Genomic DNA, 57510 nt, shown 5'->3' with positions numbered 1-57510 from the left:
TGCTGAGGGACGTCCGGCAGACCATCCGCGACGTGGTGGACTTCGGCGGCCTCACGCCCGCGTCGCACCGCTGGTTCCTCGCCGAGTTCGGCCCGGTGGCGGCCATGGTGTCGACGGGCCCGCCGCAGCTGCGCTCCGAGCAGTTCCTCGCGCTGCTCGCCGCCGGGGTGCTCGAACCGGTCGGCCCGGGCGTCCGGTTCGGCACCGACCCGGAAGCGGGCCGGTTCACGGTCGAGTCGGCGCAGGTGGAGAACTCCTGGGCGGCGCTGGACGTCCTGGTGGACGCGCGGCTGCCGACGACGGACCTCACCGCGGACCGCGACCCGCTGATCCGCGGACTGCTCTCGGACGGCGTGGTGCGCCCCTTCGTCAACACGGCCGGAAGCACCGGCCGGGCGGGCGAGTTCAGGACCGGCGGCGTCGACTGCACGGCCTCGCCGTTCCACCCGGTCGGCGCGGACGGGACGCCGGACCCGGCGGTCCACGTGATCGGCATCCCGAGCGAGCACACCCGCTGGTTCACCCAGGTGGGCAGCGGCCGGCCGGGCCGCTGGGGCTCGTTCACGCGGGACGCCGACGCCATCGCCGAGGCCCTGGCGGGGGCGGCCGGATGACGGCGCCCGCCAGGCGGCGGCCCGAGGGCCGCGAGGAGTACCGCAGGACCGCCGCGCACGAGGAGTACCGGGCCGCCCGGGACCTGCTGCTGCGGCTGCGCGGCGACCGGGAGGCGGCCACGGCCGCGTTCCGGTGGCCGCGGGCCCGGCACTTCAACTGGGCCCTGGAATGGTTCGACGTGGTCGCCGAGGGCAATCCGCGGACCGCCCTGGAGATCCTGGGCACGCCCGCCGCGGACGGCTCGGTGCCCGTCGTCGACCGGGTCGGGTTCGCCGAACTCGCGGCCCGGTCGGACGAGTTGGCGGTGACGCTCGCGGAGGCCGGCGTGGCGCGGGGCGACCGGGTGCTCGTCCTGCTCGGCACCCGCGCGGAGCTGTGGGAAACCCTGCTCGGCTGCATCAAGCTCGGCGCGGTCGTGGTGCCCGGCTACCAGGACCTCACCCGGGACGAGGCCGCCGACCGGATCGCCCGCGGAGGCATCCGGCACGTCGTCTGCGCGCCCGAACTCGTGCCGATGACAGGCGGACTGCCGGTGCCGGGCATCCGGACGGCGCCCGGCGCCGCGGGCCTGCCCGGCTGGCTCCCGTACCCCGACACCCGCGACCCGGACCGGCGGCGCCCCTTCGTGCCGGACGGGCCGACGGCCGCCGCCGACCCGTCCTTCTGCTACTTCACCTCCGGCACCACCTCGCTGCCGAAGCTGGTCGAGCACTCCCACGCGGGGTACGCCGTCGGCCATCTGTCCAGCCTGTACTGGAGCGGGCTGAGGCCGGGCGACCGGCACCTCAACCTGTCCGCGCCGGGCTGGGCGAAGCACTCCTGGTCGAGCTTCTTCGTGCCGTGGACGGCCGGCGCCACGGTCGTCGCGCCGCCCGACGGCGGACTGCCGCCGGCCGCGCTGCCCGGCGTGCTCGCCGCCCAGCGGATCAGCAGTCTGTGCGCGCCGCCGAGCGCGTGGCGGGCGATGCTGCCGTACGTGACGGAAGGCCGGGGCGCGCCCCGGCTGCGCGAGGCGACGGCGGCGGGCGAGCCGCTCACCGCCGAGGTCACGGACCGCATCGAGGCGGCCTGGGGCGTACGGGTCAGGGACGGCTACGGGCAGACGGAGGCGACGGCCCTGATCGGCCGGGCCCCGGACACGCCCGCACCGCTGTCCCCGCTGGGCCATCCGCTGCCGGGCTACCGGATCGTGCTGCGCGACCCGGAGACCGGACGGCCGGGCGAATCGGGCGAGGTGTGCGTCGACCTGACGGACCGTCCGCCCGGCCTGATGCGCGGCTACGCCGACCGCCCCGACCGCACGGCGGAGGCCTTCGCGGACGGCCTGTACCGGACGGGCGACCGGGGCGAGCGCTGCCCGGACGGCTCGATCCGGCTGCTCGGCCGGATGGACGAGGTCTTCAAGTCGTACGGGCACCGCGTCTCGCCGATGGAGATCGAGGCGGTCCTGCGCACCCACCCGGCGGTCGCCGACGCCGCCGTGATCCCGTGCCCGGACGAACGCGGCGGACTCGCCCCGTACGCCGTCGTGGAGACCCGAGGAGACGTCGAACCGGGCGCCCTGGAAGCCGAGTTGACGGACCTCGCGGCCCGTAGCCTGGCCCCGGTGTTCGTCCCGAAGGGCGTCTCCGTGGTGACCGCCCTGCCCCGCACCCGCTCGGGCAAGGTCCGCCGGGGCGAGCTGCGGCCCCCCATGTGACCGAGGCCCGTCCGGCGGATGAGCGCCGGAGGGGCCTCGGCAGGTCCGCCGGGGCCTTCCGGCGGACCCGGGCAGTCCGGACGCGCCCTCGTCCGCCGGCCCCGAGTCTCAGGCCGGGCCGGCGGCCGGCACCGGCGTGCGTTCGGCGGTGTCGAGGAGCACCGTCGCGACCGCGCGGGCGCGGACCGCCGCCTCGGTCGTGCCCTCGCGGAGGGCGGTGACGATGGCGCCGTCGCCGAGCAGGGCGAGCTGGCGGGCCAGGTTCTCGTGGTCGCGGTAGCCGCCGTCGGTGAGCAGTCCGTCGAGGCGGGCGATCACCTTCTCCTTGTGCTCGGCGGCCACGTGGTGGGCCGGGCTCTCCGGATCGGCCGTCTCGACCATGGTGTTGATGAAGGCGCAGCCGCGGAAGTCCGCCGCGGCGAAGCGCTCGGCGAGTCCGTCGAAGAGGGCGAGGGGCAGTTCCTCGGGTCCGCGTTCGCTCGCCTCGATCCGGCCGTCGAGCCAGGCCCGCCACATGCCGTCGCGGCGCCGCAGCACCTCGACGACGACGTCGTCCTTGCTGGGGAAGTGCCGGTAGAAGGAGGCGCGGCCCACTCCGGACTCGGACAGGATCCGCTCGATGCCGACCGCCCGGATGCCCTCTTCGTAGAAAAGACGCTCCGCGGCGCTGAGGAGCCGTTCTTTCGCGTTCGTGGCCATACCAAACGGTACCACTCGGTTCCGAAGCCGGGAACGGAGTGCCCGCCTCCCGTTGCGTCAGACGGAACCGATCGGTACCGTCAGGATGGTACCGATCAGTTCCGTCTTGCTCCGGCTCAAGGAGAGCTCCATGCCCCGCCTTCCCCAACTGACCGTCGACACCGCCAACGAGGAGCAGCGCGAGCTGCTCGAAGGCACCCTCAAGCAGCTGGGCAAGCTGCCCAACCTGTACGCCGCCCTCGCCAACGGCCCCGCCGCGCTGCGCGGTTACCTCGCCCTGCGCGAGGCCCTCGTCGGCGGCAGCTTCAGCGCCCGGCAGCGCGAGCAGCTCGCGCTCTACATCGCCCAGCGCAACGACTGCACCTACTGCGTCTCCGCGCACACCCTGCGCGGCGGCAAGGTCGGCCTGAGCGAGCAGGAGCTGCTCGCCACCCGTCGGGGCCAGGACGCCGGCGACCCGCACATGGACCAGGTGCTGCGGATCACCGGCGCCGTCATGGAGAGCGGCGGCCGGGTCGACGACGCGGCCCTCGCCGAGGCCCGCGCCGCCGGCGTCACCGACGCCGAACTGGCCGAGATCGTGGGCCACGTCGCGCTCAACGTGCTGTCGAACTTCTTCAATCACGTTGCGCAACCGGAGTTGGACTTTCCGTTGGTCCCGGCGCAGCTCGCCGAGTAGAGTCTTCGCGGCCGACAGGGGTGCCGGGTGCGAAGGAGCGACCGGCACCCCTGTGGTGTAACGACTGGGGCGATCGAACGGGTGGCGTGACCGGCCACCCGAGTGCCAGCGCCGCCGGGGGGCGGCAAGGGGGTTGAACACGTGGACATCGACGCAAGAACCCTGAGAACGTTCCGCGAGGTGACCTTGACCGGGTCCTTCACCCAGGCGGCCCGCCGCCTCGGGTACTCGCAGTCCAGCGTCACGGCGCAGATGCGCGCCCTGGAGCGACAGGTGGGCGAACCCGTCTTCGAACGGCTGCCCAGCGGCGTACGGCTCACCCGCACCGGGACCGTGCTCTGCGACTACGCCCGCCAGATCCTCACGCTGGTCGGCGAGATGGAGGCCGCACTCCGCCGGCCGGCGGCCAACCCGCCGCGGATGACCGTCGGCGTCGTGCCGGCGCTCGCGTACGGCCAGCAGCTCGCCCGGCTCACCCACATCGGGCGCCGGCTGCTCTCCGGTGTCCAGCTCGCCCTGCGGGTGATGGGCACCGGCGAGATCCACGACGCCTTCCGGGCCGGCACCATCGACGGCGCCCTCGTGCTCACCGTCGCCGACGCCGACGACCACCTGGCCGCGCTGCCCGGCGCCCTCGTCGACCCGTTACGCGCCGAACGGCTTGACGACCTCACCGAAGTACGGCTCCAGGAAGTCGAGTTCGCGCCCGTCATCGGCATCGCCGCGCGCAGCAGGGGCCCGGCCGCCGCCGGCCGCCAGGTCGTCATCGCCGATCCCGACTGTCCCTCGCAGCGCTGGCTGCCCGAATTCCTCCGGCTCCGCTCCGACGGGCCGCCCGAGATACACGAACTCGGCTCCATGGCCGGGGTCCGCGCCGCCGCCCAGTCCGGACTCGGCTGCGCCATGCTCCCGATGGCCCTGGCCGCCTCCCCGCGCGAGGCCGGCGGACTCCGCCCGCTGCCGGGCGTGCCCCGGATGCGCTGGAACGCCTCCCTGGTCTCCGCTCGCGGCGACGACCGGCCCGCGCTCGACTGGGAGAACCTGGCCGAGACGCTGCGCCAGGCCACCGCCCTGGCCTGCGCGGTCCCGGCGGGCGAGGAGCCGGAGGGCACCGCCGTGTCCGCGCTCGGCCCCGACCAGGGCCTCGCGAGCTGACGTTCCGCCCACAGGCGTCGCGCCCGCCGGCGCTCCGCCCGCGGCCGTTCCGCCCGTACGGGACGGCTCGCGCCCCACGAACCGGTGCCACGGCACATCCGCGTCTCCCCGGACCCACACCCCCGACCGGGCCCATGAGACCGCGGGTGCGCCGTGGCACCTCTCGTGCCGTCCGTGCCGTACTCCTCGCGTCGTCCCTCAGTGGCGGACGACGCCGGTGCTCTCCCCGCGCAGCACGGTCTCGCCGTCCTGGTTGGTGATCTCCACGTCCAGCTCGAGGCCGGTCCCGGACCGGACCTCGCTCAGCGCGCGGACCGTCACCGCCGCGGTGATCGTGTCGCCCGCCCAGACCGGCCGCACCAGCTCCCAGCTCATCCGGCGCGCGATGAAGTCGAGCCGCCCGCCGATCTCGGTGGCGAGGGACGCGGTGAACAGGCCGTGCGCCATCGCCCTTCCCTGGTCGGGGAGATGGTGCCGGCCGCGGTCCCCGACGAGTTCGGCGAAGGCCGCGATCGCCTCGTCGGTCACCGTGCGCTCGGCGCGCAGCACCTGACCGACCTTCAGGTCAAGCTTCTCTGACACTCTGCTCCTCCAGACGGGCGTGCGACGGACATGAGGGCGCCAGTCTGTCAGCCCCCGGAAACGCCGGACGGCGGCGGGGCGACTGCCCCACCGCCGTCCGGTGTGCGCTCAGGCCGTGCGACGGATCAGGCCGCCGGGGCCGGGAAGGTCGGGTACTCGACGCCGGAGACGTGCTGGACGACCCGGATGACCTGGCAGGAGTAGCCGAACTCGTTGTCGTACCAGAGGTACAGGATCGCGTTGTCGCCGTCGACCTTGGTCGCGCCGGCGTCGACGATCGAGGCGTGGCGCGAACCGACGAAGTCCATCGAGACGGCGTCGGGGGCCGTGGTGAAGTCGATCTGTCGCTTCAGCGGCGAGTGCAGCGAGACGTCGCGGAGGTACTCGAGGACCTCCTCGCGGGTGGTCTCGCGGCCCAGGCGCAGGCTGAGGATCGCGATCGAGACGTCCGGCACGGGGACGCGGATCGAGCTGCCGGTGATCGGCGCCTTCAGCTCGGGCAGCGCCTTGGCCACGGCGGAGGCGGCACCCGTCTCCGTGATGACCATGTTGAGCGGCGCGGAACGACCGCGGCGGTCCGCCTTGTGGTAGTTGTCCAGCAGGTTCTGGTCGTTCGTGAACGAGTGGACGGTCTCCACGTGACCGCGCAGCACGCCGAACTCGTCGTCCATGGCCTTCAGCGGCGGCACGATCGCGTTCGTGGTGCAGGATGCGCAGGACAGGACCTGCTCGTCCGGCTTGATCGTGTCGTGGTTGACGCCGTGCACGATGTTCGGCACGTCACCCTTGCCGGGCGCGGTCAGCACGACCTTGTCGATGCCGGGGCGCAGGTGCTTGGACAGGCCCTCGCGGTCGCGCCACTTGCCGGTGTTGTCGATGAGGATGGCGTTCTCGATGCCGTACGCCGTGTAGTCGACCTCGGACGGGTCGTTGGCGTAGATCACCTTGATCGTGTTGCCGTTGGCGACGATCGTGCCGTTGGCCTCGTCGACGGTGATGGTGCCCTGGAACTGGCCGTGGATGGAGTCGCGGCGCAGCAGCGAGGCGCGCTTGACCAGGTCCTGGTCACCGCCGCCGCGCACGACGATGGCGCGCAGGCGCAGACCGTTGCCGGAGCCGGCCTTCTCGATCAGCAGGCGGGCGACGAGCCGGCCGATGCGGCCGAAGCCGTACAGGACGACGTCGCGGCCGTCACGCCGCTCGATCTTGTTGGCTCCGGTGGCACCCGCGACGGCCTGGGCGGTGAACTCGGCGACCGACAGGCCGCGGTCGTCGGCCTTGTACTCCGCGGCGAGCATGCCGATGTCGATCTGGGACGGGCCCAGGTCGAGCGTGGTCAGGGTCTCCAGGAACGGCAGCGTCTCGGTGACCGAGAGCTCCTCGCCGTCGATCTGGCGCGCGAATCGGTGGGTCTTGAGAATGCTGACCACCGACTTGTTCACCAGGGAGCGGCTGTGAACGAGGACCGTGACGTCCTGCTCTCGGTGCAGCTTCCCGATGATCGGAATCATGGACTCCGCGATCTCCTCGCGGTTCTTCCAGTTTGTGAACGAGTCCTCGTTGACAGTCACAGTGCATCTTTCGAGCTAGGGAGTGCTCATATGCTAACCCGCCCGATCGGATGTGCGGCAGGGGGCCCCTGTGTGGTTCTGGCCACGGGGCTGTGGTGGCGGGTTTCCGGCGGTAACATCACGGCCGCACAGGCCTGACACACCGTCACCTGATGCGGCATCAGTCGCGCTCGGCCGAGACCGGCCGAGGTCGTGACCAGCCGCGTCCCCAGCCCCAGGAGGCCCACCGATGCGCCCCCCTGCCGCTCCGCTGCCCGCCCTGTCCGTCCTGCTCGCCGTGGTCGCCGCCGTCCTCACGGGCCCCGCCGCCCCGGCCGAGGCCCGTACCGCCGCCGCGACGGCGCCCCGCCCGGTGATCCTCGTCCACGGCTACAACGCCGACCCCGGAGTGTGGGGGAGCCTCGACACCCGGCTCAGAGCCGCGGGATACGGCGACGAGCAGATCTTCCGCTGGGGCTACGACACCCACCAGTCGGTCAACGAGGTACTGGCCGGCCGCTTCGCCGCGTACGTCGACGAGGTGCGGCGGCGGACCGGCGCCGACCGGGTCGACGTCGTCGCCCACTCCTTCGGCAGCCTGCCCACCCGCTGGTACGTGAAGTACGGCGGCGGCACCGCCACCGTCGCCCACTGGATCTCCCTGGCCGGCCCCAACCACGGCACGAGCGTCGCCTGGGCCTGTGCGCTGTGGGACCAGGCCTGCCGGGACATGACACCCGGCAGCTGGGTCCAGAAGAAGCTCGCCGAGGGCGACGAGACCCCGGGCGCGGTCGGGTACGCCACGTTCTGGTCGAACTGCGACGAGGTGATCAACCCCGACGACAGCGTGCCGCTGAGCGGCGCGACCAACCGTCCGGCGGGCTGCCTCGACCACAACGCGCTGCTCGGCGACGAGGCGGTGGCGGGCGGGGTGCTGGCCGCGCTGGGCGGCTGAGGGGGGCCGGGGGCGCCAGGCCCGGGCCGGGGGCGCGGGCCTGGCGGTGGTACGGCGTACCGCTCAGAGGCCCACGTCCCTCGCGCGCAGGTCGGTCAGCGTCTCGCGGCGGACGAGGAGACGGCTGGTACCCGCGGAGACCGCGACGACCGGAGGGCGGCCGACCAGGTTGTAGGCGGACGCCATGGACAGGTGGTAGGCGCCGGCCACCGGCAGGGCGAGGAGGTCGCCCGGGTGGACGTCGGCGGGGAGCGGGACGTCGTCGGCGAGCACGTCGCCGGCCTCGCAGTGGCGCCCCACCACCGCCGCCCGCACCGCGGCCGCCGTGGAGCCGCGGCCGATCAGCCGGGGCGCGTAGCGCACCCCGTACAGCGCCGGGCGCGGGTTGTCGCTCATGCCGCCGTCGACGGCCACGAACACCCGTTCCGGCGTGGTCTTCACGGCGAGGACCCGGTACACGGCGACACCGGCCGGTCCGACGATCGCCCGGCCCGGCTCGACGATCAGCCGCGGCACGGGCAGTCCCGCGCCCGCGCAGCTCTCGACCAGCTCCGCGCGTACCTTGCGCGCGAGCGCGGTCAGGTCGAGGAGCGGGTCGCCGGGCCGGTACGCGATGCCGTGGCCGCCGCCCAGGTCGAGCTCGGGTAGCACCACGCCGTGCGCGTCGCGGGTCCTGGCCATGAGACCGACCAGCCTGCGCACCGCGACGAGGTACGGCCTGACGTCCGTGATCTGCGAGCCCAGGTGGCAGTGGAGCCCGGTGAGTTCGAGCCGCGGCTGGTCGAGGATGCGGGCGACCGCGTGCTGCGCGTGCCCGTCGCGCAGCGAGAGCCCGAACTTCTGGTCGTCCGTGCCGGTGCGGATCTTGGCGTGGCCGCCCGCGCCGATGCCGGGCGTGACCCGCAGCAGCACCTTCTGGCGACCGTGCGGGCCGACGGCCGCGGCGATCCGGGCGATCTCCGACGGGCTGTCGATGACGATCCGGCCGACCCCGAGCCGCAGCGCGGTCCGCAGGTCCTCCGGCGACTTGGCGTTCCCGTGCAGCAGGATCCGCTCGGCAGGGAAGCCGGTGGTCACGGCCAGCTCCAGCTCTCCGGCGGAGCACACGTCGAGACCCAGTCCCTCCTCCTCGACCCAGCGGACCAGGGCGCGGCAGAGGAAGGCCTTGGCGGCGTAGTGCACTTCGGCCCCGGGAAACGCGCCGAGGTAGCCGCGGCAACGCTCGCGGACCTCGCCCTCGTCCAGGACGTAGACGGGCGTGCCGTGACTCCCGGCGATCTCGTCGAGGGCGACCCCGCCGACGAGCAGCCGCCCGCGCGGGCGGACGACGGTCGAGGCGGGCCAGACGGACAGCTCACCGCCGGACGAAGCGGGGGTGCATCCGGCGGACCCGGAGGCGGGCCCTGAGGCGGTGAAGCGCGGAAGCGGTGCGACGGTCATGGCGGCGGCTCCCCTCAACGCGCGGACACGGACGCGGGTACGCACGCGACGGGCACCGCGCCCGTCGTGCCCGCGCCCATGGGCACGGCGGCGCCGCTCGCCGCGGCCGTCAGGGTGGGGTCGACGGTCAGTGCCTCGACGCCCAGCGGCCGGACGAGGGCCCGTAACGCGGGCTCGGCCAGCGCGATCCAGGGCTGGTCGGGCCCGAGGACCGCCCGCAGTCCTCCGGGCGTGGTGAAGGCGACGGCGGTACGGCCGCCGGGCGGGGTACGGAAGAGGCGGGCGGCGCAGCCGTGGGCGACCGGCCGGACGGGTACGCAGAGCCGTCCGGCCGGCACCTGTTCGACAGGCTCGGCATCGTCTCCGTACAGCGTGTGGGTCATGGTGGTCCCTCCCCGGGAACGGGGCGCCCCGCGCCCGTCGCGCCGGGGCCGCACTCCCGAAGCTAAGCCCGGTCCGGCCCGGTCCGGGAGCACCCCTGATGCGTCTCTGACGGTCACTTGACGCGATAGCGCGGCAGTTGACGACGGCTGACGCGGCACCTGACCACGGCTGACACGGCGGGCGGGAACGGCCGGGTTCGGACGGTGAGCCGACCGGATTGCGGAATCCCTTCGAAACCGTCCCGCCCGGCCTGGCAGGCTTGCGTCGTGACGTACGTCGTGACCGTGGATACGTGCATACCGGACGACACCTCCGACCTCGACGCGCTCGGCCGCTTCGGCGCCGCCGTCCTGCTCGAGCGCGGCTTCGGCTCCGTGGCCGGCGCCGAGGGCCCGGACGGGGTGGAGGTGGACGTCCTCGACGTGACCGTGGCGCCCCACGCGCGCGGCGCCGAGCTGACGGTGACCGCCCTCGCGCCGTCCCTGGAGGTCGCCGAGGACGCGGTGGGGGCCGTGGCCCAGGAGGTGCTCGACCGGGAGGAACCGCTCGCCGGATGGCTGGTGGTGAGCAGCGAGGTGCGGCTGCACACCGACCGCGCCCGGGAGAGCCTGGCGGCGGCCGACGGGCCGGACGCCCCGCCCAGCGACCCGGCGGCCCGCAGGGCCCGGCACGCCGCCGCCAGGCGCGGCGGCCCGCCGGGCCACGACGGCGCGGGCGGGCAGGGGTACGGGGCCGGGGACGGAGGCGACGAGGACGGCGTGTGGTCGGACGTCGTCGAGGACGCCCCCGACCCGGAGACCGAGATCCGGGCCGCGGCCGTACGGCTCCGCTCCTTCGAACCCGCCGTCTTCGGCGCGAGCCCCGACACCGCCGAACTCGCCGCCGGCGCCCTGGTCCACGCGGCCGAGGTGCTCATCGACGAGCTGTACGACGACGTGCAGGCCCTCGCCGACGAGGACACCGACGTCGCCGGCTGCCAGGGCCACCTCTGGCACCTCGACCGGCTGCCGGTCCAGCACGCGGCGTGCTACGACGAGCCCTTCGCGCGCCGGTTCCTGGTGACCGCCGTCGCCCTCACCACCCGCTTCACCGACGGTGGTTTCCGCCGCCTCGGCTGCCTCGCGGAGGAACTCGTCACGAGGTTCCTCCTGGAACAGGCCCGTGCGGCCCTCGATCTGTACGGCCTCCTGGACGACGACGTGGTGGTGGCGCTGGAGCGCTTCCACGCCCATGTCCGCGCGGAGGCCGGCATCGGTGCGGACCCCGGCCCGGAACCGCCGCTCCTGGGCTTCGGCACCTGGTTCACGCCGTTCGGCGAGGACTGTTACGTCCACCCGTACGCCACCGACTCCGCCGCCTCCGAAGCCTCCGCCGCCTCCGACGAGGGACAGTCGGCGGAGGAGCCGGAGGGCGCCTGAACCGGACGTCGGCGCCCGCGCTGCCTGCCGACGCGCGCCCGAGGCGCCGGTAGGCTCGGGCGGACCGCCGAGAGGGCTCGGCGAGGGCACGGAGGAGGGACAGTGTTCGTCAAGGTGTGCGGGCTCGCCACGACCGCCGACGTCGACGTGGCCGTCGAGGCGGGGGCCGACGCCGTCGGCCTGGTGATCAGCGGGACCAGTGTCCGCGGTCTGACGCGCGACCGGGCCGCGGCGCTCGCCGCCCACGCCCGCGCCCACACGCCCGCCCGGGTCCTCTCGGTCCTCGTCGTCAACGACACGCCCGCCGCCGAGGCCGCGGCGCTCGCCCGCGACCTGGACGTCGACGCCCTGCAGCTGCACGGCCCGTACGGTGAGGCCGACTTCGCGGCGGCGGCTTCCGTCTTCCCCCGGCTGTGGCGCGCCACCTCCCTCAAGGAGCGGCCGGACACCCGTGTCGGCGCCTACGGCGAGGAGGTCCTCCTGCTCGACTCGCCCCGGGCCGGCTCGGGGGCCCGCTGGGACCTCTCCCTCCTGGACACGGCCCGCCCCGAGGGCGCCTGGCTGCTCGCCGGCGGCCTCGCCCCCGAGAACGTCGCCGAGGCGATCGCCGCGGCCCGCCCCTGGGGCGTGGACGTCTCCAGCGGCGTCGAGTCCTCCCCCGGGGTGAAGGACCACGACCGCATCCGCGCGTTCGTCGCTGCGGCGAAGCCCGCGGGCTGAGCCCGCCGGCCGCGGGCTTCGCCCACGCGGCGCCGTCGCTCGCACCCTCCATCCCGTGACCTGACCGTCGTCAGGCGTCTCAGGCGTCTCAGGTCTCGTCAGGCGTCGTCACGTCCGCGTCAGGCCGGCATCAGGCTTTCTCCGGCCGCCGCGGCGCCGTTGTCAGACCCTCCCGCTAGCGTGCGAACCGCCAGGCCAGGCACCGCACTCGTTCCCGGAGGATCGCTCATGGACATCCTGCTCGTCGCCGGACTGTGGCTGGACGGATCGGCGTGGGACGACGTCGTGCCCGAGCTCACCGCGCTCGGCCACCGCCCCGTGCCGCTCACGCTTCCCGGGCAGGGCGACGGCGCCGCCTCCGCCACCCTCGACGACCAGGTGGCGGCGGTCCTCGACGCCGTCGACGCAGCGCCCGGAAAGCCCCTCGTGGTCGGGCACTCCGCCGCCGCGAGCCTCGCCTGGACCGCCGCCGACGCGCGGCCCGGGAAGGTGGCCGGGGTCGCCCTGGTCGGCGGCTTCCCCGCCCCCGACGGGCGGACCTACGCCGACTTCTTCCCGGTCCGCGACGGCGAGGTTCCCTTCCCCGGCTGGGAGGTGTTCGAGGGCCCGGACGCCGCGGACCTGGACGAGGAGGCCCGGAAGCGCCTCGCGGCCGCCGCGGTGCCCGTCCCGGAGGCGGTCACCAGGGGAGTCGTACGGCTCGCCGACGAGCGCCGCTTCGAGGTGCCCGTGACCCTCGTGTGCCCGGAGTTCACGCCGGCGCAGGCCCGCGAGTGGATCGCGGCGGGCGAGAGCCCGGAGCTCGCCAAGGCCGCCCACGTCGACTACGTCGACCTCGACTCGGGCCACTGGCCGATGACCACCCGCCCCCGCGAACTCGCCCGCGTCCTGGCCGCTGCCGCGGACTCCCGTGCCGACGCCCAGGACGTGGGCCGGGGAGACGAGGGCTGAGCGCGCCCACCCGCACGCTCCCGGTCCTGCCCGCCCACCGAGCCGCCGCCTGCCGCTCGGGCCGTGCCGAACAGCCCCGCGTCCCGCCCCACCCTCCTCCACGGTCACCCGTACGGCGCAGCCCCCCGCCCTCGTGCCCCGAGGCGGCCGGGCGTCGCCGGGACCCGTGGGCGGTGCGACGAAGCCGCCCGGCGAGCGGGGCCGAGGGGCCCGCCGCGGCGCGGGGGCGGGGCCTCGTCCGAGGTCCGGGAGGGTTCGCGCGAGTAGACTCCGAGGAGGTACGAGCGCCTGCTCCGGAGGTCGTCTTGACCGGTTCCGCGGAGCCCAAGGGCACGCCCCCACGGGCTCCCGACCATGGCGAGCCCGGCTTCGCGGGTCTGGCCGCGGAGAACCTGCGGCTCCGGTCCGACCGTGCCCGCCGCCATCTGACCGACCTCGCCACCGGCGCCCTCGCCGCCCAGCTGGGCGTCTCCGCCGTCGACGCTGCCGAGCACCTCTCCGCCCTCGCCGCCGCCACCGGACTGTCCGCCGAGGACCTGGCGGCCGACGTCGTCAACGCTCTCGGAGCCCCCGGGAGTCACCGTGGCTCCGGGTCCGCCGGTTCCGATGCCCGAGCCGACGCCCGGACCGGCGATCGGGACGCGGGCGCCGCTGGCGTGACGACGGGCGACGCGACGGGCCCGCTGCGCGGCGAGGCGGCGTTCGTGCTCGGGCGCCGGCTGCGCCGTGCGGCCGCCGCCGCCGAGACGGCTGACGACGTCGGCGAAGCCGCCCGTACCCTCCTGGAAAGCGGTCTCGGGCCGCTCGGCGCGGACAGCCTGTGGCTGTGGCGGCGCACCGACGCCGGCTGTCTGCGGCTCGCCGGGCACGCCGGCGTCGGCGCCTCGGAGGCGGTGGCCTGGTGGTGGATCCCGCCCGCCGTCCCGGAGCCGATCCGCCGCGCCCTCGAAGGCAACGCCCCGGTGTGGCTGACCGACGGCCCCGGTGAGGGGGCCGTGCTGCCCGGGGGCCGGCCGGGCGGCGCCCAGGCCCTGCTGCCGCTGCGCCGGCGCGGCGCGACGACCGGTCTCGCCCTGGTCGGCTGGCCCGGCCCCGTCGACTTCGACCCGGCCCTGCGCCGGGCCGTCGCCGGACTGATGGACGTCGTCGTCACCGTCCTCGACCGGCCCGACACCGAGGTGGCCGACGCCCCCGTGCTCGTCGACCTCCTCGACGCCCTCACCCACCCCGCGGTCCTGCTGCACACCGGCACGACGGCCGAGGTCCTGGTGGTCGAACACGCCAACGAGGCCGCCGCCACCGCCCTCGGCGCCGATCTCCTGACCGACGACCGGACCCTGACCCGGGTCTTCCCCCACGTCCACAGCGCTCTCGACCGCCTCGCCCGTCGCGCCCGCCACACCCGTCACCCCCAGCACGCCGCCCACCTGCCCCTCGGCCAGCCGGCGGGCGCCGTCCCGGACCGGGTGCCGGAGGAACAGGACGCGCTGCTCGACGTCCGTGTCCTGCCGGCCGGAGCGGACCGGTGCGTGGTCCTCTGGCACACCGCGGGCGACCCCGGCCTGGCCGTCGGCCGGGCCGTCGCCCGTCTGCAGAGCGTCGCCACCTTCCAGGACAGCCTGACCGGCGGCGACACGGTGTGGTCCGAGCAGGCGTACGGGATCTTCGGGATGTCCCGCGACGAGCCGCCGCTGCCGTTGCTCGCCTTGCGCGCGCGGGTCCACCAGGAGGACGGCGAGGCGCTGACCGCGCTGCTCAGGACGCTCACGGAGCGCCGTTCCGGCGCCCAGACGGTGCTGAGGGTCGTGCTGCCCGAGGGCTCCGTGCGCCATGTCCGGGTCGCGGCCGAGCCGCTGCTCGACGGGAACGCCGTCACCGGCTTCGTCGGCGTCTACCAGGACGTGTCGGCGACCCGGCGCACCGAGCTCGCCCTCACCGCGACCTTCGACCACCTCAACGCCGTCCGCAGCCAGGCGGAACTGCGCCACCAGCTCGCCCTCCAGCTCCAGCAGGCCATCGTCCCGGAGGCCACCGCCCTGCGCGAGCTGCCCGGCGGCCTCACGGTGGCGGCCCGTTACCGGCCCGCGGCCGAGGAGTACCAGGTGGGCGGCGACTGGTACGACGTCCTGACGCTGCCGACCGGCAAGGTCCTGCTGGCCGTCGGCGACATCGCCGGGCACGGCATCGAATCCGTCACCGGCATGGTCGCCCTCCGCAACGCCCAGCGCGCCCTCGCCTTCACCGGCAGGCCGCCCGCGCAGCTGATGGGCTGGCTCAACGAGGTCACCCTGCGCACCAGCGGCGGTTCCACCGCCACGGCCGTGTGCGCGCTGTACGACCCCGAGGACGGCGGCCTCGTCTGGTCCAGCGCCGGCCACCTGCCGCTGCTGCTCATCCGCCACGGCCGGGCGCGGCTCCTCGAACCGCCGCAGGACATCCTGCTCGGGGCGGTGCCCGCGTACGCGTACGAGGAGCGGCGCACCGAGCTGGAGCCGGGGGACACCCTGCTCTTCTACACCGACGGGCTGGTGGAGCGGCGCCACGAAGGACTGGGGCCCGGGCTCGCCAGGCTCCTCGCGGTCGCCGGGCGGCTGGCCGGCCGGGAGAGCCCGGAGCTGCTGGTGGACGCGCTGCTCGGCACGGCACTCGGCGACACGGACGACGACACGAGCGTCGTCGCGGTACGGCTGCGCCGCCCCGGCGAAGCGGCACCGGACGGCGCGGAACCGGAAGGCACGGGACCGGAGGCCGCCGGACCGCAAGGCGCGGGACCCGCAGCCGTAGGACCCTGAGCCGCACAGGCCGGACCGGAGGGTCAGGCCTCCAGGCGATGGTGGATCTTGACCAGGAGTTCCTTCTCGTCGACGGGCTTCGCCAGGTAGTCGTCGGCGCCCGCCTCCAGGGCGCGGGCCCGGTCACCGGGCATCGCCTTCGCGGTGACGACGACGATCGGCACGTCGGCGCGGTCAGGCAGTCGCCGGATCTCCTCGATGGTCTGGTAACCGTCCATCCCGGCCATCATCACGTCCATCAGGACCAGCCGTATCTCGTCGTGCCCGCCCAGCAGGTCGATGGCGCGTCGGCCCCCGTCGGCGGTCAGCACCCGCAGTCCGTGCGCCTCCAGGACCTGGGTGAGCGCGAAGACGTTGCGGATGTCGTCGTCCACGAGGAGGACGGTGGGCCCCGGCCCCGCGTGCGCCGCGGCGCCGGGTTCCGCGGCCGGGACCGGCTCGGACACCGCCGCCGTCCCGGGACCGGTACCGGCCGCCGTGTGGGACGAGGCCCGCTCCGGGAGGTGGAAGGTGAAGCGGCTGCCGCTGCCCGGTGTGCTCTCGACCTCGATGGTGCCGCCGACGAGCCTGGCCACCTCCCGGCTGATCGACAGGCCGAGCCCGGTTCCGCCGTACTCGCGCGCGCTGGTGCCGTCGCCCTGCTGGAACGCCTCGAAGATGTTCCGCAGCCGGTCGGCGGGAATGCCGATGCCGGTGTCCTTGACCCGGAAGGCCAGCACCGGCCGTTCGTCGCGCAGCGCGGCCGGTATCTCGTCGGGCGGGGTGTGCTCGACGGTCAGCGACACCTGGCCGGCGTCGGTGAACTTCAGCGCGTTGGACAGCAGGTTGCGCAGCACCTGCCGCACCCGTCCCTCGTCGGTCGTCAGGTATGCCGGTACGTCCGGGGCGACGGTGACGGTGAAGTCCAGGCCCTGTTCGTCGGCGACCGGCCCGAAGGTGGCCTCCAGGTACTCCAGGAGCTGGGACAGCGCGAACGGCTCGCGCCGCACCTCCATCTTGCCCGCCTCCACCTTCGACAGGTCGAGGATGTCGTTGATCAGCTGGAGCAGGTCGGAGCCCGCCGAGTGGATGACCTCCGCGTAGTCGACCTGCTTCTCCGTCAGGTTGCCCTCGGGGTTCTGCGCGAGCAGCCGGGCCAGGATGAGCAGGCTGTTCAACGGGGTCCGCAGCTCGTGGCTCATGTTGGCCAGGAACTCGGACTTGTACATGGAGGTACGGGACAACTGCTGGGCGCGGGCCTCCAGTTCCTGCCGGGCCTGCTCGATGACCCGGTTCTTCGACTCGATGTCCTCGTTCCGCTCGGCGAGCAGCTCCGCCTGCTCCTGCAGCTCTTCGTTGGAGCGCTGGAGTTCGCGCTGCCGCGCCTGCAACTCCTGGGTGCGCAGCCGTAGTTCGTTGGCGAGACCGCGGAACTGGGTGAGCAGTTCGTCGGTGCGCAGATTGGCCACGAGAGAGCTGAGGACGGCGCCCGCGCTCACCACGAAACGGTCGAGGAAGTCCCGCTGGAGGGCGCTGAAGGGCTGCAGCGAGGCGAGTTCGACGGCGCCCAGCACCTGGTCCTCCACCACGATGGGCAGGATGATCAGCGCGGCGGGCTCACCGGTGCCGACGGCGGAGCTGATGGTGGCGTAGCCCTCGGGCACCGGCTCGACGAGCAGGGTGCGCCGGTCCCGCGCCGCCTGCCCCACCAGCCCCTCGCCGAACCGGAAGCGGCGCGGCGGACCGCCCGGGGCGACCGGCAGTCCGTACGAGGCGGCGAGCACCAGATCGGGCCCGGCCGTCCCGGCCTCCTGGTGCCGGGCGTCCTGCGGGTCATGAAGACCCTGGCTGTCATGAAGACCCTGCCGCTCGTGAAGACCCTGGCTGTCATGAAGACCCTGCCGGTCGTGAAGGCCCTGGGTGTCGTGAAGGCCCTGCCGGTCCTCGAGGCCCTGGAGGTCCCGGATGTCCTGGCGGTCCCGGAGGTCCTGCCCGTCCGGACGGTCCTCCCGGTCGCGCCGCGTCTCCCGGCCCTCCCGGACCCGGACCTCCTCCGCCTCCTCCGGTTCCACCGTGAGGAAGAAGGCCCCGTACTGGGCCGAGACCAGCGGCGGCACCTCCGTCATGATCAGTTCGGCGATCTCCGGCAGCCCACGGGTGCCCTGGAGCAGCGCCGTGGTCCTGGCCAGGTTGGTCTGCAGCCAGTCCTGCTCCTCGTTGGCCCGGGTGGTGGCCCGTAGCGACTCGACCATCGCGTTGATGTTGTCGCGCAGTTCGCCGACCTCGCCCGGCGCGTCAGCCGTGATCGACCGCGTCAGGTCGCCCTCGGCGACCGCGCTGGTGACCTCGGCGATCGCCCGCACCTGGCGGGTCAGGTTGCCGGCCAGCTCGTTGACGTTCTCCGTGAGCCGCATCCACGTGCCGGAGACGCCCTCGACCTCCGCCTGGCCGCCGAGCTTTCCCTCGGTGCCGACCTCGCGCGCCACGCGGGTCACCTCGGCCGCGAACGACGACAGCTGGTCGACCATCGTGTTGATCGTGGTCTTGAGTTCCAGGATCTCGCCCCGGGCCGAGACGTCGATCCGGCTGGTCAGATCGCCCTGGGCCACCGAGGTGGTCACCTGGGCGATGTTGCGCACCTGGTTGGTCAGGTTGTCGGCCATCGAGTTGACGTTGTCGGTGAGGTCCTTCCAGGTGCCGGAGACCCCGCCCACCCGCGCCTGGCCGCCGAGCTTTCCCTCGGTGCCGACCTCGCGGGCCACCCGGGTCACCTCCTCGGCGAAGGAGGACAGCCGGTCGACCATGATGTTGATGGTCTCCTTCAGCTCCAGGATCTCGCCGCGCGCGTCCACCCGGATCTTCTGCGTGAGGTCGCCGCGCGCCACGGCGGTCGCGACCTGCGCGATGGAGCGCACCTGAGAGGTGAGGTTGTCGGCCATCGTGTTCACGCCGGTGGTCAGCTCCCGCCACACGCCGCTCGCCCGCGGCTCGTGCACCCGCCCGCCCAGCAGCCCCTGCCCGCCCACCTCGCCGGCGACCCGGGTGACCTCGGAGGTGAGCAGGGAGAGCCGGTCGACCATGTCGTTGTAGACGGACGCGATCTCGCCCGGCACACCGCCGGAGCCCTCGGGAAGCCGTACGGACAGATCGCCGTCCCGCACGGCCGTCAGGCCGTCGAGGAGCCGTCGGAGACCGTCGTCGTCGGACCCGCCGTGGTCGCCGTGCGTTCCCTGGCGGTCCTTCGTGCCCTGGGGTACGTGTCTGCGCTGTGCCATGAGGCCTGCTCGGCGGGGTCGGACGCCCCGCTCATCCACTCTAGGACCGCCCGGCGCCGGAAGCCTCCGGAGCCTCCCGGAGAACCTCCACCTCGAACCACACCGTCTTCCCGGCCCGGCCCCGGGGCACCCAGCCCCAGCGCGTGGCCAGCCGTTCCAGCAGGTAGAGGCCGTGGCCCGAGGAACGGTCGGCCCGGTGCGGACCGTGCGGGCGGGGGCGGTCCGGGCAGGTGTCGCTCACCTGCACCCACAGGGCCCGGTCCGTTCCGGCGAGCTGCAGTTCGCTGACGGCGCCGCCGTGCGTGCGGGCGTTGGTGACCACCTCGGAGACCAGCAGCAGCGCGTCCGACGCGGCGGGCCGCTCGGGCGAGCCCGCGGGCCCGAACCAGGCCCGAAGCGCCCCCTGCGTGAGGTCGCGGCATCGCGCCACCACGCCCGCTTCGTGTGATCCTTCCGTCAGGTCGTACCGCAGCGAGCGGTCGACGGCCCGGATCTCCTTCCCGCTGGCCACGAGGGGCGGGTTTCCCGGTACGGGCCCGGCAAACCTGGCAGGGGCGGGCGAGACGCCCGACCTCAGGGGCCGGGCGCCGGGCGTTGACGTCAGTCGCGGCGATCGACCAGCCACGGCGGGCGCGAGGGGCGGCGCACCTCCAGCCACACGACCTTCCCCGGCGCGCCGTTCTCCTTCGACGCCGAGCCCCAGGCGCCGGCCAGCCGGTCGAGCACCATCAGCCCGTGCCCGCCCGGCAGCCCGGGCGAGCGCGGGCCGTGAGGGCGCGGGTGGGCCGGGTTGCCGTCGTACACCTCCACCCGCAGCCGTCCGCCGGAGTGGCGGAGCACGAGTTCCTCGGGTCCGCCCGCGTGCAGGCAGGCGTTGGTGACGACCTCGGACACGAGCAGCAGCACGTCCTCCGCCCGTTCCCGGTCCTCCGGTGCGGCGGCCGGCAGCCAGCCCCAGTCGGTGAGCGCCTCGGCCGTGAAGTCGCGACAGCGGGTCACCGCCCCGGTGGGCCCGGTCAGCAGCAGCCGTCTCACCTGCTGCCCGGCCTGCCGCGTGGCCCCTGGTCCGTCGCGCCGCGCACCCGGCACCTCCTCCTGCCGCCGGTCCCGCGGCTCGTCGCGCCGCTCACCCCGCGGCCCCTCCTGCTGTCCGCCGTGCGGACCAGGGTGCCGCCCGTCGGCGGGCGCTCCGGCGCTCCCGGCACCGGCCGGGCCCTCGTCTCCGCCGTTCCGGGTGCCGCCGCGTGTCATGCTTCCTCCGCGGCCGGTGTGTCCGCGAGCGCGGCCGCGGTGTCCGCGTACACCCGGAACACCGACCGTGCTCCCGTGATCTCGAACATCCGGTCCACCGGTGCCCGCAGCCCGGCCAGGTCGAGCCTGCCGCCGCCCTCGGCCATCCGCAGCCGGGTCCTGAGCAGCACGTTCAGCCCGGTGGAGTCGCAGAACCGCAGTCCCGAGCAGTCGACGACGATCCGCTCGGCCGTCACATGCGTCGCCAGGGCCTCCTTCAGCGGGGCCGCCGTGTCATGGTCGAGCTCACCCGTCACGGCCAGGACGACCGTCCCGGGGCGATGCCCGTCACGGACCCGTACGCCGAGCCGACCGGTGAAGTCCTCCGCCGTCTGCTCCATGCCTCCCATGCGGACGCGGCCTCCTTCCGTCCTGAACCGTGAAACGGTCCGTCCTGCCGGCCGTGGCCGGCTTCCCCATGATCAGTCGTAGCCAGGTACCGCGCGATCGTTGACGATGCGGAACAGCCGGAGCGTCCCCGTCATCGTGAACAACTGACGCAGCTGGCGCGGCACCGGCCCGGCGAGCACGAAGCGACCGCCCGTGAAGTGCGCGGCCAGCAGCTCGTGCAGGAACGAGGAGTCCCCGAATCCGATCTGCGAGACGTCGAGGACGGTCTGCCGGGCGTCGGACCGCCGGGCCTCGGCGAGTGCCTGGCGCAGACAGCCGACCGTCTCGACGTCGAACTCGCCGGCCGCCGAGAGCACGACGGTCCCGGGCGCCGGGGAGGGCCCGCGCACGACCCACGCGGTGCCCGCCGGAGCGCGGTACGTCCACGGCTCCGTGGTGGCGAACTCCGGATCCCTGCCCAGTGGCGGCACGAAATCTACGGGGACCATGGCGGCACCTCCGACGGGCGGCTGCCCCGTTCCCGGCCTCCGCATGCGCGGCCGGAGCCCGGAATCACCCGGTCGGCCCGCGGCCGGAACCGGTGCGGCACCCGCCCGGCACCGGTGCGCCCGCGGTCAGAACCAGTGCAGGCAGTGCGGAGGGCGCCCGGCCCCGAAGAGCGCGTCGGCGAGGGCGGCCGCGCCCGGACGGTGGGCCCGGACGTGTCCGGCCCGGACGAGCGTGCTCGGCGCGGTGCCGCCGAGGTAGACCGAGCCCAGGTCCCGCACGTCCAGGGACAGGTCGGGCTCCCGGTCCGTCGGGACGCACGCGGCCTTCCCGTCCCGCACGGTCAGCAGGTGGCGGCCGTGCTCGCCGAGGAACGGGTCGTGGACGTCGAGGACGAGTTCCCCGTCGCCCGACCAGCCGCGCGTGGTCAGCGCACGGGGGACGTCGAGGATCCGCACCCAGAGCCAGTCGGTGTGGTTGCCGACCTCGCCGGCGCGGAAGTCCGCGAACTGCCAGCGCAGCGGGTGCTCCGGCGGGAAGTGCCGGAACACGACCCGGCCGACCAGGTCGTGGCCGAGGACGAACCTCGCCAGGGCCGTGAAGACGGCGTCGTCGGCGGCGACGGTCTCGTCGACCGTGAGGGTGTCGGGCTCGCCGACCGAGTAGCTGGCGTAGCCGTCGGGGACGCCGTCGGCGTCGCGATGGACGGCGACGTAGCGCGCCGCCGGAGCGACCGGCGGCTGCCCCGCGCCCCTGGCCCACCAGCGCGGCGGCCGGGACAGGGCGCCCGGCTGGGCGCGGCGGTAGTGGTCGTAGACCTCCTCCAGGATCCCGCCGCACTCGGCACGCCGCAGCAGCTCGACCGAGCCGGTGTCCTGGCCGGGCACCGGGCCGCCGGCCGGGCCGTTCGCCCGGGGCTCGGTGAGGCCGGCCTGGTGGCGCGACACCGTGAGCCGCTGGGTGTAGGTCGCCGGTCCGTAGCCGAACCTGCCGTAGATCGGGGCCTCCGAGGCCAGCAGGACGGAAAGGAACTCGCCGCGGGCCCGGAGCTCGGAGAGCTGGTGCCGCATCATCGCGCTCAGCACGCCCCGGCGGCGGTGCGAGGGCAGGACGCCGACGGCGGTCACGCCGGCGGCCGGGGCGAGCACCTCGCCGGGCAGGGTCAGCTCGAACGAGTACGCGCCGGCGGTGCCGACAGGCCGCCCGTCGGGCGTCACCGCCAGCAGACAGCGGTCCATTTCGAGCGCCGCCCACCAGACGCCGCCGCCGTCCTCGGCCGGGGTTTCCGGGAAGCGCCCGAACGCGGCATGGAGGGTGTCGACGAAGACGTCGTGGTCCTGGTCGCTGGTCGTACGGATGTCCATCGCTGCTGCTTCCTCCCCGGGACGGCGGCACCACGGCGGGTGGTGCCCCGCGACAGTGCAGTCCCGACCGGCGGCAGGGTCAAACGATTTAACGTTCCGGCCGTCACCTCAGCGGTGTGCTGAGTTCGACGGCGCGCAGTGCGGCGGAGAGGGAGAGTTCGTCGGCGAAGTCCAGTGCCGTGTCGGTCAGCTTGATGACGTGCTCGTCGCCGTGGGCGAGCGCGCGTTCCATGACCTCCTCCGGCGTGAGGGTGCCCGGTGAGGCCGGGACGGCCGGGGCGGCGGGGGCGTACATCGCGGTCACGGCCGCCGAAGCGGTCCAGGCGGCCCGCAGGCTCGGCACCCACAGGGAGCGGGGGAGCGCGGGCAGCGTGCGCAGCACGGCGTTGGGGGCCGTGGCGGCGTGGACGAGCATGGTCTCCTCGCCGTGGCCGTGGGTGGCGTAGCGGTGGGTGGCCGCCCGGACGAGTTCGGTCAGCCGCTCGTACGCGGCGTCGGGCTCGGTGACCGAGTCCGCCCACACCGGCAGCCGCTCGACCCGCCCGAGCCGGTCGGGGAAGCCGCCTTCCTGCACGGCGATGGCGGGTACGGCGTCGAGGGCGGCGGCCGCGCCGTCGGCGCCCGGCAGCGCGGCGAGTCCGGCGACCGGGCGGTGGCGGGCGGCCCAGTACCCGAGCCCGTGGGCCAGTTCGGTCAGCCGCGGCTCGGTGTGCCCGCCGGCCAGCAGGGTGCGTACGGCGTGCCCGACGCGGATCACCGGGTGGGTCGAGCCGCCGTACATGCCGGGCAGCAGCCGGGGCCACCACTCGGCGAGGACGTCCCGCCAGGGCCGCTCGGCCAGTTCGCGGCCGAAGTGGTCGATCCAGTCGGCGGCCCGGCGCGGGTCGCCCAGCGCGGAGTGCCAGTCCGCGGCGGTGACCGGCGCGACACCGGTCGGGAACTCCTCCAGTTTCGGCGCGTACGCGTCGAGCCAGCGGTGCACGGCCCGCGCCCTGCCGCGCGCGGAGAGCGCCTCGACCGCCATCGGCGCGTGATTGGTGAGCCGTCCGAGCCGCTCGGGGCCGGAGCGGTGCAGCCGTTGCAGGGCCTCGTCGAGGATCCCGGTCGCGTCCGCGCCCGCCGTCCCGGTGCCCGTCGTCGCGGCGCCCGCCGTGCCGGTCCCCGCCGGTCCGGAGCTCGCCGTCCCCTTGCCCGACGCCTCCGTATCTGCCGTGCCTGTGCCCGTGCCCGTCGTCCCTGTGCCTGTCGTCTCCATGGCGGGGACACTAGGCGCCGCGCCGGGGACGGCGTAACGGTCGTGAGGCGTAGGCCGGGACGGGAACGGCCTCCGCCGCCGGCCCTACGCCGGGGCGGCGGCAGCCGTCGCCGCCCCGGCGTAGGCAAACCCGGCCGGGCGGCTCAGGCGCTGGTCAGGACGACGAGCTGTCGGGTCGCCCGGGTCATCGCCACGTAGCGGTCCACCGCGCCTTCGACGCCGGTGCCGAACCGCTCCGGGTCGACCAGCACGACCAGGTCGAACTCCAGCCCCTTCGACAGCGTCGGCGTGAGCGACCGGACCCGGTGCCGGTCGCGGTCCCGGTCGTGGTCGCGCTCCCGGTCCTCCGGCCGGAAGCGGTCGTCTCCGGCGGAGGCGCCGCCGTCCCCGTCGCCGGCACCGATGACACACGCGGTCCCCTCCGCGTGCTCGGCGAGCCACTCGTCCAGGATCCGGTCCAGGTCCGAGACCGGACCGTGGACCACCGGGACGCCGCTGCTGCGCACGGACGTCGGCACGTTCGCGTCGGGCAGCGCGGCGCGGATGGCGGGCTCGGCCTCCGCCATCACCTCCTCCGGCGTGCGGTAGTTGATGCTCAGCGAGGCCTGCTCGATCCGGTCGAAGCCGACCCGCTCGAGCCGTTCCCGCCACGACTCCGTGAAGCCGTGCCGCGCCTGGGCGCGGTCGCCGACCACGGTGAAGGACCGGGACGGGCAGCGGAGCAGCAGCATCTGCCATTCCGCGTCGGTCAGTTCCTGGGCCTCGTCCACCACGATGTGCGCGAACGGACCGGCCAGGACGTCACGTTCGGCGCCGGGCAGGGAGGTCTCGTCGACCAGGCTGACCTTCGCGTCCTCCCCGCGCAGCATCCTCACCAGGCCCTCGCCCTCGTCGCCGTCGGCGCCGGAGTCGGCCGCGGCGGCGATGAGGTTGTCGACCACCGCGGACATCTGCTCGCGCTGCGCGGCGAGCGCCTCCTGGTAACGGCGCCTGCGCAGCGCCGCCTCGGGCTCGCCGAGCCGCTGCCGCGCCGCGTCCAGGAGCGGCAGGTCGGACACCGTCCACGCCCGGGCGTCCGCGCGCTGGAGCAGCCGTACCTCCTCGCGGGACAGCCACGGCGCGCACATGCGCAGGTACGCGGGGACGGACCACAGGTCGCCGACCAGGTCGGCCGGGTCGAGGACCGGCCACGCGCCGTGCAGCGCCTCGGCCAGCTCGCGGTCGGCGCGCAGCGACTTCCGGAACCGGTCCTCGGGGATCTCGGCGCCGTCGAGCTTCTCCAGGAGCAGGTTGCCGACCTCCTCCCAGATCAGCTCGCGGGCCTCGTTGTGCGGGGTTCCTTCGGCGGCCTCGAAGGCCTCGGCCCAGTCGTCGGCGGTCAGCCGTACGTCGGCCCAGGGCGTGCTCACGGTCAGGCCCCGGGCGGGCGGCTCCTCGTAGAACCGTACGGCCAGCTCGATCGAACGCACCATGTCCGCCGAGGACTTGAGGCGCGCGACCTCCGGATCGCTTTCGGGCACCGCCGTGGCGCCCTCGGGCACGAGGTCCCGCACGGTGCAGGTCCGCACGCCCTCCTCGCCGAGGCTGGGCAGGACGTCCGAGACGTAGGCCAGGTACGGCTGGTGCGGGCCGACGAAGAGCACGCCGCCGCGCCGGTGACCGAGGCGGGGGTCGGAGTAGAGCAGGTGGGCGGTGCGGTGCAGGGCAACGACGGTCTTGCCGGTGCCCGGGCCGCCGTCGACGACGAGCGCGCCGCGCGAGCCCGCCCGGATGATGGCGTCCTGGTCGGCCTGGATGGTGGCGAGCACGTCCCGCATCCGCTCCGAGCGGTTGCCGCCCAGGCTCGCGACGAACGCGGACTGGTCGTCGAGGGCCGCGTGCCCTTCGAGCCCGTCGGCGGTGAAGACCTCGTCCCAGTAGTCGTCCACCCGGCCGCCGCTCCACTGGTAGCGGCGGCGGCTGGCCAGGCCCATCGGCCGCGCGTGGGTGGCGGCGAAGAACGGCTCGGCGGCGGGCGAGCGCCAGTCGATCAGCAGCCGCCGGCCGGTGGCGTCGGTGAGGCCGAGCCGGCCGATGTACACGGGCTCGGCGGAGCCGGCGTCCGTGCCCGCGGGAACGATCCGGCCCAGGCACAGGTCGAGACCGAAGCGGTGGAAGGTGCGCAGTCGTGCGGTCAGCCGGTGGATCTCGGCGTCCCGTTCCATGGCCTCGCGGCCCGTGCCGCCGGGCGCCTTGCGCAGCGCGTCGAGGCGTTCGGACAGTTCGGTGACCGTCTGCTCCAGGCTCTGTGCGACGGCCGCGAAGTGCTGCTCGTCGGCGGCGATCAGCGCCGGGTCGGCCTTGGGGGAGAGGCGGTCGGACAGATTGAACGCGGACGTAGTGGTACGCACGTCGTGAAACTCCCATTTCCGCAGGTTCCGGCGTCAAGGCCAGTGATTCTGCGGCACGAGGGGGGCCTTGCCGCAAGGCCCCCCATGCGCTATAAGTTGAGAGTGGCGAGGAGCGGGTACTCCTCGCCTTTCGCGTTTCCGGGCCCGGTGAGGCCGGGCGACGTCGGGTCGGACAAGGCCGGGCGAGGCCGGGCCGAAGGCCGGACGAGCGGCGGCCGAATACGTACGGCGGCTACGCGGGGTCGTCCGCGAGCAGCGCCCAGACCTCCAGGTCCTGGCGGGCGCCGTTGAAGGCGAACACCTCACGCAACGTACCCTCGTGCCGCATTCCGAGTCGCTTGGCGACGGCGATGCTGCGCGTATTGGCCGGGGTCACGCGCCATTCGACGCGGTGCATTCCGCGTACCCGCAACGCCCAGTCCGCGAGATGCCGGGCCGCGCGCGTGACGAGGCCTTTTCCCTGTACGTCGGGCGACAGCCAGACGCCCATTTCGCAAACACCCGTCGGCACGTCGAAGATGCGGAACAGTGCCCCGCCCTCCAGTTCGCCGTCGACCCAGATGCCGAAAATGCGGCCGCCGTCCTGACTCTGCGTATCGGCGTACCGCTGGAGGAATTGCCGTGCCGAGTCGGCGTCCACGATGAAGTGGGCCCACGGAAGCCACGGCGCGAGATGCGGCCGCACCCGGTCGACGTACGTGGCGAATTCTTGTGCCTGCCACGGCTCCAGTGGGCGCAGTTGGGCGGAGTCTGTCAGGTCGTGGCCGAAGAGCGTCACGCAAGCCTCCCTCGGGGTCGGGTCCAGGCGATGCGGCGGGCGGATGACGGCCGTTGGCACCCCTGGTGAACGCGGCCAACGATAGGCGAGCGTCCATCGGCGCGCCCACCGGGCCAGTCCGGGATGTCCGTTTCATCGGTCCGCATGAACATGCGCCGCACAGGCATGCGATCACGCTTTGTTGATCTCCGCTCCCCGCTCGCCACACGATGTGGATGTCTGAAAGCGAACGCGGCCGGCAAATCTCGGCGGCCGTCGACCGAAACGGAGAAAGATGCTTACGAAGCGGTTCGTCAAGTCTGCCGGAATGGTGTTTTCGGCCGTTCTTCTCGCGACCGCTCCGGTCGTCTCGGGTGAACTCCTGGCGGGCGCCGGTTCCGTGGCGGAAACCAACGGACGGATCGCGGCGGACCACGGCTGGGGCCGGAGCGCCGGCGTCGAGCCCGCGTCCTCGGAGGGCCTTGTCGTCCTCGCCGACGGAACCGACGACCACGGCTGGGGCTGAGCGGCCCCCGCTTTACGCACAGTTCATTTCGAATTCAGAGGAGGGGTAGGAAATGGCGGCAGTCAGCGTGCACGAGGTCGTGGCACGGTGGGTCGAGCGACAGCCTGAAGCCTGTGCGGTACGCGATCCGGCGGGGGGCCTGGAGCTCTCGTACCGGGAGCTGTGGCAGCGCGCCGGCTGGCTGGCCGCCGAGCTGGCCCGCCGCGGAGTCGGCCGGGGCGATCTCGTACCCGTCGCCCAGGACCGCTCGGTCGACCTGATCGTCACCTTCCTCGGCATCCTGCGCTGCGGCGCCGCCTACCTCCCCCTGGACGGTCTCGCCCCGACCAGCCGGCTCGCCGACATCGTCGCCGAGTCCGGCTCGGGAGTGATCGTCCGTGCCCCGGGTGCGGCCGGGGCCGCCCCGGGCCGCTGGGCCGGTCTGCCGGACTGGCTGCCCGAGGGCGTCACGCCGCTCGACCTGCCCCGCAGCGACCCCGGTCTGCCGGTGCCCGAGGTGTCCGGGGACCGTGACGACCCGGCGTACGTGAACTTCACCTCGGGATCCACCGGGCGCCCCAAGGGCGTCGTCGTGCCCCACCGGGCCGTGCTGCGGCTCGCCCTCAACGCGCTGTTCTGCACCGTGGAGGCGGGCGACCGGGTGGCGAGCTCCGCCAACCCGGCCTTCGACGCCACCACCTTCGAGCTGTGGAACGCGCTCTGCGGCGGTGCGACCGTCGTGGTCTTCCCGTCCGTCACCGAGCTGGCCATGGACGAGTGGGCGGCGCTGATCCGCGCCGAGCGGATCGACCACATGTTCCTCACCACCTCCCTCTTCCACACCGTGGCGCGCGAGAGCGCCGGTGCCTTCGGCACCGTCGGGACCGTCGTGGTCGGCGGCGAGCAGCTGGAACTGGCCGCGGTGCGCCGCGTCCTCGCGGCGGAGCCGCCCGGCCGGCTGGTCAACGGCTACGGCCCGACCGAGACGACGACCTTCGCGGCGTACTTCGACTGCACGGACGAGAGCCTGGACGGGCTCGACCGGGTGCCCGTCGGCTTCCCGCTCCAGGAGACCTCCCTCCACCTCCTGGACGCCGGACTGAACGAGGTGCCGGAGGGGGAGACGGGTGAGCTGTGCGTGGGCGGCCCGGGCGTCGCCCTCGGCTACCTGGCCCGCCCCGAGCTCACGGCGGAACGTTTCGTCACCCTGCCTGCGACCGGCGAACGGATCTACCGCACCGGAGACACCGGCCGGCTGCTGCCGAACGGCGCCGTCGAGCTCTTCGGACGCACCGACCGGCAGGTCAAGCTGCGCGGCTTCCGGATCGAGCTCGAGGAGATCGAGCGCACCGCGATGGCCTGCGGCCTCGCCGACGCCGCCTTCGTCGAGAAGACCGGCGAGGGCCCCGCCGCCTCGCTCGTCGGCTTCGTCCTGCCCTCGCCCGAGGGCGCGGCGGGCCTCGGCCGCGAGGAGCTGCCCGGCGCCCTCAACCGGCGCCTCGGCGAGACGCTGCCGAGCTACATGCTCCCGTCGCGCTGGCTCGTGCTCGACCGCGTGCCCTTCGGCTCGACCGGCAAGGCCGACCGCAACCAGCTGCTGCGCCTGCTCGACGCGCCCGCCGCGACTCCGGCGCAACCAGCCCCGTCCGGGCCGGGCACGGCCGCCGGGTCCGGCACCGACGCCGCCCACGCCCCGGTGATCGCCGCGCTCCAGGCCGTCTGGCAGGACGTGCTCGGCGCCGAGGCCGTCGACCCCGCGGACAACTTCATCGACCTGGGCGGCAACTCCATCCTCGCCATGCAGGTCGCCGTACGCGTGCAGCAGCGGCTCGACGTCCGCATCGACGCCGGTGCCGTGCTGCTGACCGACAGCCTCGAAGAGCTGGCCGCCCACGTGGCCTCGACCTCCCTGGTGGCCGCCCCGTGACCGGAAACCGCCCCTCGCCGCTCTCCTTCGCGCAGGAACGGCTGTGGTTCGCCGACGCCGCCGCGCCCGGCAACCCCACCTACAACGTCCCGCTGTTCTTCCGCGCCCGGGGACACCTCGACCCCAAGGCCCTCTCCCTCGCCCTGGAGGCGGTCACCGCACGGCACGAGCCGCTGCGCACCGTCTACCGGCTGGCCGACGGCCGCCCCGTGCAGGAGGTCCTCGCCGCCGAGCCGGTGCCCGTCGAGGTCGTCGACCTGACCGGAGCGCCCGACGCGTCCGCCCGCGCCGAGCGGGAGGCCGCGGAGCGCGGCCGCGCGCCCTTCGACCTCACCGCCGGCCCGCTGCTGCGCTGCACGCTGTGGCAGGGCCTGCCCGAGGGCGACGCGGTGCTGCTCACCGTCCACCACATCGCGGTGGACGGCTGGTCGCTGGCCCCGCTCTTCGACGACCTGGCCCGCGCCTACGAGGCGGCGGCCGCCGGCGATCCGGCGGAGCTGCCCGCACTCCCCACCCGTTACGCCGACTTCGCGGCGCTCGAACGCGGCGCGGAGGACGACCCCGCGGCCGTACGGAGCCTGGACGAGCGGGTCGCCGAACTGCTGCGCGTCGCCCCCGGCCTCCGCCTGGCGGGCCGCGCCGACCGGCCGGCCGCCCCGGACGGCAGCCGGCCCGGCGCCCAGCACACCCTCACCGTCCCGCCGCCGGTCCGCGCCGGGATCGCCGGACTCGCCCGCTCGCTGCGCGTCACCCCGTACGTCGTGCTCACCGCCGCCGTCCAGGCCGTGCTGCGGCGCTGGTCGGGCCGGAGCGACTTCCTGCTCGGCACGATGACGGCCAACCGGGACCACCCCGGCCTGGAGGAGGCGGTCGGCTTCTTCGTCAACAACGTGCCGCTGCGCTGCCGGGTCGACACCGCCGGCTCCTTCCGCGACCTGTGCGCGGCCACCCGCAAGGAGGCCTTCCGCTCGCTGTCGTACCAGCGCGTGCCCTTCGACCGGCTGACCGCCGCCGTCGCCGCCGCGCACGGTACGGGCCGCAGGCCGCTGGTCGACGTCGGCTTCGTGTACCAGAACACGCCGGCGCCGCGGGCCGGGCGCACCGGCTGGACCGCGCCCGCCGTCCTGGCCACCGGCACCGCCAAGTTCGACCTGCTGCTGATCCTGGAGGACGGCCCCGAGGGTCTCGCCGTCACGATCGAGTACGACACCGAGCTGTACGCCGCCGCCACCGCGCGGGACCTCGCCGAGGGCCTGGCCGCCCTGCTCGACGCGGCCGTCAGGGACCCGGACACACCGCTGGACGCGCTGCCGGAACTGCCCGGCCAGCCCGCCGCCGAGGACCTGCCGCCCGAGCCCGCCCCGCCCGCCGCGCCCCTGGCCGGCCCGGCCACGGGCGCTCCCGCCGCGCCCGCCACCGGCGCGCCGCTCACCGGCGCCGAGGCGGAGGCCGCGGAGCTCTTCGTCGCCGCCCTCGCCCAGCGCGGCGGGCTCGGCCCCGCCCCGGCGGCGGCCGAACTCGCCCCCGGCTCCGACTTCTTCGCGCTCGGCGGCCACTCGCTGCTCGCGGTCACCATGCTCGCCGAGGCCAAGCGCCGGCACGGACTCGTCGTCTCACCGCGCGTCTTCCTGCCGGACCCGACGGTCGCCGGACTCGCCCGCCTCCTCACCGAGGCGCGGGCCGCCGCCCAGGACGCCGGACCCGCGCCGGAGGCGCCCGAGCGGCCCGCCCCGGTGCCCGCAGGAGACGCCGAGGCCCACCCGGCCTCCCCGGTGCAGCAGCGCTTCTGGTTCCTGGACCGGCTGCCGTCGCTGCGCGCCGCGTATCTGATCCCCACGCTCGTCGAGTACGGCGGGCCCGTGGACCACGACGTGCTGCGCCGGGCAGTGGACCTCGTCCTCTCCCGGCACCCCGCCCTGTCCTCGGTGTTCTGCCTCGACCGGCGCAAGCGCCACGTGTGCTACCGCACCACGGCCACCCCGGCCCCCACCGAGGTCACCGACGCCGCCGACTGGCACCCCGACACCCTGCGCAACCGGTTGTCCCGGCTGTGCTGGGCCCCCATGGACCTCGGGCAGGACGCCCCCGCCCGCGCGGAGATCCTCTCCCTGGGACCCGGGCGGACCGTGCTCGCCCTGGTCGTCCACCACATCGTCTCCGACGGCTGGTCCCGCGACCTGCTGCTCGCCGAGATCGGCACGGCCTACCGCGCCCTGTCCGACGGCACCGCCCCCGAGCTCGGGGAGCCGGTCCACCCGGCGGCGCTCGGCCCCGCGACGCCGGCGACCCCGGCGCAGGAGGCCGAGCGGGCCGCCGCCCTCCTGGAACACCTGGCGGGCGCGCCCAACGACATCGCGCTGCCCCACGACTGGCCGCGGACCGAACTCCAGTCCACCGAGGCGACCCTGCTCACCGAGCGGCTGCCCGCCGAGACCGCCGCCCGGCTGCGCGCCGTCGCCGCCGACGTCGTCGGCTGCACCCTCTTCATGACCACCGCGGCGCTGCTCGCCGTGGCCCTGGCCCGGCGCGGCACCCAGCGTGACTTCCTCTTCGCCTTCCCGTGGGCCGGGCGCGAGGAGCCGGCCGCGGCCGGTGCGGTCGGGATGTTCGTGAACACCCTGATCCTCCGCCTCGACCTGCGCGGGGAACCGACCTGGCGCGAACTGCTCGGCCGGGTCAGGGAGAGCTGTTCCGTCTCCTACCGCCACGCCGACGTCGCGCTCGACGTCCTCGCCAACGAGCTGCACAGCGACCGCGACCTCAGCCGTCCCGCCCTCACGCCGGTGTTCCTCAGCGCCCAGAGCGGCGCCACCGGCCCCGCCGTCCTGACCGACGACACCACCGCCCGCTTCCTCCCGCTGGAACCGCTGCACATCAAGTACGAGCTCGAACTCGTCGCCACCGAGGCAGCGGACGACCGTCTGGACCTGTGCCTGGCGTACGCCGTCAACCTCTTCACCCGGGACACGGCCCAGGCCCTGCTCACCGACGTGGTCGCCGCCGCCGAAGACCTCGCGGCCGACCCCGACTCCCACCCCATCACCAGGAGCACTTCGTGAACAACACCGTGGCCACGACCCCGCTCACCGAGACCGAGCTGCTCGCCCGGGTCCGGCAGGCCTGGGCCGACACCCTCGACCTGGACGGCGTCGACCAGGTGCCCGACGACGTCAACTTCCTGGAGGCGGGCGGCAGTTCGCTGCTCCTGATCATGCTGTGGGAGGAGCTGGACCCGCTGACGGAGCGCACCCTCAAGGTCTCCGACCTGTTCCAGCACAGCACCGTCAAGGCCCAGGTCGCCCTGCTCGGCGACACCTCGGGCGCCGAGGAGGAGCTGACCGAGCTCGGCGCCCGCAACCGCGGCGGCCTGATCGGCCGCGCCCGCCGCGACCAGATCTCCGAGTGAGCGAGGGAACCCCGACCATGACCAACAGCACCGACATCGCCGTCATCGGCATCGGCCTGCGCTATCCCGACGCCACCACTCCCGACGAGTTCTGGCGCAACATCGACCGCGGCGTCGTCTCCATGCGCGAGATGTCGCCCGAGCAGCTCAAGGCCGCCGGCGTCACCGACGAGATGCTGGCCGACCCGGCCTTCGTCCGCGTCGCCACCTCGCTGCCCGGCGTCGAGGACTTCGCCTCCGAGTTCTTCGGCTACCCGCCGCGCGAGGCCGAGACCATCGACCCGCAGCAGCGGATCTTCCTGGAGGCCTGCTGGGAGGCCCTGGAGAACGCCGGACACCCCGTCCGCAAGGACGGTCCCGTCGTCGGCGTCTTCGCCGGCAGCGCCGCGGGCAACTACTCCGCCGCCCTGCTCGCCGCGAAGGCCCGCGAGCAGGGACTGCGCGCCGCCGTCGACGACCTGGAGCTCACCGTCGGCGGACAGGCCGACTTCATGACCTCCCGCGCCGCGTACAAGCTGGGCCTGCGCGGCCCCGCCGTCAGCGTGCAGACCGGCTGCTCCTCCTCGCTGTACGGCGTCCACTACGCCACCCTCAGCCTGCTGTCCGGCGAGTGCGACATCGCCCTGGCCGGCGGCGCCACGGTCCTCGAACCGTTCCGCGGCTACCGCCACCAGCCCGGCGGCGTGCTCTCCGAGGACGGCTACTGCCGCTCCTTCGACGCGAGCTCGACCGGCACCACGTACAGCTCGGGCGTCGGCGTCGTCGCCCTGCGCCGTCTCGACGACGCCCTCGCCGACGGCGACAACGTGCTCGCCGTGATCCGCGGCAGCGCCGTCGGCAACGACGGCGGCGACCGGCTCGGCTTCATCGCGCCCAGCCCGCGCGGCGTCGCCGACGTCGTGGCCGCCGCCCTCGGCACCGCCGGCGTCAGCGCCGACAAGCTGCGCTACGTCGAGGCGCACGGCACCGCCACCCCGGTCGGCGACAACATCGAACTCATCGCGCTCAACCGTGCGTTCCGCGCCACCACCGACAAGACCGCCTACTGCGGGCTCGGTTCGGTCATGTCCAACATCGGGCACACCGGACCCGCCGCCGGCATCGCCGGCTTCATCAAGGCCGTGCACGTCGCCCGTACCGGCAAGATCCCGCCGCACCCGACCTTCGAGCGGCCGCGCGACCCGGGCATCCTCGACGAGAGCCCGTTCTTCGTCACCACCACCGGCGAGGACTGCACCGACGCCGACCGGCACGTCCTGGTGAACTCCATGGGCGTCGGCGGCACCAACGCCGCCGTCGTGCTCGCCGCCCCGCCGGAGCCGGTACGCCCCGCCGCGCCGAGCCGCGCCACCGTACGCCTCGTGCTCTCCGCCCGTACCCGCGCCGAGCTCGACCAGGCCTGCCGCCGGCTCGCCGACGCGCTCGACGAGGGCGGCCTCGACGCCGAGGACGTCGCCCACACCCTGCGCGTGGGCCGCGCCGCCTTCGACGAGCGGCGCGTCGTGACCGCGCCCCGCGAGCGCCTCGCCGCCGCCCTGCGGATGCCGCGTCCGCCGGCCGTGCGCACCGAGCGCGCCGCTGGCCGCCGCCCCGTGCTCGTCCTGCCCGCCGCGGACGCCCCGCAGCCGCCGGCCGCGCTGCTCGCCGCCCTGCGCGCCGCGCTGCCCGAGCTCGGCGAGCCGCTGACGGGCACTCAGGACAACCTGCCCGAGGGCCGTTTCCCGCTGTACGTCGGCCACGGCGAGCCCGCCAGGGACCGCCACTTCGTCGCCCTGCCGGACCCCGCCGCGCCGCTCGACGAGGACACCCTCGCCGACCTCCTCGACGACGCGGTGACCACCGCCTGGCTGCACGGCGCCGAGGCGAACTGGTCCGCGCTCGCCGGCCGCAGCGGCCGCCGGCTCGCGCTGCCGACGTACCCCTTCACCCGCAAGCGCCACTGGGCCCTCGACCGGCTCACCTACGACGGCCCGGTCGCCGCCGCGCCCGCCGCCCCCGGCACCGGCGAGACGTCCACCGCTGCCGAGGGCAGCGTCGAGGCCGGTCTGGTCCAGCTGTGGAAGGACCTGTTCGGGCACGAGACCATCGGCCTGGACGACGAGTTCGCCGCCCTCGGCGGCACCTCCCTGCTCTCGGTCCAGCTGGTCCTGGAGATCCAGCAGCGCTTCGGCGTCCTGGTCAACATCCACCGGGCCGGCGGCAGCCAGGCCACCGTCCGCCGCCTCACCACCATCGTCGAGGGCCTCCTCAACGGCGCCGGTCTCGGCGACGAGGAGGTCGACCCGGCCGCCGACGGCGACGGCGCGCTCGTCGACGCGGACCTCCAGATCGCCCTGGAGCCGCTCGCCAGGAAGACCGCGCCCGGCAAGGACGTGCTGCTCACCGGCGCCACCGGCTACCTCGGCGCCTTCCTCCTCGACGAGCTCGTCCGCGCGTCGAAGGGCCGCGTCTACTGCGTCGTCCGCGCCGCCGACGAGGCCGAGGGCATGGCCAGGCTCAAGGCCACCGCCGCCAAGTTCGGCCTGGCCGAGCCCGACCCGGAGCGGGTCCACGCCGTCCCCGGCGACCTGCGCGACATCGCCGAGGTCTGCGCGACCTACCGCGACGGCGAACTCGCCACCCGCGTCGGCCACGTCCTGCACTGCGCCGCCAAGGTCGTCTTCACCGAGCCGTACCGCATGCTGCGCGACGACAACGTCCTGCCGCTGGTCGCCCTGCTCAACTGGATGCGCCCGCTCGGCATCCGCGACGTCAGCTTCATCTCCACCGTCGCCGCCACCGCGCCCGCCGGTGCGGACGGGATGCTGATGGAGACCCGCGAGCAGCCGCTCGACCCGCAGCTCGGCGGCTACGGCGTCAGCAAGTGGGTCGGCGAGCGCATCCTGGAGCGCGCCGACCAGGACGGCATGCGGGTACGCGTGTTCCGCCCCGGCCTGATCATGGCCTCCAGCAAGACCGGCGCCTGCAACGACAAGGACCTCATCTGGTTCCTGCTCGCCAGCGGCCTGGTCGTCGGCGCCCGCCCGGTCGACGACCGCGGCATGCCGGTCTCCCCGGTCGACGTGCTGGCCCGCGCGGTCGCCGAACTGGCCCTGTCCTCCAAGTCGGTGGGCCGCGCCTACCACCTGGTCGACGAGATCTCGCCGAGCCTGGAGGACCTGTTCGAGGCCCTGGAGGAGGCCGGCCTGCCCACCCGCACCGTGCCCCTCACCGAGTGGCAGCGGCTCGTCGCCGAGCGCGCCACGGAGACCGGCAGCAAGGTGCTCTCCGCGACCGCCCTCTACGAGATGGAGGGCCACGAGCTCGACGAGGCCGGCGTACAGGCCCGCGCCTGGCAGCCGTGGCTGCGCAAGGCCGGACTCTCGCCGCTCGTCACCGGCGAGCAGCTGCGCAGCGGCCTGGCCTTCCTGGCCCACCGTACGGACGACATCGGCTCGCTGCTCCCGGCCCTGGCGGCCGAGGGCGCGCGCGGCGACAACGAGGGGGAGAAGTGAGCGACAACCCGACGGGCACCGTCCCCGGGTCCACGACGGCCGGCACCACGGGTGCCGCCACGGGCGGACACCGCCTGGCGATCATCGGCGCCGGCGTCATGGGCACCGGCATCACCACCCTGGCCCTGGGCCGCGGCATCGACGTGATCCTCGTGGACGTCTCCGAGGACATCCTCGCCAAGGCCCGCACCGCCGCCACCGGCCAGCTGCGCCTGGCCCGCATGATGGGCAAGCTGCCGCGCGAGGGCGCCACGGGCGAGCTCGTCACCACCACCCGCATCGAGGACATCGCCGAGGCGACCGCCGTCGTCGAGGCCGTGACCGAACTCGCCCCGCTCAAGGCGAAGGTGCTCGCGGAGGCCTCGGCGGTGGTCGCTCCCGGCACCCTGCTGATCTCCAACACCTCGGCCGTGCCGATCGACGAGCAGGCCGACTCGGTGGCCCGGCCCGAGGACCTGGTCGGCATCCACTTCATGAACCCGCCCTATCTGATCCACACCTCGGAGCTGATCCGCGGGCCGCGCAGCGGCGAGGCCGCCGTCGAGGCCGCCCGCGGCCTCCTGGAGGCCCTGGGCCAGCACGGAGTCGTCGTCGGCGACGGACCCGGCTTCGTGATCAACCGGATCCTTCAGCGCATGATCAACGAGGCCGCCCGGATCGTCGCCGACGGCGTGGCCGACCCGGCGTCCGTCGACGCCGCCTTCGAGGGCTGCCTCGGCCACACCACGGGACCGCTCGCCACCGCCGACCTCATCGGCCTCGACAACGTGGTCGACTCCCTGCGCGTGCTGCACGAGCGCACCGGAGACGCGGGCTACGAGCCCTGCGCCCTGCTCCTGGAAAAGGTCGCCGCCGGCGACTTCGGCCGCAAGACCGGCCGCGGATTCTTCACCTACGGAGGAAGCACGTCATGAGCACCCCCACCACCCAGCAGGACACCGCCGCCATCCGCGAGACGCTGACCGCGTTCCTGGAGCAGCGGACGAAGACCGAGGTGGCCGGCGACGTCGACCTCTTCTCCACCGGTCTCGTCACCTCCCTGTTCGCGATGGAGCTGCTCGTGCACGTCGAGCAGTCCTTCGGGGTCCAGGTCGGCGGCTCCGACCTCACGCTCGACAACTTCCGCAGCGTGGACGCGATGACCGCCCTGGTACTGCGCCTGCGGGGCGGCGGCGATGAGTGAGCCGACGGCCGTGCTCTCCGCCCGCGCCGAGGCGGAGCAGCTGGCCGGCGAGCTGATCGGCGACCGGGCCGACGCCTGGGACCGCGCGGGCGAGCTGCCGCTCGGGCTGCTGCGTGAACTCGGCGGCAAGGGCGTGCTGTGCGCCCAGGTCCCCGCCGCGTACGGCGGGCTCGGCCTGAGCAGCGCCGACAACGGCGAACTCACCGCGCACGTCGGCGCCCTGTGCTCCTCCGTCCGCAGCGTGATGACCTCCCAGGGCATGGCCGCCTGGACGATCGAGCGCCTCGGCACCGACGAGCAGAAGGCCGTCCACCTGGGCGAGCTCACCTCCGGCCGGCTCGCCGGGGTCGCGTTCAGCGAGCCCGGCGCCGGCAGCGACCTCGGCGCGATGACCACCACCATCCGCACCGAGGGCGACACGGTCGTCATCGACGGCCGGAAGTCCTGGATCACCGTGGCCGCCTACGCCGACCTCCTCGTCGTCTTCGGCCGCCACGGCGCCGGGGCGGGCGCGGTGGTCGTCCCCACCGACGCGCCCGGCGTGACCGTGGAGCGCGTCGCCGACCCCATGGGCTGCCGGGCCGCCGGGCACGCCGACGTCACCTTCGACGGGGTACGGCTGCCCGCGGACCGCCTCCTCGGCGGCGCCGGCCTCCCCGTCGACTGGCTGGTGACCTCCGCCCTCACCTTCGGCCGGGTCTCGGTGGCCTGGGGCTGCGTCGGCATCCTGCGGGCCTGCCTGCGGGCCGCCGCCTCCCACGCCGCCACCCGGCAGCAGTTCGGCGCGCCGCTCGCCGACCACCAGCTGGTCGCCCGGCACCTGGCCGAACTGCACGTCGCCCAGGAGGCCTCGGCCCGCTGCTGCGAGCAGGCCAGCCGCTGCTGGGACGAGAACAGCCCCGAGCTCGTCACCTCCGCCGTCACCGCCAAGCACCTCGCCGCGGGGCACGCCGCCCGCGGCGCGGCGGCCGCCGTCCAGGTCCTGGCCTCGGCCGGCGCCCAGGACGGCGGCCCGGTGGCCCGCGCCTACCGGGACGCCAAGCTGATGGAGATCATCGAGGGCAGCAACGAGATCAGCCAGCTGCTGCTCGGCAAGCACGCCCTGGCGGTGTGGTCATGAACCACGACACCACCATCGGCATCGGCGCCGTCCACACCGTCCTGCCCACCGTCCGCACGCCGCTCGGCGAACTCCCCGAGTTCGCCGGACTCACCCCGGAGGAGGCCGAGTTCGCCCGCGGCAGCGGCATCGAGACGGTCGGCGTCCTGGAGGACACCACCGCCGGCGACCTGGCCGCCCGGGCCGTACGCGGACTCCTCGACGGGCTCGACGAGAACACGCCCGGCGGGCCCGGCCGCCCCGACACGCTCATGCTGGTCGGGCCGCGCGCCCCCGACGTGCTGCTCGGCTCGGACGCCTGCCGCGTCCAGGCCGAGGCCAAGCTCGACGGCACCTTCGCCTTCACCCTCGACGGGCTCGGCTGCACCGGCTCCAGCGCCGCCTGGGCGCTCGGCCGCGACCTGCTGCTCGCCGACCCGTCGCGGCAGAGCGTGCTCATCGCCCACGGCAGCCGGCCCACCGGCCTCGACCGGGTCCGGTACCCGGTCACCGTGATCGGCGACGGCGCCTACGCGATGACCCTGGTCCGCGGCGGCCGGCCGGTCCTGCGGGCGCACCGCCAGGAGACCGACGGCACCTTCCACGACCTGTTCCGGGTCGACTACAAGCAGGTGCCGTACTACGAGTGGCGCGAGGAGTGCGCCTCGCCCGACCGGTACCGCTTCGAGCTGGCCATGAACAGCCGGATGCGGCTCGCCCGGATGGTCGACGAGGTGCTCGCGGACGCGGGCGTCGACAAGAGCGCCGTCACCACGACGCTCATGCAGAACGTCACCGCGAGCGCGTACCAGTTCTACGAGACCCTGCTCGGCCTCGCCATCCACCCCGTGTGCGGCGAGCACCTGGCCGCCTACGGCCACCTGGGCGCCATGGACGTGGTGCTCAACCTCGACGCGCTCCTCGCGAGCGGCGAACTGGCCCCGGGCGACCTCGTGCTCGTCCTCAACAACAGCCCGGTCGCGGCCTGGGCCGTGACCCTGTGGGAGGTGTGATCATGACGGAGACCGTGCAGGACGTCACGACCGTCAAGTGCCTGGTGTGGGACCTCGACAACACCCTGTGGCAGGGCACCCTGCTGGAGGACGGCGAGGTCGTGCTCTCCGACGAGGTGCGCGAGGTGATCCGCACCCTCGACGAGCGCGGCATCCTCCAGGCCGTGGCCAGCAAGAACGACCACGACCACGCCTGGGAGCGCCTGGAGCGGCTGGGCGTCGCCGAGTACTTCGTGCACCCGCACATCGGCTGGGGCGCCAAGTCCGCCTCCGTGCGGAACATCGCCGAGCAGCTGAACTTCGCGCTCAAGACGATCGCCTTCGTCGACGACCAGCCCGCCGAGCGCGCCGAGGTCGCCCACCACCTCCCCGAGGTGCGCTGCTACCGCGCCGAGGAGGTCCTGGAGCTCACCGGGCGCCCCGAGTTCAGCCCCGTCACCACCGCCGACTCGCGCCGCCGCCGCGAGATGTACCAGGCGGGCTTCCGCCGCGAGGCGGCCCGCCAGGAGTTCCCCGGCGCCGACGAGGAGTTCCTGCGCACCCTGGACCTCGTCATGACCATCCGGCGGGCCGCCGACGAGGACCTGGCCCGGGTCGAGGAACTCACCCTCCGCACCAGCCAGATGAACGCCACCGGCGTCCACTACGGCGACGCCGAGCTGCGCGCCCTGCTCGCCGACCCGGCCCACGAGGTCCTGGTCATCGCGCTGCGCGACCGCTTCGGCGACCACGGCGCCGTCGGCATCGTGCTCCTCGAACGCCTCCCCGGTGTCTGGCACCTGAAGCTGCTCGCCACCTCCTGCCGGGTCGTGTCCTTCGGCGCCGGCGCCGTCATCCTGCGCTGGCTGACCGACCGGGCCGCCGCCGCGGGCGTCCACCTCGCTGCCGACTTCCGGCGCACCGAGCGCAACCGGATGATGGAGGTCGCCTACCGCTTCGCCGGCTTCACCGGCGACGCCTGCCCCTGCGCCGCGGCGGTCACCGGCCCGGACCGGGACGGCATCGAGCTGCTCCACATCGAGCCCGTACGGCAGGAGCCGCCGACCACGATGCGGCTCGACGCGCCCGACCTGACCGTGCCCGCCGGCGAGGTGTCGCATGGCTGACCCGCAGGTCCCCGGCACCCTGTACGAGTGGTTCGACCGGACCGCCGAACGGCACCCGGACGAGCCCGCCCTCGCGGCCGGCGGCGCCGTCCTGAGCTACCGCGAGCTGCGCCGCGCCGCCGAGCACGTCGCCGCCCGCATCCTGGCGGCGCACGGCTCCGCGCCCCGCCGGATCTCCGTCATGGCGACCCGCTCCGTCGCGGTCCTCGCCGCCTACCTGGCGGGCCAGCGGCTCGGCGCGACCGTCACCCCGGTCAACCCGGCCTTCCCCGTGCAGCGCAACCGGATGATCGTCGAGCTCGCGGGCGCCGAGGTGCTGGTCGTCGACGCCGCCGACGCCGGCCAGCTCGACGGCGAGCTCGCCGGATGCGTGCCCACCGAACTGCGTCTGGACACCGAGGAGGTCGCCGCCGCCGGACGCGCGGCGACCGCCCCGGCGGCGGAACTCCCGCCGTACACCACGAGCCCGGACGACGTGGCGTACGTCCTGTTCACCTCGGGCTCGACCGGCCGCCCCAAGGGCGTCCCGATCCGGCACCGCAACCTCGGCCCGTACCTGGCGCACAACATCGCGCGCTACGGCATCGGCCCCGGCTGCCGCACCTCGCACACCTTCGACCTGACCTTCGACCCGTCGGTCTTCGACCTCTTCGTCACCTGGGGCGGCGGCGCCACCCTCGTGGTGCCCGGCCGGGCCGAACTCCTGTCGCCCGTCGACTACCTCGTCGACAACGGCATCACCCACTGGTTCTCGGTGCCGTCCGTGGTGTCCGTCAGCGCCCAGCTCGGCAACCTGCCCGCCGGCCTGGCCACCGGCCTGCGCATGAGCGTGTTCATCGGCGAGCAGCTGTCCTACGACCAGGCCCGCGCCTGGCACGCCGTCGCCCCGCAGGCCGCCATCGAGAACGTCTACGGCCCCACCGAACTCACGGTCGCCTGCACCGAGTTCGCCCTCCCGGCGGACCCGGCCGACTGGCCCGCCACCTCCAACGACACCGTCCCGATCGGGCCCGTGTACGACTTCCTCGACCACCTGGTGCTCGACGAGGACGGCAGGCCCGCCCAGGAGGGCGAGCTGGTCGTCCGCGGCTCCCAGCGCTTCGACGGCTACCTCGACCCCGCCGACAACCGCGGCCGCTTCCTCTCCTACGACGGCGGCGTCGTCCCGTACGACGGGGAGGGCCCGCTCACTCCGGAGCACTACTACCGGACCGGCGACCGGGTGCGCTGGGAGGACGGCCGGCTCGTGCACCTCGGCCGGCTCGACAACCAGGTGAAGGTCCGCGGCTACCGCATCGAACTCGGCGAGATCGAGGCCGCCATGCGCCGCCACCCGGACATCGACCAGGCCGTCGTCATCGCCCTCAGGAACGGCGACGACATCGAACTCGTCGGCTGCCACACCGGCACCGCCGTCGAGCCACAGCCCCTCGGCCGCTGGCTGCGCAAGCGCGTCCCGGTCCACATGGTGCCCCGGCGATTCCGGCACCTGGACACCCTGCCGCTCAACCCCAACGGCAAGATCGACCGGCCGCGCATCACCAGCGAGCTCCAGTCCCACGACCTCGCCGCGGCCGGACCGGCCGGCGGCCACGGAGGCCACCATGGCGATCCTCGATGACATCATCCCGCCGCCCGGCATCGTCCGGACGCTGTGCCTGAGCAACTTCGCCAAGACCGCGGGGCACGGCGTCCTCATGGCCGTCAGCGTGCTGTTCTTCACCCGCACCGTCGGCATCCCCGCCGAACAGGTCGGCCTCGCCCTGAGCATCGGCGCGGCCATGGCCATGGCCGCCAGCATCCCGGCCGGCCGGCTCGCCGACGTCGTGGGCCCCCGCAACACCACCGTCGGGTTCCTGCTGCTGCTCGGCGTGTTCGTCGGCGCCTACGCCTTCGTCGAGAGCTTCGCCGCCCTCGTCGTGGTCACCAGCCTCGCCCTGATGGCCGAGTCCTCCACCGACGCCGCGCGCGGCGCCCTGATCGCCGGACTCATCCCGCAGGAGGACCGGGTCCGCGCCTGGTCCTACATGCGGGCGGTCAGCAACCTCGGCGTGACCCTCGGCGCCGCCGCCGGTGCCGTCGCCCTCTGGTTCGACAGCCGGCCCGCGTATGTCGGACTGCTCATCGCGGGCGGCGCGATGTTCCTGATCGCCGGCGCCGCCTACCTGACGGTCCCGTCGGTCCAACCCGCGCCCAAGGAGAGCAGCGGCCCCAAGTGGGTGGTCCTGCGCGACCTCCCGTACGCCGCCGTCGCCCTGCTCAACTCCGTCCTGGTGATGAACGTCGCCATCCTGACCGTGGCGCTGCCCATCTGGATCACGGGTCACACCGACGCCCCGAAGTGGCTCTACTCCGTGATCCTCATCCTGAACACGATCATGGTCGTGCTCTTCCAGGTCCGGGCCGGCAAGGGCAGCGAGGACGTCCGCGGCGGGGCCCGCACCCTGCGCCGCTGCGGCGTGTTCCTCGCACTGTGCTGCGGGCTCTTCGCGCTCGCCGCCGACCGCCCCGTCTGGGTCGCCGTCGCCGCCCTGCTCGCCGGAGCCGTCGTGCACGTCATCGGCGAGATGCTCTACAGCGCCGGCTCCTGGTCCCTGGCCTTCGGCCTCGCCCCCGACCACGCCCAGGGGCAGTACCAGGGCATGTTCGGCATGTCGACCCAGCTCGGCTCGATGGTCACCCCGGCCCTCGCCACGCTGCTCATCGTCAGGCTCGGCTGGCCGGCCTGGGTGGTCTTCGCCGCCCTCCTGCTCGCCGCCGGCCTCGCCGCTCCCGCGGTGGCGTCCTGGGCCGAACGCACCCGCAAGCCGGCCCCCGAGACGGGCGCCGAAGCGGCCGTCACCGCCTGACCGCCGCCCGATCGGAGAACCCCACGCCATGGACTTCAGCCTCTTCTACTTCGCCAACGACAGCACGGGCTCGGCCGACAACCGCTACGAACTCCTCCTGGAGGGAGCGAAGTTCGCCGACCGCAACGGTTTCAGCGCGGTGTGGACGCCCGAGCGCCACTTCCACCCCTTCGGCGGCCTCTACCCCAACCCGTCGGTGACCGGCGCCGCCGTCGCCGCCGTGACCGAGCGCATCGGCATCCGGGCGGGCAGCGTCGTCGCCCCGCTCCACCACCCGCTGCGGATCGCGGAGGAGTGGTCGGTCGTCGACAACCTGTCGAACGGCCGCGTGGGCCTGTCCTTCGCCTCCGGCTGGCACGCCACCGACTTCGCGCTGCGCCCGGAGAACTACGAGAACCGCCGCCAGATCCTGCTCGACCAGGTGGAGCAGGTCCGCGCGCTGTGGCGCGGCGAGAAGATCGCCGTCACCGACGGCGTCGGCACCGAGCAGCGGCTCGGCATCTACCCGCCGCCGGTCCAGCCCGAGCTCCCGGTCTGGGTGACCAGCGCCGGCGGCGTCGAGACCTTCCGCAACGCCGGCCGGTCCGGCTCCGGACTGCTCACCCACCTGCTCGGGCAGGACCTCGACGACCTCGCGCACAAGATCGCCGAGTACCGCAAGGCCGTCGCCGAACTCGGCCGCCCCGACGGCTGGACCGGCCACGTCGCCCTCATGGTGCACGCCTTCCTCGGCGAGGACGAGGACGCCGTGCGCGAGACCGTACGGGCCCCGCTCGGCGACTACCTGCGCAGCTCGCTCGGACTGCTGCTCGGCTCGCAGCTCGACGGCCGGCGCATCGACGCCTCCAGGCTGTCGCCGGAGGACGTCGACTTCATCGTGGCCAGGTCCTTCGACCGGTACTTCGACGACGGCGGCCTCCTCGGCACCGTCGACAAGGCCGAGCGGATGGTGGAGCGGTTCCGCGCCATCGGCGTGGACGAGGTCGCCTGCCTGATCGACTTCGGGCTGCCCACGCCCGCCGTCCTGGCGAGCCTGGAGCACCTGAACCGGCTGCGCGAGCGCACCACCCTCGACGGCGAGGGCCCGGCGTCATGACGCGGCAGCCGGAACGAACGGAAGCGGGATCGGGAGTGCGACCGGAAGCGGGGCCGAGGACCATGGGCGGAATCGTCGACTTCGAGGTGGTGTTCCCGTCGTCGACGGTGGACGTCCGGGAGCTGCACGAGTCCTCGGGCGTGCCCGTGGCCGACATCCTGGCCATCACCCACACCGAGAGCTTCCCCGCCCTCGACGAGGACGAGGCAGCCTGGGAGCTGGCCGCCACCGCCGGCCGCACGGTCCTGGAGCGCAACGGCATCGACCCGGACGACATCGGCCTCGTCATCTACGCCGGGTCGGGGGAGTGGGACCTGCCGTTCTGGTCGCCGGCCGCCAAGGTCGCCGACGAACTGGGCATCGGCAACGCCCATTGCTTCGAGGTCGCCAACTTCTGCAACGGCGGCATGACGGCCGTGCGCACCGCGCTCGCCGAACTCGCCGTCGGCACCGCCCGGTACGCCCTCGTGCTCGTCGGCGACCGGCTCAGCCGGCTTGTCGACCACGAGGACGCCGAGTCCAAGGCGCTGTTCAACTTCGGCGACGCGCCCGCCGCCATCCTCCTCGGCCGCGAGGACTGCCTCCTCGACGTGCTGGCCTCCGCCGTGCGCACCGACCCCTCGTGGGCGGACTACTACTCCGGCGACGTGGAGGACGACCGCGTCCTCATGCGCCGCCGCGGCCGCAGGCAGGGACTCGGCGACGCCTACCTGGAGAACTTCCCCGCCCGCGTCGACGACGTGCTCGCCGCGCTCGGCCGGAGCGTCGAGGACGTCGACTGGTTCCTCATCAACCAGGGCGACAAGGGCATGCACGAGAAGCTCCTCGCCAGGCTCGGCATCCCGGCGGAGAAGAGCGTCTTCAACTACCACCGGTACGGGCACATGGGCGGCTCCGACCCGTTCATCGCGCTCGGCGACCTCATCGACGAGAAGCGCGTCGAGCCCGGGGACCTCGTCCTCGTCGCGGCCAGCGGCATGGGCTTCAGCTGGGGCGTGACGGCACTGGAGTACCGAGGCCGATGACCGCTCCCGTACGCCCCTTCGCGGGCTGGAAGGACCTGCGGCGGTTCCTCGCCCCCGTCACCGGGCCCGAGCCGGGACCCGGGAACGGGGCCGACGGGACCGAGGGCGGCTTCACCCTGCTCCTCGTCCACCACGCCGGAGGCTCGGCGGCGGCCTTCGCACCGCTCCTGAGGCACCTGCCCGCCGAGTGGCGGGTGCTCGCCGTGGACCTCCCGGGCCGGCTGATGGCCATGGGAGAGGGCGGCTGCCGTTCCACCGCCGAGGCGGTGGCATGGCTCGCCCCGCTCACCCGGCGCGTCCTCGACGGCCCCTACGGCGTCTTCGGCCACAGCATGGGTGCCCTCATCGCGTACGAACTCGCCCGCGAGCTCTCCAAGGACGGGCCGGCGCCCCTGTGGGTCGGCCTGTCCGGCGCCCCCGCGCCCGGCCACCGCCCCGACCGCGCCCAGCGGCACCTGTGGTCGCGGGAGCGGCTGACCGCCTTCATGCGGGACCTCGGCGGCACGCCCGAGGAGGTCCTCGCGATCCCCGACGTCGTCGGACCGATGGTGGAGGCGCTGCGCGGCGACCTCGCCGTCGTCGACACGTACGAGGAACACCCCGGCCCGCCGCTGCGGGTGCCGCTGTCCCTGTTCACCGGCGAGGACGACCCGGTCGCCCACCCGGGGCTCGCCGCCCCCTGGGCCGGCCGCACCACCGCCGAGACCGTCCGGCACTCCTGGCCCGGAGGCCACTTCTACCTGTTCGACCACGCCGCGGCGGTCTGCCACAGCATCGGCCGAGACGTCACCGCCGCCCGCAACCCGCTTCTGGAGCCCCGCACATGACACGTCGTCTGTTCACCTCGGAGTCCGTGACCGAGGGCCACCCCGACAAGATCGCCGACCAGATCAGCGACACCATCCTCGACGCGCTGCTCGCCCAGGACCCCACCTCGCGGGTCGCCGTGGAGACCCTGATCACCACCGGCCAGGTGCACGTCGCGGGCGAGGTCTCGACCTCCGCGTACGCACCGATCGCCCAGCTCGTCCGGGACCGGATCCTGGAGATCGGCTACGACTCCTCGTGGAAGGGCTTCGACGGCGCCTCCTGCGGCGTGTCGGTGTCGATCGGCGCGCAGTCGCCGGACATCGCGCAGGGCGTCGACACGGCTCACGAAGCGCGTGTGGAGGGCGCCGAGGACGACCTGGACCGGCAGGGCGCCGGCGACCAGGGCCTGATGTTCGGCTACGCCTGCGACGAGACCCCGGAACTGATGCCGCTGCCGATCCACCTGGCGCACCGGCTGGCGCGGCGCCTCACCGAGGTCCGCAAGGACGGGACGATCCCGTACCTGCGCCCGGACGGCAAGACGCAGGTCACCATCGAGTACGACGGCGACAAGGCCGTCCGGCTCGACACCGTGGTCGTCTCCTCGCAGCACGCCGCCGACATCGACCTGGACGGACTGCTCGCGCCCGACATCCGCACCCATGTCGTCGAGCACGTCCTGGCCCGGCTGGACGAGGACGGCATCAAGCTCGACACCGAGGGCTACCGGCTCCTGGTGAACCCGACCGGGCGCTTCGAGATCGGCGGCCCGATGGGCGACGCCGGCCTCACCGGACGCAAGATCATCATCGACACGTACGGCGGCATGGCCCGCCACGGCGGCGGCGCCTTCTCCGGCAAGGACCCGTCGAAGGTCGACCGTTCGGCCGCGTACGCGATGCGCTGGGTCGCCAAGAACGTCGTCGCCGCCGGGCTCGCCCGCCGCTGCGAGGTGCAGGTCGCGTACGCGATCGGCAAGGCCGAGCCGGTGGGCCTCTTCATCGAGACCTTCGATACGGAGCAGGTGCCCGTGGCGACGATCGAGAAGGCCGTGACGGAGGTCTTCGACCTCCGCCCGGCCGCGATCATCCGCGATCTCGACCTGCTCCGCCCGATCTACTCCCGGACCGCCGCCTACGGGCACTTCGGCCGCGAACTGCCGGAGTTCACCTGGGAGCACACCGACCGCGTCGACGCGCTCAGGACCGCCGCGGGGCTGTAGGCCGGACTGCCGCGGCCGGGGCGCCCCGGCCGCGGCCCGGCCGTCAGGGCGGGCAGGCCCGGTCGTTCTCGGGTTCCGGCAACAGCCCCTTCGTGGCGATCAGATAGCCCAGCTGGGCCCGGCTGACGCTGCCGAGGCGCCGCGAGATCCGGCTGATGTACTCGGCCACGGTCCGCCGGCTGATGCCCAGACCGCGGGCGATCTTCTCCTCGGTGTGACCGGCGACCAGGAAGCGCACGATGCTCTGCTCGAGCTCGGAGACGACGATCTCCGGCCGCTTCCCGGCAGCCGGGTCCACCGGGGTGCCGCGGGCCCAGGCGTACTCGAAGACATTGGCCAGGTACCGGACGACATGAGGGTCCCGCACCTCCAGCGCCTCGTCCGGAGAATCGGAAAGCGTCGGAATGAATGCGACCGTGCGGTCGCAGATGATGACCCGGTCGAACATTTCGTCAACGGTACGGATACTTCCGCCGGCTTCCGCGACGGTCCGGATGTAATCGGCGGTGGGCGGATGATTCCACACCGCATGCTGATAGAGGGTGCGTTGCGAGACGCCCCTCGACAGAAGTTCCAGATTGCGCCGCACCACCGTTTCCAGGATCTCCGGAGGACGCCGGCCGCCCGGCTGGGCGGTCAGCAGCTCCGCCTTGCAGAGTCCCACCGCCACGTCGATCGTCTCGGCGATCTCGGCGGCACCCCGGAGCACCGTCGAGCACTGCGGGCCGCCGGCCCGGGCCTCGGTGTACACGGCCTCCGCCGTCTCGAACGACTTGGTCAGAGCGTCGAGCCGACGGCGGCCCTCGGCGAGCGTGTGCTCCAGCGGCGCCAGGGTCCGACCTGCGGCGATCGCCGGAGTGACCGGCACCAGGAGACCGGGCTCACCCGGCACCGGCTCGAGGAGGCCGAGCTCCCTCGCACAGTGCACCGGCGGGTCGGCCGGGACCGATCCGGCGGCGACGGCGCTCTCGTAACGACGTAGTCCAGGCTCGCACAGTCCTGGTCCACATGGCGTGCTATCACACCCTGTTTGTGACATTTGCCCCCCTGCGTGATCATGCGCTGCGCATACATGTTAGGTCAGGGCGTTGTTAGGGCAACCGTGCGCCGGAAACGATGAGCGGGCCTCTCCCGGCCGGTTCCCCACTTCCCGTTTACCCATTTACCAAGGGATGGAAATGCCTCATTCGATTCACAGCGCAGAGTTCCGCTCGGCGGTGGCCCGGCTGTCCGTGCCCGGAATGGGCACCGAAGTCGTCGGCCCGCTTCTCGCCAACCTCGTCCAACTGCTGCGGCCGCGCCGCGTACTGGAAGTGGGAATGGGCTACACGACCCCCTTCCTCGCCGCCGCGCTCGCCGAGGCCGAGCGCACCGTCGCCGACGAGTCGCTCGCGCTCGCCGCGAAGACCCGCGAACACCTCGACGCCGGACGGCGGCTCGACGACGGCTGGCTGCTCGCCGAGCCCCCGCTCGTCACGCCCTCGCTGCACCTGGAGCCGTACCACCCGCGCCTCGCCGCCGTCGACAACCTGTCGATCGCCGAGTCCTCCGCCGGCCGGGTCCGCGAGGTCCTCACCGAACTCGGCCTCGACGACCGGGTCACCGTCGTCAACGCCGACCTCAAGGACTCCCTCGACAAGCTGCCCGAGGAGTTCACGCCCATCGACTTCGCCTGGGTCGACGCCTGGGAGTGCCTGTGGTTCTTCGACCACTTCTGGCCGCTGATCAACCCCGACGGCGGCCTCGTCGTCATGCACTACCTGATGACCTACCCGGAGGGCGACGCCGTCCGCCGCTACATCGCGAAGTTCCAGGAGCGCCACCCGGGCGAGCTGGAGGTCGTCAGCCTGCTCGAGTCGCAGAAGCTGATGCAGAACAGCGTGACGATCCTGCGCCGCACCTCCGGCGCCCGGAAGCTGCGTTACGCCGGGACCGGCGGCCGCATCGACTACTCGGACCAGCTGCACCGCGACGCCGAGGAGCACCTGCGGCTGGTCGCCGGCGGCGGGGCCGCCGACCGGTCCGCCTGACCACGACGAGCTGTGAGGACTGCTGTGACTGTCACGCTCGAACCGGTACGGAGCCGGAGCTTCGCCTTCATCCTGGGCAGCCCCCGCGGCGGAGGCAACACCGAGACCCTGGCCCGCTACGCCGCCGAGGGACTCCCGCCGGACGCCACGGGCAGCTGGCTCAGCCTGAGCGAGCTGACGCTCCCGGCCCGTCCGGCCGGTCCGCTGCCCGACGGCGCGGAGAAGGTGCTGCTCGACGCGACCCTGGACAGCACGGACATCGTCGTCGCGTCGCCGCTCCACTGGTACAGCGTCTCCGCCGCGACGAAGCTCTACCTCGACTACTGGGCCCGCTGGGCCGGGCTGCCGGACCTCGGCTTCCGCGAGCGGATGCGGGGCAAGAACCTGTGGGCCGTCACGGCGTACGCCCGCGGCGACGACACCGACACCGAACCGCTCACGGGCATGCTCCGGCGGACCGCCGGATACCTCGGCATGGAGTGGCGCGGCGCGCTCCTCGCTCGCGCCCACCGCGAGGGCGACCTGGAGGCGGACCCGGCGGCGCTGGCGCGGGCCGCCGCCTTCTTCGACGGCACGCGCTGACGTACCCGCGCCGCCCGGCGGGCGCGCCACCCGGACAGCTCCGGGCGGCGCGCCCGCCGTTGCGGCTTTCCGCGCGGGTGCGGCACCGGGGGAGGGGCGTCCTCACTGCCGCCCCGCGGCCTCCCATTCCTCGTGCGCGGCGCGGACGCGGTCCCACAACCGGCCCGCCGGGTCCTCGACCTCGTCCTGCACCCCGGCCCGGTTCAGGGTGACCTCGTACCCGAGGGCCGTGAGCAGTGCGGCGAAGGCCCCGTCGAGGTGGAAGCGGTAGCCGCCGCGTCCGCGCGTGATGCGGGCGACCGACTCCGTGGCGTCGATGCCGGTCGGCCGCCGCGACGGTGTTCCGGAGTCGCTTGCACCGGCTTAATGAAAACGATTATCGTCTCGCTTGTTCGTGAGCACTCAACCACGCCCAAGGGGGGCCTTCTTTTGCGTACCTTCACGCGCTCTCTCACCGTCGCCGGATCCGTCGCGGCGGCCCTCGCCGTCGGCGGCCTCACCGCCGCCCACGCCGCCGGGACCACCCTGTCCAAGGGACACGTCGACGTCCTCGACGTCGAGTACGCCGCAGGCGCGCTCGAACTCCACGTCCACGACGAGTCGGTGGTCCCGGGCGTCGAGTACGACCCCGCCGACGTCGTCCTCCAGGCGCTGCCCGCCGCCGCGTACACCGTGCCCAGCGGCACCTGCTACAGCCACCTCGGCGCGGCGGGCAGCACCGTCTACCGGCTGCCGCAGGTCGAGAACAGCAACCTGCTCTGGCCCGGCATCTCCGGCGAGCACCTGACCGCCGGCACCTTCCAGGGCGACAAGGTGCAGGTCAGGCTCGCCTCCGTGAGCGGCCCCGGCAAGCTCACCGTCTACAAGAACGGCCTGTGCCCCAAGGACACCCGCTCCTTCGACAGCGGTGACGCCGCCCTCGCCAACACGAAGGCCGTCGCGGCCGGCGAACACGACCACGCCAACTGGGTCTTCACCAAGGCCGGCAGCTACACCGCCACCTTCGAGGTGAGCGGCACCCTCGTCAACGGCACCAAGGTCGGCCCCGCCTCGGCGACGTACACCTTCCAGGTCGGCTGATCCCGACCCCCCGTCACCGCGCCGGGGGCGGGCCTCGGCCCGCCGTTCGAGCCGCCCCCGGCGCGGCCCGTCGCCCTCACCGCCGACCCTCCCCAAGGAGACGCCCCGTCATGCGGGCCGCCCGCGCACCCCGTGCCCTGCCTGCCGCCGCCCTCGCGGCCGCACTCGCCCTGTCGTCCCCGCCGCTCCTGCTCGCCGCGGCCCCGCCCGCCCGGGCGGCCGACCCGCCGCCGCGCGAGGCACCCGCGGGAGAGCGGGTGATCCTGAACGCCGGCCATCTCGACCTGGCCGCCCGCCTCCGGGACGGGCGACTGGAGTTCCGCATCAAGGACGGGACGGTCGCCGGCGCGCCCGTCTGGCGCGAACCCGAGGACGTCCTGCTCCACTTCGACCCGCGCCACGAGATCGTCATCCCGCCGCGCGAGGAGGTCCCGCAGTTCGAGGGCTTCGGCGAACCCGGCCGGAGCCTGTGGGTGGACAAGGACTTCGAGTCCGAGGAAGGGCTGCTCTGGCCCGGCTGGAACACCACGGAGATCCTGCCCGCCGACGTGCGCGACGGGGTGAGCGTCTCCTTCCCCAGGATCCAGGGACCCGGACGGTTCGTGCTCGGCCGGTGGGAGGACGACCCCGACCTCGGCGTCCGCATCGGCGTCACCGTCGACAGCGCCAGGTCCGACCCGGGCGGCGTCCGGCTGCCCGCCTTCACCCACTCCCACCCGCTCTGGATCCTCGACACCCAGGGCGTCTACCGCATCACCATGGAGCTGACCGCCACACTGCCGTCCGGGCAGCGGGTCTCCGACCGCGAGACCCTCGCCGTGGCGGTCGGAAACGTCGACCCGCGCACCGTCGAACCGGGCGACGGCATCCCCGACCCGCCGCCCACGACGACCCCGCCACCCACGACCCCGTCACCCACGACGACGCCCGCACCCGGACCCACGCTCACTGCGACCGGCACACCCGGTCCCGCACCGGCACCCACGTCGACCCCCACCGGCACCCCGGCCCCCACGAGCGCCGCGCCCACGCCGACGCCGACGGCGACGGGCACCGGCGGGACGACGGCCCCCGCCCCCACCGACCCCGTCACGGCACCGCCGCCCGCCTCCGTCCCGGCGGACGCGTCCTCCGCCGCCGGCACCGGTGCGCAAGGCGGCGGCCGGCTCGCCTCGACCGGCGCGGGCACCGCCCTGCCCGCCGGCATCGCCGCGGCGGTGACCTCGGCAGGCGCCGCGGCCCTCGTGCTCGTGCGCCGGCACCGCCGGAAGGAGACGGCCCGATGAGCCCGAAGACAACCCGTACGAGGAACGGGCGGCTGCGGGCGACGGCGGCCGCGGGAGCGCTCGCGATGCTTCTCGTCGCCGGCTGCGCCGCCGGAGCCGGGGACCGGCAGGACGGCCGGTCCGGGGACGCCGCGCTCACGGTCTCCACGACCACCGCGATCATCGCGGACCTGGTGCGCAACGTCGGCGGCGACCGGGTCGACGTCCGCTCCGTCGTCCCCCACCACGGCGACCCCCACTCGTACGAGCCGAGCCCCGGCGACGCCGCCAGGGTCGCCCGGTCCGACCTCGTCTTCAGCAACGGGCTGCTGCTCGAAGAGCCCGGGATCATGAAGATGATCCACACGAACGCCCCGAAGGGCACGCCGAAGGTGCCGCTCGGCGAGGACCTCGAGCAGTACGGCGGTTCCGTCATCGAGCTCGAGGAGGACCTGGGCCTCGACGTCCTCTGGCTCGGCTGGGCGGTCGAGGGCGAGGTCGCCGGCGAGGGCTCCCAGGTCCGCACCACCGCCGTCGCCCTGGAAGGGCCGGGCGACCTGCACGTCTACCTCACGGACACCCTCGGCACCCCGCGCTCCTACGTCGACTCCACCGACGGCCTCGACGCGAAGGACTCGTTCACCCTGCCGCCGGAGGCCCACACCCACGTCAACTGGGCCTTCACCAAGCCCGGTTCCTACCGGCTGACCGTACGGGGGGAGACCGAGACCCTGGACGGGAAGCGCGCGCCGATCGGCAGCGGGACCGTCACCTTCGCCGTCGGCGGCGCGCCCGCCCCGCCCGGCCGGACCGTTCTCGACGGCGGCCACGCCGACGTCGCCGTCGACGCGGCCGCCGGGAGCGTGCTCGTCCGCGCCGACGATCCCGCGACCGGGAAACGCACCCGCCACCCGGCCGGCTCCGTCGTCCTGTCCGTGCCGGACCGGGCGAAGGAGACCGTTCCCGCGGAGGGCGCGTACCGCTTCCTCGGCACGCCCGGCGCCGACGTGTGGGTGCTGCCGCAGGCCGTCGTCGGCAAGCACGTCCACGGCGAGACGGACCCCCACACCTGGGAGGACGTCGCCAACGCCGAGGCCTACGTCCGCCGGATCCAGGCCGAACTGAGCAAGGCCGACCCGGCGGGCGAGGCCGGGTACGAGCGCAACGCCGCCCGCTATCTGAAGCGACTCGCCGCCCTCGACGACGAGGTGGCGGGCACCCTCGCCCGCATCCCGCGCGACCGCCGCGAACTCGTCACCACGCACGACGCCTTCGGCTACCTCGCCCACGCCTACGGCATGGAGGTCGCCGGGTTCGTCGTGCCCGTGCCGAACCGCGAGCCCAGCGCCGCCGAGGTCGGCCGGCTCCGCGCCACCATCCGCGAGAAGCGCGTCCCGGCGGTCTTCCTGGAACCGAACCTCGCCGCGCGCGCCGACGTCCTGCGGCGGGTAGCCGAGGACGAGGGCGTCGGCATCTGCACGATCTACGGCGACTCCTTCGACGACGAGGTCCACGACTACGTCGCGATGATGCGCCACAACGCGAACGAACTGGCCCGCTGCCTGGGCCGGGAGGGGAGTTGAGCCCGATGAGGCTCGCACGGAACACCAGGGTCGCCCTCGCCGCGGCGGGCGCGCTCACGCTCGCCGGAACGGCCGCCACGGCCCCGCCGCCCGCACCCGCCGCACCGTCGGCCGAGGTCCCCGCCGCGCCACGCGCCGAGGGCGAGCCGCTCGTCGCCCTGCTCGGCGCCGACCGGCGCGCCCTCGGCACGGACGGCGTGATCGACGTCGACGACACCCATCGGACCACCGGGCCCGACGGCGCACCCCTGTGGCGCTTCGAGCCCTCCTGGGAGACCACCGGCACGGAGGACGGCACCGCCGTCCGCTGGTCGCTGACCGAGCTCACCGGTCCGGGAAGGCTGCGGGTCACCGACGCCACCGATGCCGGCGTCGCCGACGCGACCGGCACGGCCCCGCCCACTTCGGCGGCCCCGCCCGCCGTACGGTTCGACAGCGCCGACGGTCTGCCCGACGCGTACGAGCTGCACGGCGGCGAACAGGGCCGTACGCACTGGGAGTTCGATGCTCCGGGCACGTACGCCGTGGTCCTCACGGCCGAGACGGTCGCCGGGACGGACGGCGGTACGGACGGCGGTACGGACGGCGCGCAGGGCACGCCTCCGCGCCGCACCGAGGCGCGCTACACGGTACGGGTCGGCGGCCCCGCCGGTACCGCGACGCCCCTTCCTCCGCCCGCCCCCGCCTCGGACGAGGGCCCGGCTGCGGCAGCGCCCGCCGCCGGGCCGGTCGCTGCTCCGGTGACCGCGCAGGTGCGGCCCGCACCCCGGGCCGCCGTGGCGGCGGCGCCCGCCGAACGCGCCGAGACCGGACGGAAGGTGCTCGACGAGGGGCACGTCGACATCGCCGCACGCGTCGTCGACGGACGGCTCCAGGTCCAGGTGAAGGACGGCACCGTCCCCGGCCGCACGGTGTGGCGCGAGCCCTCCTCCCTGGTGCTGCACGTCAAGCCGCAGGCCCGCAGGACGATCCCGGCCGCCGAGGACTTCGCCTTCCTCGGCAGGGCGGGCGACCCCGTCTGGCTGCTCGACCAGGTGCAGCAGCCCGGGCTCCTCTGGCCCGGGTGGTCCACCGACAACCTGCCCGCCGGGGCGACCAGGGGCGAGGTCGCGTTCACGCTGGCCAAGGCCGAAGGACCGGGCGCTTTCGCGCTGTACAACTACGACGGTCTGTCCGGTGCCACCGTCCGCTTCAACAGCGCCGACGGAGTGCCCGACACCTTCGGCATCCCGCAGAACACCCACGCGCACGGCGGCTGGGCCTTCGGCAAGGAGGGTGTCTACCGGCTCACCCTCACCATGTCCGCGACCCTCGCCGACGGCACGCGGACCAGCGACACGGAGACGCTCGCGTTCGCCGTCGGCGCGGTCGACCCGGCGACCGTGCCGACGGGCGGCAGCGGCGGCGGAACGGGCGGAGGCGGCACGGGCGGCGCCACCGGCGGACCGGCCGGCGACGGCGCCACCGGCGGATCCGGCGGCAAGGGCCCGGACACCACCGGTTCCGGCTCCGACGCCGGTTCCGGTTCCGGCGGCAGCGGCGGCTCCGGCGGCACCGGCGGCTCCATGGCCTCGACCGGAGCGGGCTCCACGGCACTCCTCACCGGAACCGCCGCCGCGCTGGCCGCCGTCGGCGCGGGCGCCGTGGCGCTGGCCAGGAGGCGCAGGGCATGACCACCGGCACGCATCCGAGCCCCACCCTGCTGAGCGTCCGCTCCGTCTCGGTCGCGCTCGGCGGCCGAACGGCGGTCGACGGCGCGTCCCTCTCCGTGTCCGGCGGCGAGCTCGTCGGGCTGCTCGGCCCGAACGGCGCGGGCAAGACGACCCTGCTGCGCGCCGTCCTCGGGCTCGTGCCGACCCAGGCGGGATCCGGCGCGGTCGAGGCGACCGGACCGGTCGGCTACGTCCCCCAACGGCACGAGTTCGCCTGGGACTTCCCCATCGACGTGGCCGGGGCGGTGCTCAGCGGCCGTACCCGTTCCGTCGGCCGGCTGCGCGGGCCCCGCGCCCACGACCGGGCCGCCGCCGACGCCGCGCTCGAACTCACGGGCCTGACCGGACTGCGCCGCCGCCCGATCGGAGAGCTGTCCGGCGGCCAGCGTCAGCGCGTCCTGGTCGCCCGCGCGCTCGCGGCCGAGCCGCGGCTGCTGCTCCTGGACGAGCCGTTCACCGGGGTCGACGTACCCACCCAGGACCTGCTCAACGAGCTCTTCGGCCGGCTGGCGGCCGAGGGCAGAGGACTGCTCATGACCACTCACGACCTGGCCGCCGCGGCCCGCACCTGCACCCGGGTGCTGCTCCTCAACCGCACGGTCGTCGCCGAGGGCGGGCCCGAACTGCTCGCGGACGCCGAACAGATGCTCCGCGCCTTCGGCCTCGACCGCGCACGATCGACCACGGGCGGGCCGGCCGCGGGCGGGGCGGCCACGGGCGCGCCGAGCACGGGCGGGTCGGCCACGGGCGCACCGACCGCGGGGGCGTCGACCACAGGCGCGCCGCCTAGCAGGGCGTCGACCACAGACGCGTCGAGCACGGGGGCGACGGCATGACCGACCTGCTCGCCTTCCTCGCCGAGCCCTGGCAACTGCCGTTCATGCGCCGGGCCTTCACCGTCGCCGCGATCGTCGGACCGGTGTGCGGTGTGATCGGCGTGTACGTGGTGCTGCGCGGCATGGCCTTCATCGGCGACGCGGTCGCCCACTCCGCCTTCCCCGGCGTCGCCCTCGCCTACGCCTTCGAGGGCAACCTTCTGCTGGGCGGCGCGGCGGCCGGAGCGACGACGGCGGTCTTGATCGCGTTCGTGTCGCAGAACCGGAGGCTGAAGGAGGACACGGTCATCGGCGTGTTCTTCGCGTTCGCGTTCGGGCTCGGCATCGTGCTCGTCTCGACCCGCGACTCCTGGACGACGGACCTGTCGTCCTTCCTCTTCGGCCAGGTCCTCGCCGTCGACGACGCGGACATCCGGCGCGTCGCGGTGCTCGGCGCCGTCCTCGTCGCGGTGGTGCTCGCGCTGCGGAAGGAGCTGGTGGCGGTCAGCCTCGACCGCGAGACGGCGCGTGCGGCCGGCCTGCCCGTTCTGCGGCTCGACCTGACCCTGTACGTGGTCGTGACGGCCACCATCGTCATGTCCCTGGAGGCCGTCGGCAACATCCTCGTGCTCGCCCTCCTCATCACCCCGGCCGCCACCGCCCGGCTCCTCACCGAGCGGCTGTGGACGATGACCCTGCTGGCCTCCGTCTTCGGCTGCGCGGGAAGCCTGGCCGGTCTGTACGTGAGCTACGCGTACGACCTGGCCGCGGGCGGCTCGGTCGTCGTGGTCCTGACCGCGCTGTTCGCCGTCGCGTGGCTGCTCGCTCCCCGGCACGGCCTCGCGGCGAGGCTCCGTACCCGTACGGCGTGAGGAGAGGCGGACGGCCGGGCGGGGGTGGTGTCGAGTTCACGGCACCACAC

49 protein-coding genes (1 of these 49 only partly in view) are annotated in these 57510 nt (G+C 74.1%); 33 read left to right on the top strand and 16 right to left on the bottom strand.

All coding sequences use genetic code 11. The features are described 5' to 3' along the window. Both ACFVGS_RS30070 and ACFVGS_RS30065 read left to right on the top strand, forming a co-directional pair. On the top strand, window positions 1-614 hold the final stretch of the coding sequence (locus tag ACFVGS_RS30070) for an FAD/NAD(P)-binding protein (protein WP_384410400.1). The gene continues 2665 nt to the left of window position 1, outside the view; 614 of the gene's 3279 nt are visible here — the last part of the coding sequence; the start codon falls outside the window, past its left edge; it ends in the stop codon at window positions 612-614. Then, a complete protein-coding gene (locus ACFVGS_RS30065; RefSeq protein ID WP_384410403.1) occupies window positions 611-2314 on the top strand; it encodes an acyl-CoA synthetase in 1704 nt (567 codons plus the stop codon). The genes ACFVGS_RS30070 and ACFVGS_RS30065 overlap by 4 nt, the downstream gene beginning before the upstream one ends. Window positions 2315-2422: 108 nt before the next feature. On the opposite strand, the gene ACFVGS_RS30060 is transcribed toward ACFVGS_RS30065, so the two are convergent. Beyond that, on the bottom strand, window positions 2423-3013 hold the full coding sequence (locus ACFVGS_RS30060; RefSeq protein ID WP_385694814.1) for a TetR/AcrR family transcriptional regulator: 591 nt from the start codon (window positions 3011-3013) through the stop codon (window positions 2423-2425). Window positions 3014-3143: 130 nt separating this feature from the next. Between ACFVGS_RS30060 and ACFVGS_RS30055 the strand changes: the two genes are divergently transcribed. Together ACFVGS_RS30055 and ACFVGS_RS30050 are read left to right on the top strand one after the other, a co-directional pair. After that, window positions 3144-3692 (top strand): carboxymuconolactone decarboxylase family protein, encoded by a 549-nt coding sequence (locus tag ACFVGS_RS30055; protein ID WP_384410409.1) that lies wholly within the window; start codon window positions 3144-3146, stop codon window positions 3690-3692. A gap of 102 nt (window positions 3693-3794) precedes the next feature. Continuing rightward, window positions 3795-4847, top strand: coding sequence for a LysR family transcriptional regulator (locus ACFVGS_RS30050; RefSeq protein WP_385694811.1), 1053 nt, complete (start codon window positions 3795-3797; stop codon window positions 4845-4847). A gap of 198 nt (window positions 4848-5045) precedes the next feature. Here ACFVGS_RS30050 and ACFVGS_RS30045 read toward each other — a convergent pair whose 3' ends face one another. Continuing rightward, window positions 5046-5429, bottom strand: coding sequence for a hypothetical protein (locus ACFVGS_RS30045; RefSeq protein ID WP_384410415.1), 384 nt, complete (start codon window positions 5427-5429; stop codon window positions 5046-5048). A gap of 125 nt (window positions 5430-5554) precedes the next feature. Continuing rightward, on the bottom strand, window positions 5555-7000 hold the full coding sequence (locus ACFVGS_RS30040; RefSeq protein ID WP_384410418.1) for a glyceraldehyde-3-phosphate dehydrogenase: 1446 nt from the start codon (window positions 6998-7000) through the stop codon (window positions 5555-5557). A gap of 229 nt (window positions 7001-7229) precedes the next feature. Here ACFVGS_RS30040 and ACFVGS_RS30035 point away from each other — a divergent pair, with 229 nt between their 5' ends. Then, window positions 7230-7934: an esterase/lipase family protein gene (locus ACFVGS_RS30035; RefSeq protein WP_384410420.1), complete on the top strand. Its 705-nt coding sequence runs from the start codon at window positions 7230-7232 to the stop codon at window positions 7932-7934. A gap of 63 nt (window positions 7935-7997) precedes the next feature. Here the strand turns inward: ACFVGS_RS30035 and lysA are convergent, their stop codons facing one another. Together lysA and ACFVGS_RS30025 are read right to left on the bottom strand one after the other, a co-directional pair. Beyond that, the gene (gene lysA / locus ACFVGS_RS30030; protein ID WP_384410423.1) at window positions 7998-9374 is read right to left on the bottom strand and encodes a diaminopimelate decarboxylase; all 1377 of its coding nucleotides are present in this window, start codon (window positions 9372-9374) and stop codon (window positions 7998-8000) included. Between the two features lie 14 nt (window positions 9375-9388). Further along, entirely contained in the window at window positions 9389-9757 is a 369-nt protein-coding gene (locus ACFVGS_RS30025; RefSeq protein ID WP_384410426.1) for an SAV_915 family protein, read from the bottom strand. Between the two features lie 267 nt (window positions 9758-10024). On the opposite strand from ACFVGS_RS30025, the gene ACFVGS_RS30020 reads away from it, so the two are divergent. From ACFVGS_RS30020 to ACFVGS_RS30005, 4 genes are all read left to right on the top strand, one after another. Then, entirely contained in the window at window positions 10025-11176 is a 1152-nt protein-coding gene (locus ACFVGS_RS30020; RefSeq protein WP_384410428.1) for a hypothetical protein, read from the top strand. Window positions 11177-11278: 102 nt separating this feature from the next. Beyond that, window positions 11279-11896 carry a phosphoribosylanthranilate isomerase gene (locus tag ACFVGS_RS30015; RefSeq protein ID WP_384410430.1) on the top strand — a complete coding sequence of 206 codons (618 nt, stop codon included), beginning with the start codon at window positions 11279-11281 and terminating at the stop codon, window positions 11894-11896. A gap of 228 nt (window positions 11897-12124) precedes the next feature. Beyond that, window positions 12125-12847 carry an alpha/beta fold hydrolase gene (locus ACFVGS_RS30010; RefSeq protein WP_384410433.1) on the top strand — a complete coding sequence of 241 codons (723 nt, stop codon included), beginning with the start codon at window positions 12125-12127 and terminating at the stop codon, window positions 12845-12847. A gap of 305 nt (window positions 12848-13152) precedes the next feature. Then, entirely contained in the window at window positions 13153-15639 is a 2487-nt protein-coding gene (locus ACFVGS_RS30005; RefSeq protein WP_384410436.1) for a SpoIIE family protein phosphatase, read from the top strand. Window positions 15640-15662: 23 nt separating this feature from the next. Here ACFVGS_RS30005 and ACFVGS_RS30000 read toward each other — a convergent pair whose 3' ends face one another. The 9 genes from ACFVGS_RS30000 to ACFVGS_RS29960 form a co-directional block, all read right to left on the bottom strand. Continuing rightward, window positions 15663-18893 carry a HAMP domain-containing protein gene (locus ACFVGS_RS30000; protein ID WP_385694803.1) on the bottom strand — a complete coding sequence of 1077 codons (3231 nt, stop codon included), beginning with the start codon at window positions 18891-18893 and terminating at the stop codon, window positions 15663-15665. A gap of 40 nt (window positions 18894-18933) precedes the next feature. Next, entirely contained in the window at window positions 18934-19404 is a 471-nt protein-coding gene (locus ACFVGS_RS29995; protein ID WP_384410442.1) for an ATP-binding protein, read from the bottom strand. 89 nt (window positions 19405-19493) lie between these two features. Next, window positions 19494-20144: an ATP-binding protein gene (locus ACFVGS_RS29990; protein WP_384410444.1), complete on the bottom strand. Its 651-nt coding sequence runs from the start codon at window positions 20142-20144 to the stop codon at window positions 19494-19496. Continuing rightward, window positions 20141-20533, bottom strand: a complete 393-nt coding sequence (locus tag ACFVGS_RS29985; protein ID WP_384410448.1) for an STAS domain-containing protein — start codon at window positions 20531-20533, stop codon at window positions 20141-20143. The genes ACFVGS_RS29990 and ACFVGS_RS29985 overlap by 4 nt, the downstream gene beginning before the upstream one ends. Window positions 20534-20605: 72 nt before the next feature. Continuing rightward, on the bottom strand, window positions 20606-21022 hold the full coding sequence (locus ACFVGS_RS29980) for an STAS domain-containing protein (protein ID WP_384410451.1): 417 nt from the start codon (window positions 21020-21022) through the stop codon (window positions 20606-20608). Window positions 21023-21148: 126 nt separating this feature from the next. After that, on the bottom strand, window positions 21149-22384 hold the full coding sequence (locus tag ACFVGS_RS29975; RefSeq protein ID WP_385694798.1) for a GNAT family N-acetyltransferase: 1236 nt from the start codon (window positions 22382-22384) through the stop codon (window positions 21149-21151). A 103-nt stretch (window positions 22385-22487) separates the two neighbouring features. After that, window positions 22488-23639: a questin oxidase family protein gene (locus ACFVGS_RS29970; protein WP_384410457.1), complete on the bottom strand. Its 1152-nt coding sequence runs from the start codon at window positions 23637-23639 to the stop codon at window positions 22488-22490. Between the two features lie 143 nt (window positions 23640-23782). Further along, a complete protein-coding gene (helR, locus tag ACFVGS_RS29965) occupies window positions 23783-26029 on the bottom strand; it encodes an RNA polymerase recycling motor ATPase HelR (RefSeq protein WP_385694796.1) in 2247 nt (748 codons plus the stop codon). A 232-nt stretch (window positions 26030-26261) separates the two neighbouring features. Further along, a complete protein-coding gene (locus ACFVGS_RS29960) occupies window positions 26262-26807 on the bottom strand; it encodes a GNAT family N-acetyltransferase (RefSeq protein WP_385694793.1) in 546 nt (181 codons plus the stop codon). Between the two features lie 307 nt (window positions 26808-27114). Between ACFVGS_RS29960 and ACFVGS_RS29955 the strand changes: the two genes are divergently transcribed. The 16 genes from ACFVGS_RS29955 (at window position 27115) to metK (ending at window position 47521) form a co-directional block, all read left to right on the top strand. Beyond that, window positions 27115-27312 (top strand): hypothetical protein, encoded by a 198-nt coding sequence (locus ACFVGS_RS29955; RefSeq protein WP_384410465.1) that lies wholly within the window; start codon window positions 27115-27117, stop codon window positions 27310-27312. Between the two features lie 52 nt (window positions 27313-27364). Continuing rightward, window positions 27365-29218, top strand: a complete 1854-nt coding sequence (locus ACFVGS_RS29950; protein WP_385694791.1) for an amino acid adenylation domain-containing protein — start codon at window positions 27365-27367, stop codon at window positions 29216-29218. Next, window positions 29215-32277, top strand: coding sequence for a condensation domain-containing protein (locus ACFVGS_RS29945; RefSeq protein ID WP_384410471.1), 3063 nt, complete (start codon window positions 29215-29217; stop codon window positions 32275-32277). Before ACFVGS_RS29950 ends, ACFVGS_RS29945 begins: the two co-directional genes overlap by 4 nt. After that, window positions 32274-32624 carry an acyl carrier protein gene (locus tag ACFVGS_RS29940; protein ID WP_384410475.1) on the top strand — a complete coding sequence of 117 codons (351 nt, stop codon included), beginning with the start codon at window positions 32274-32276 and terminating at the stop codon, window positions 32622-32624. The genes ACFVGS_RS29945 and ACFVGS_RS29940 overlap by 4 nt, the downstream gene beginning before the upstream one ends. 17 nt (window positions 32625-32641) lie before the next feature. After that, window positions 32642-36118 (top strand): thioester reductase domain-containing protein, encoded by a 3477-nt coding sequence (locus ACFVGS_RS29935; protein ID WP_385694787.1) that lies wholly within the window; start codon window positions 32642-32644, stop codon window positions 36116-36118. After that, entirely contained in the window at window positions 36115-37032 is a 918-nt protein-coding gene (locus ACFVGS_RS29930) for a 3-hydroxyacyl-CoA dehydrogenase family protein (RefSeq protein WP_384410479.1), read from the top strand. The genes ACFVGS_RS29935 and ACFVGS_RS29930 overlap by 4 nt, the downstream gene beginning before the upstream one ends. Further along, the gene (locus ACFVGS_RS29925) at window positions 37029-37301 is read left to right on the top strand and encodes an acyl carrier protein (protein WP_384410482.1); all 273 of its coding nucleotides are present in this window, start codon (window positions 37029-37031) and stop codon (window positions 37299-37301) included. The genes ACFVGS_RS29930 and ACFVGS_RS29925 overlap by 4 nt, the downstream gene beginning before the upstream one ends. After that, window positions 37294-38421, top strand: a complete 1128-nt coding sequence (locus tag ACFVGS_RS29920) for an acyl-CoA dehydrogenase family protein (protein WP_384410485.1) — start codon at window positions 37294-37296, stop codon at window positions 38419-38421. The genes ACFVGS_RS29925 and ACFVGS_RS29920 overlap by 8 nt, the downstream gene beginning before the upstream one ends. Further along, window positions 38418-39413: a 3-oxoacyl-ACP synthase gene (locus ACFVGS_RS29915; protein ID WP_384410488.1), complete on the top strand. Its 996-nt coding sequence runs from the start codon at window positions 38418-38420 to the stop codon at window positions 39411-39413. The genes ACFVGS_RS29920 and ACFVGS_RS29915 overlap by 4 nt, the downstream gene beginning before the upstream one ends. Window positions 39414-39415: 2 nt before the next feature. Beyond that, a complete protein-coding gene (locus tag ACFVGS_RS29910; protein ID WP_384410491.1) occupies window positions 39416-40519 on the top strand; it encodes an HAD-IIIC family phosphatase in 1104 nt (367 codons plus the stop codon). After that, window positions 40512-42140, top strand: a complete 1629-nt coding sequence (locus tag ACFVGS_RS29905) for an amino acid adenylation domain-containing protein (RefSeq protein WP_384410494.1) — start codon at window positions 40512-40514, stop codon at window positions 42138-42140. Before ACFVGS_RS29910 ends, ACFVGS_RS29905 begins: the two co-directional genes overlap by 8 nt. Further along, entirely contained in the window at window positions 42124-43368 is a 1245-nt protein-coding gene (locus ACFVGS_RS29900) for an MFS transporter (protein WP_385694783.1), read from the top strand. Before ACFVGS_RS29905 ends, ACFVGS_RS29900 begins: the two co-directional genes overlap by 17 nt. 28 nt (window positions 43369-43396) lie before the next feature. Next, entirely contained in the window at window positions 43397-44464 is a 1068-nt protein-coding gene (locus ACFVGS_RS29895) for a MupA/Atu3671 family FMN-dependent luciferase-like monooxygenase (RefSeq protein WP_384410502.1), read from the top strand. Between the two features lie 62 nt (window positions 44465-44526). Then, window positions 44527-45489 carry a 3-oxoacyl-ACP synthase III family protein gene (locus ACFVGS_RS29890; RefSeq protein ID WP_385694780.1) on the top strand — a complete coding sequence of 321 codons (963 nt, stop codon included), beginning with the start codon at window positions 44527-44529 and terminating at the stop codon, window positions 45487-45489. Beyond that, window positions 45486-46316 carry a thioesterase II family protein gene (locus ACFVGS_RS29885; RefSeq protein ID WP_384410509.1) on the top strand — a complete coding sequence of 277 codons (831 nt, stop codon included), beginning with the start codon at window positions 45486-45488 and terminating at the stop codon, window positions 46314-46316. The genes ACFVGS_RS29890 and ACFVGS_RS29885 overlap by 4 nt, the downstream gene beginning before the upstream one ends. Further along, window positions 46313-47521 (top strand): methionine adenosyltransferase, encoded by a 1209-nt coding sequence (metK, locus tag ACFVGS_RS29880; RefSeq protein ID WP_384410513.1) that lies wholly within the window; start codon window positions 46313-46315, stop codon window positions 47519-47521. The genes ACFVGS_RS29885 and metK overlap by 4 nt, the downstream gene beginning before the upstream one ends. A gap of 43 nt (window positions 47522-47564) precedes the next feature. Here metK and ACFVGS_RS29875 read toward each other — a convergent pair whose 3' ends face one another. Next, a complete protein-coding gene (locus ACFVGS_RS29875; protein ID WP_384410516.1) occupies window positions 47565-48389 on the bottom strand; it encodes a LuxR C-terminal-related transcriptional regulator in 825 nt (274 codons plus the stop codon). Between the two features lie 310 nt (window positions 48390-48699). Here ACFVGS_RS29875 and ACFVGS_RS29870 point away from each other — a divergent pair, with 310 nt between their 5' ends. Together ACFVGS_RS29870 and ACFVGS_RS29865 are read left to right on the top strand one after the other, a co-directional pair. Then, entirely contained in the window at window positions 48700-49551 is an 852-nt protein-coding gene (locus ACFVGS_RS29870; protein ID WP_384410519.1) for a class I SAM-dependent methyltransferase, read from the top strand. Window positions 49552-49575: 24 nt separating this feature from the next. Then, window positions 49576-50133 (top strand): flavodoxin family protein, encoded by a 558-nt coding sequence (locus ACFVGS_RS29865; protein WP_384410522.1) that lies wholly within the window; start codon window positions 49576-49578, stop codon window positions 50131-50133. A gap of 102 nt (window positions 50134-50235) precedes the next feature. On the opposite strand, the gene ACFVGS_RS29860 is transcribed toward ACFVGS_RS29865, so the two are convergent. Next, window positions 50236-50424 carry an arylamine N-acetyltransferase gene (locus ACFVGS_RS29860; RefSeq protein ID WP_385694823.1) on the bottom strand — a complete coding sequence of 63 codons (189 nt, stop codon included), beginning with the start codon at window positions 50422-50424 and terminating at the stop codon, window positions 50236-50238. Window positions 50425-50562: 138 nt separating this feature from the next. On the opposite strand from ACFVGS_RS29860, the gene ACFVGS_RS29855 reads away from it, so the two are divergent. The 6 genes from ACFVGS_RS29855 to ACFVGS_RS29830 all read left to right on the top strand — a co-directional run bounded on the left by ACFVGS_RS29855 (window position 50563) and on the right by ACFVGS_RS29830 (window position 57460). Continuing rightward, the gene (locus ACFVGS_RS29855) at window positions 50563-51213 is read left to right on the top strand and encodes a choice-of-anchor M domain-containing protein (protein ID WP_385694774.1); all 651 of its coding nucleotides are present in this window, start codon (window positions 50563-50565) and stop codon (window positions 51211-51213) included. A 110-nt stretch (window positions 51214-51323) separates the two neighbouring features. Then, window positions 51324-52499, top strand: a complete 1176-nt coding sequence (locus ACFVGS_RS29850) for a choice-of-anchor M domain-containing protein (protein ID WP_385694771.1) — start codon at window positions 51324-51326, stop codon at window positions 52497-52499. Next, the gene (locus ACFVGS_RS29845) at window positions 52496-54061 is read left to right on the top strand and encodes an anchored repeat ABC transporter, substrate-binding protein (protein ID WP_385694768.1); all 1566 of its coding nucleotides are present in this window, start codon (window positions 52496-52498) and stop codon (window positions 54059-54061) included. The genes ACFVGS_RS29850 and ACFVGS_RS29845 overlap by 4 nt, the downstream gene beginning before the upstream one ends. 5 nt (window positions 54062-54066) lie before the next feature. Further along, window positions 54067-55734 (top strand): choice-of-anchor M domain-containing protein, encoded by a 1668-nt coding sequence (locus tag ACFVGS_RS29840; protein WP_385694765.1) that lies wholly within the window; start codon window positions 54067-54069, stop codon window positions 55732-55734. Beyond that, the gene (locus ACFVGS_RS29835) at window positions 55731-56609 is read left to right on the top strand and encodes an anchored repeat-type ABC transporter ATP-binding subunit (RefSeq protein WP_385694763.1); all 879 of its coding nucleotides are present in this window, start codon (window positions 55731-55733) and stop codon (window positions 56607-56609) included. Before ACFVGS_RS29840 ends, ACFVGS_RS29835 begins: the two co-directional genes overlap by 4 nt. Further along, the gene (locus ACFVGS_RS29830; RefSeq protein ID WP_385694760.1) at window positions 56606-57460 is read left to right on the top strand and encodes an anchored repeat-type ABC transporter permease subunit; all 855 of its coding nucleotides are present in this window, start codon (window positions 56606-56608) and stop codon (window positions 57458-57460) included. Before ACFVGS_RS29835 ends, ACFVGS_RS29830 begins: the two co-directional genes overlap by 4 nt. Window positions 57461-57510 lie beyond the last annotated feature (50 nt).

The sequence above is a fragment of the Streptomyces sp. NPDC127114 genome (genome assembly GCF_042677525.1).
Classification (GTDB): domain Bacteria; phylum Actinomycetota; class Actinomycetes; order Streptomycetales; family Streptomycetaceae; genus Streptomyces.
This window is presented reverse-complemented; position numbering and strand designations above follow the sequence as displayed.

Excerpts from the sequence above, each read along its gene's own strand:
- ACFVGS_RS30065 (WP_384410403.1), top strand. The coding sequence starts at position 611 with ATGACGGCGCCCGCCAGGCGGCGGCCCGAGGGCCGCGAGGAGTACCGC.
- ACFVGS_RS30060 (WP_385694814.1), bottom strand. The coding sequence starts at position 3,013 with ATGGCCACGAACGCGAAAGAACGGCTCCTCAGCGCCGCGGAGCGTCTT.
- ACFVGS_RS30055 (WP_384410409.1), top strand. The coding sequence starts at position 3,144 with ATGCCCCGCCTTCCCCAACTGACCGTCGACACCGCCAACGAGGAGCAG.
- ACFVGS_RS30035 (WP_384410420.1), top strand. The coding sequence starts at position 7,230 with ATGCGCCCCCCTGCCGCTCCGCTGCCCGCCCTGTCCGTCCTGCTCGCC.
- lysA (WP_384410423.1), bottom strand. The coding sequence starts at position 9,374 with ATGACCGTCGCACCGCTTCCGCGCTTCACCGCCTCAGGGCCCGCCTCC.
- ACFVGS_RS30025 (WP_384410426.1), bottom strand. The coding sequence starts at position 9,757 with ATGACCCACACGCTGTACGGAGACGATGCCGAGCCTGTCGAACAGGTG.
- ACFVGS_RS30010 (WP_384410433.1), top strand. The coding sequence starts at position 12,125 with ATGGACATCCTGCTCGTCGCCGGACTGTGGCTGGACGGATCGGCGTGG.
- ACFVGS_RS30000 (WP_385694803.1), bottom strand. The coding sequence starts at position 18,893 with ATGGCACAGCGCAGACACGTACCCCAGGGCACGAAGGACCGCCAGGGA.
- ACFVGS_RS29990 (WP_384410444.1), bottom strand. The coding sequence starts at position 20,144 with ATGACACGCGGCGGCACCCGGAACGGCGGAGACGAGGGCCCGGCCGGT.
- ACFVGS_RS29985 (WP_384410448.1), bottom strand. The coding sequence starts at position 20,533 with ATGGGAGGCATGGAGCAGACGGCGGAGGACTTCACCGGTCGGCTCGGC.
- ACFVGS_RS29980 (WP_384410451.1), bottom strand. The coding sequence starts at position 21,022 with ATGGTCCCCGTAGATTTCGTGCCGCCACTGGGCAGGGATCCGGAGTTC.
- ACFVGS_RS29975 (WP_385694798.1), bottom strand. The coding sequence starts at position 22,384 with ATGGACATCCGTACGACCAGCGACCAGGACCACGACGTCTTCGTCGAC.
- ACFVGS_RS29970 (WP_384410457.1), bottom strand. The coding sequence starts at position 23,639 with ATGGAGACGACAGGCACAGGGACGACGGGCACGGGCACAGGCACGGCA.
- ACFVGS_RS29955 (WP_384410465.1), top strand. The coding sequence starts at position 27,115 with ATGGTGTTTTCGGCCGTTCTTCTCGCGACCGCTCCGGTCGTCTCGGGT.
- ACFVGS_RS29950 (WP_385694791.1), top strand. The coding sequence starts at position 27,365 with ATGGCGGCAGTCAGCGTGCACGAGGTCGTGGCACGGTGGGTCGAGCGA.
- ACFVGS_RS29935 (WP_385694787.1), top strand. The coding sequence starts at position 32,642 with ATGACCAACAGCACCGACATCGCCGTCATCGGCATCGGCCTGCGCTAT.
- ACFVGS_RS29925 (WP_384410482.1), top strand. The coding sequence starts at position 37,029 with ATGAGCACCCCCACCACCCAGCAGGACACCGCCGCCATCCGCGAGACG.
- ACFVGS_RS29920 (WP_384410485.1), top strand. The coding sequence starts at position 37,294 with ATGAGTGAGCCGACGGCCGTGCTCTCCGCCCGCGCCGAGGCGGAGCAG.
- ACFVGS_RS29915 (WP_384410488.1), top strand. The coding sequence starts at position 38,418 with ATGAACCACGACACCACCATCGGCATCGGCGCCGTCCACACCGTCCTG.
- ACFVGS_RS29910 (WP_384410491.1), top strand. The coding sequence starts at position 39,416 with ATGACGGAGACCGTGCAGGACGTCACGACCGTCAAGTGCCTGGTGTGG.
- ACFVGS_RS29905 (WP_384410494.1), top strand. The coding sequence starts at position 40,512 with ATGGCTGACCCGCAGGTCCCCGGCACCCTGTACGAGTGGTTCGACCGG.
- ACFVGS_RS29900 (WP_385694783.1), top strand. The coding sequence starts at position 42,124 with ATGGCGATCCTCGATGACATCATCCCGCCGCCCGGCATCGTCCGGACG.
- ACFVGS_RS29895 (WP_384410502.1), top strand. The coding sequence starts at position 43,397 with ATGGACTTCAGCCTCTTCTACTTCGCCAACGACAGCACGGGCTCGGCC.
- ACFVGS_RS29890 (WP_385694780.1), top strand. The coding sequence starts at position 44,527 with ATGGGCGGAATCGTCGACTTCGAGGTGGTGTTCCCGTCGTCGACGGTG.
- ACFVGS_RS29885 (WP_384410509.1), top strand. The coding sequence starts at position 45,486 with ATGACCGCTCCCGTACGCCCCTTCGCGGGCTGGAAGGACCTGCGGCGG.
- metK (WP_384410513.1), top strand. The coding sequence starts at position 46,313 with ATGACACGTCGTCTGTTCACCTCGGAGTCCGTGACCGAGGGCCACCCC.
- ACFVGS_RS29870 (WP_384410519.1), top strand. The coding sequence starts at position 48,700 with ATGCCTCATTCGATTCACAGCGCAGAGTTCCGCTCGGCGGTGGCCCGG.
- ACFVGS_RS29850 (WP_385694771.1), top strand. The coding sequence starts at position 51,324 with ATGCGGGCCGCCCGCGCACCCCGTGCCCTGCCTGCCGCCGCCCTCGCG.
- ACFVGS_RS29845 (WP_385694768.1), top strand. The coding sequence starts at position 52,496 with ATGAGCCCGAAGACAACCCGTACGAGGAACGGGCGGCTGCGGGCGACG.
- ACFVGS_RS29840 (WP_385694765.1), top strand. The coding sequence starts at position 54,067 with ATGAGGCTCGCACGGAACACCAGGGTCGCCCTCGCCGCGGCGGGCGCG.
- ACFVGS_RS29835 (WP_385694763.1), top strand. The coding sequence starts at position 55,731 with ATGACCACCGGCACGCATCCGAGCCCCACCCTGCTGAGCGTCCGCTCC.
- ACFVGS_RS29830 (WP_385694760.1), top strand. The coding sequence starts at position 56,606 with ATGACCGACCTGCTCGCCTTCCTCGCCGAGCCCTGGCAACTGCCGTTC.